The 47,852-nt window shown below is 45.1% G+C and carries 49 protein-coding genes and 1 pseudogene; 18 read left to right on the top strand and 32 right to left on the bottom strand.

Annotated elements, in window-relative coordinates:
- Positions 1 to 110: 110 nt before the first annotated feature.
- Positions 111 to 1,208, bottom strand: a complete 1,098-nt coding sequence (locus ACP2WE_RS23265) for a HEAT repeat domain-containing protein (protein WP_425217908.1) — start codon at positions 1,206 to 1,208, stop codon at positions 111 to 113.
- A 317-nt stretch (positions 1,209 to 1,525) separates the two neighbouring features.
- Between ACP2WE_RS23265 and ACP2WE_RS23260 the strand changes: the two genes are divergently transcribed.
- Both ACP2WE_RS23260 and ACP2WE_RS23255 read left to right on the top strand, forming a co-directional pair.
- Positions 1,526 to 1,756 carry a right-handed parallel beta-helix repeat-containing protein gene (locus ACP2WE_RS23260; RefSeq protein ID WP_503473947.1) on the top strand — a complete coding sequence of 77 codons (231 nt, stop codon included), beginning with the start codon at positions 1,526 to 1,528 and terminating at the stop codon, positions 1,754 to 1,756.
- 97 nt (positions 1,757 to 1,853) lie between these two features.
- Positions 1,854 to 2,426, top strand: a complete 573-nt coding sequence (locus ACP2WE_RS23255; RefSeq protein WP_425217906.1) for a Uma2 family endonuclease — start codon at positions 1,854 to 1,856, stop codon at positions 2,424 to 2,426.
- Between the two features lie 23 nt (positions 2,427 to 2,449).
- Here ACP2WE_RS23255 and ACP2WE_RS23250 read toward each other — a convergent pair whose 3' ends face one another.
- The 7 genes from ACP2WE_RS23250 to ACP2WE_RS23220 all read right to left on the bottom strand — a co-directional run bounded on the left by ACP2WE_RS23250 (position 2,450) and on the right by ACP2WE_RS23220 (position 9,773).
- Complete coding sequence (locus tag ACP2WE_RS23250; protein ID WP_425217905.1) at positions 2,450 to 2,887, bottom strand: hypothetical protein; 438 nt, start codon at positions 2,885 to 2,887, stop codon at positions 2,450 to 2,452.
- Positions 2,888 to 2,896: 9 nt separating this feature from the next.
- Positions 2,897 to 3,961, bottom strand: coding sequence for a GTPase ObgE (gene obgE, locus ACP2WE_RS23245; RefSeq protein WP_425217904.1), 1,065 nt, complete (start codon positions 3,959 to 3,961; stop codon positions 2,897 to 2,899).
- A 108-nt stretch (positions 3,962 to 4,069) separates the two neighbouring features.
- Positions 4,070 to 4,513 carry an SH3 domain-containing protein gene (locus ACP2WE_RS23240; protein WP_425217903.1) on the bottom strand — a complete coding sequence of 148 codons (444 nt, stop codon included), beginning with the start codon at positions 4,511 to 4,513 and terminating at the stop codon, positions 4,070 to 4,072.
- Between the two features lie 214 nt (positions 4,514 to 4,727).
- A complete protein-coding gene (locus ACP2WE_RS23235) occupies positions 4,728 to 5,969 on the bottom strand; it encodes an ATP phosphoribosyltransferase regulatory subunit (RefSeq protein ID WP_425217902.1) in 1,242 nt (413 codons plus the stop codon).
- A gap of 63 nt (positions 5,970 to 6,032) precedes the next feature.
- The gene (locus ACP2WE_RS23230; protein ID WP_425217901.1) at positions 6,033 to 7,217 is read right to left on the bottom strand and encodes a DnaJ domain-containing protein; all 1,185 of its coding nucleotides are present in this window, start codon (positions 7,215 to 7,217) and stop codon (positions 6,033 to 6,035) included.
- A 116-nt stretch (positions 7,218 to 7,333) separates the two neighbouring features.
- Positions 7,334 to 8,359 carry a J domain-containing protein gene (locus ACP2WE_RS23225; protein ID WP_425217900.1) on the bottom strand — a complete coding sequence of 342 codons (1,026 nt, stop codon included), beginning with the start codon at positions 8,357 to 8,359 and terminating at the stop codon, positions 7,334 to 7,336.
- Between the two features lie 253 nt (positions 8,360 to 8,612).
- Positions 8,613 to 9,773 carry a J domain-containing protein gene (locus ACP2WE_RS23220; RefSeq protein WP_425217899.1) on the bottom strand — a complete coding sequence of 387 codons (1,161 nt, stop codon included), beginning with the start codon at positions 9,771 to 9,773 and terminating at the stop codon, positions 8,613 to 8,615.
- A gap of 1,547 nt (positions 9,774 to 11,320) precedes the next feature.
- Between ACP2WE_RS23220 and ACP2WE_RS23215 the strand changes: the two genes are divergently transcribed.
- From ACP2WE_RS23215 to ACP2WE_RS23190, 6 genes and pseudogenes are all read left to right on the top strand, one after another.
- Complete coding sequence (locus tag ACP2WE_RS23215; RefSeq protein WP_330484223.1) at positions 11,321 to 12,751, top strand: ribulose-bisphosphate carboxylase large subunit; 1,431 nt, start codon at positions 11,321 to 11,323, stop codon at positions 12,749 to 12,751.
- A gap of 84 nt (positions 12,752 to 12,835) precedes the next feature.
- Complete coding sequence (rcbX, locus tag ACP2WE_RS23210) at positions 12,836 to 13,285, top strand: RuBisCO chaperone RbcX (protein ID WP_425217898.1); 450 nt, start codon at positions 12,836 to 12,838, stop codon at positions 13,283 to 13,285.
- A 36-nt stretch (positions 13,286 to 13,321) separates the two neighbouring features.
- A complete protein-coding gene (locus ACP2WE_RS23205) occupies positions 13,322 to 13,657 on the top strand; it encodes a ribulose bisphosphate carboxylase small subunit (RefSeq protein ID WP_330484225.1) in 336 nt (111 codons plus the stop codon).
- Positions 13,658 to 13,807: 150 nt separating this feature from the next.
- On the top strand, positions 13,808 to 14,404 hold the full coding sequence (locus tag ACP2WE_RS23200; RefSeq protein WP_425217897.1) for a GNAT family N-acetyltransferase: 597 nt from the start codon (positions 13,808 to 13,810) through the stop codon (positions 14,402 to 14,404).
- A 58-nt stretch (positions 14,405 to 14,462) separates the two neighbouring features.
- Positions 14,463 to 14,864, top strand: coding sequence for a hypothetical protein (locus tag ACP2WE_RS23195; RefSeq protein WP_425217896.1), 402 nt, complete (start codon positions 14,463 to 14,465; stop codon positions 14,862 to 14,864).
- Between the two features lie 65 nt (positions 14,865 to 14,929).
- Positions 14,930 to 15,403, top strand: a pseudogene (locus ACP2WE_RS23190) (hypothetical protein); the annotation flags it as partial.
- Positions 15,404 to 15,628: 225 nt separating this feature from the next.
- Here ACP2WE_RS23190 and sbcD read toward each other — a convergent pair.
- The 6 genes from sbcD to secD form a co-directional block, all read right to left on the bottom strand.
- Positions 15,629 to 16,945 carry an exonuclease subunit SbcD gene (gene sbcD, locus ACP2WE_RS23185; RefSeq protein ID WP_425217895.1) on the bottom strand — a complete coding sequence of 439 codons (1,317 nt, stop codon included), beginning with the start codon at positions 16,943 to 16,945 and terminating at the stop codon, positions 15,629 to 15,631.
- A 41-nt stretch (positions 16,946 to 16,986) separates the two neighbouring features.
- Positions 16,987 to 17,319 (bottom strand): XisI protein, encoded by a 333-nt coding sequence (locus ACP2WE_RS23180; protein ID WP_425217894.1) that lies wholly within the window; start codon positions 17,317 to 17,319, stop codon positions 16,987 to 16,989.
- On the bottom strand, positions 17,307 to 17,723 hold the full coding sequence (locus ACP2WE_RS23175) for an element excision factor XisH family protein (protein ID WP_425217893.1): 417 nt from the start codon (positions 17,721 to 17,723) through the stop codon (positions 17,307 to 17,309). Before ACP2WE_RS23175 ends, ACP2WE_RS23180 begins: the two co-directional genes overlap by 13 nt.
- 159 nt (positions 17,724 to 17,882) lie before the next feature.
- Positions 17,883 to 18,287, bottom strand: coding sequence for a hypothetical protein (locus tag ACP2WE_RS23170; protein ID WP_425217892.1), 405 nt, complete (start codon positions 18,285 to 18,287; stop codon positions 17,883 to 17,885).
- Between the two features lie 7 nt (positions 18,288 to 18,294).
- On the bottom strand, positions 18,295 to 19,275 hold the full coding sequence (gene secF, locus ACP2WE_RS23165; protein ID WP_425217891.1) for a protein translocase subunit SecF: 981 nt from the start codon (positions 19,273 to 19,275) through the stop codon (positions 18,295 to 18,297).
- A 97-nt stretch (positions 19,276 to 19,372) separates the two neighbouring features.
- The gene (gene secD / locus ACP2WE_RS23160) at positions 19,373 to 20,893 is read right to left on the bottom strand and encodes a protein translocase subunit SecD (protein ID WP_425217890.1); all 1,521 of its coding nucleotides are present in this window, start codon (positions 20,891 to 20,893) and stop codon (positions 19,373 to 19,375) included.
- A gap of 313 nt (positions 20,894 to 21,206) precedes the next feature.
- Between secD and ACP2WE_RS23155 the strand changes: the two genes are divergently transcribed.
- Together ACP2WE_RS23155 and thrC are read left to right on the top strand one after the other, a co-directional pair.
- The gene (locus ACP2WE_RS23155; RefSeq protein WP_425217889.1) at positions 21,207 to 21,794 is read left to right on the top strand and encodes a Uma2 family endonuclease; all 588 of its coding nucleotides are present in this window, start codon (positions 21,207 to 21,209) and stop codon (positions 21,792 to 21,794) included.
- A 167-nt stretch (positions 21,795 to 21,961) separates the two neighbouring features.
- Positions 21,962 to 23,083, top strand: coding sequence for a threonine synthase (thrC, locus tag ACP2WE_RS23150; RefSeq protein WP_425217911.1), 1,122 nt, complete (start codon positions 21,962 to 21,964; stop codon positions 23,081 to 23,083).
- 12 nt (positions 23,084 to 23,095) lie between these two features.
- On the opposite strand, the gene ACP2WE_RS23145 is transcribed toward thrC, so the two are convergent.
- Together ACP2WE_RS23145 and rpiA are read right to left on the bottom strand one after the other, a co-directional pair.
- A complete protein-coding gene (locus tag ACP2WE_RS23145) occupies positions 23,096 to 23,803 on the bottom strand; it encodes an L-threonylcarbamoyladenylate synthase (RefSeq protein WP_425217888.1) in 708 nt (235 codons plus the stop codon).
- A gap of 205 nt (positions 23,804 to 24,008) precedes the next feature.
- Positions 24,009 to 24,719: a ribose-5-phosphate isomerase RpiA gene (gene rpiA, locus ACP2WE_RS23140; protein ID WP_425217887.1), complete on the bottom strand. Its 711-nt coding sequence runs from the start codon at positions 24,717 to 24,719 to the stop codon at positions 24,009 to 24,011.
- 145 nt (positions 24,720 to 24,864) lie between these two features.
- On the opposite strand from rpiA, the gene ACP2WE_RS23135 reads away from it, so the two are divergent.
- A complete protein-coding gene (locus ACP2WE_RS23135) occupies positions 24,865 to 25,782 on the top strand; it encodes a methyltransferase domain-containing protein (protein WP_425217886.1) in 918 nt (305 codons plus the stop codon).
- A gap of 62 nt (positions 25,783 to 25,844) precedes the next feature.
- On the opposite strand, the gene hisA is transcribed toward ACP2WE_RS23135, so the two are convergent.
- Positions 25,845 to 26,615 (bottom strand): 1-(5-phosphoribosyl)-5-[(5-phosphoribosylamino)methylideneamino]imidazole-4-carboxamide isomerase, encoded by a 771-nt coding sequence (hisA, locus tag ACP2WE_RS23130; RefSeq protein WP_425217885.1) that lies wholly within the window; start codon positions 26,613 to 26,615, stop codon positions 25,845 to 25,847.
- Between the two features lie 236 nt (positions 26,616 to 26,851).
- On the opposite strand from hisA, the gene ACP2WE_RS23125 reads away from it, so the two are divergent.
- Genes ACP2WE_RS23125 through ACP2WE_RS23115 form a run of 3 tightly spaced genes read left to right on the top strand, consistent with a single transcriptional unit; the run spans position 26,852 to position 30,437 of the window.
- Positions 26,852 to 27,970: a bilin-binding protein gene (locus ACP2WE_RS23125; protein WP_425217884.1), complete on the top strand. Its 1,119-nt coding sequence runs from the start codon at positions 26,852 to 26,854 to the stop codon at positions 27,968 to 27,970.
- A 30-nt stretch (positions 27,971 to 28,000) separates the two neighbouring features.
- Positions 28,001 to 29,401, top strand: a complete 1,401-nt coding sequence (locus tag ACP2WE_RS23120) for a UDP-N-acetylmuramoyl-tripeptide--D-alanyl-D-alanine ligase (RefSeq protein ID WP_425217883.1) — start codon at positions 28,001 to 28,003, stop codon at positions 29,399 to 29,401.
- A 40-nt stretch (positions 29,402 to 29,441) separates the two neighbouring features.
- A complete protein-coding gene (locus ACP2WE_RS23115; RefSeq protein ID WP_425217882.1) occupies positions 29,442 to 30,437 on the top strand; it encodes a zinc-dependent alcohol dehydrogenase family protein in 996 nt (331 codons plus the stop codon).
- Positions 30,438 to 30,445: 8 nt separating this feature from the next.
- Here the strand turns inward: ACP2WE_RS23115 and ACP2WE_RS23110 are convergent, their stop codons facing one another.
- The 6 genes from ACP2WE_RS23110 to ACP2WE_RS23085 form a co-directional block, all read right to left on the bottom strand.
- The gene (locus ACP2WE_RS23110) at positions 30,446 to 31,129 is read right to left on the bottom strand and encodes a Crp/Fnr family transcriptional regulator (RefSeq protein ID WP_425217881.1); all 684 of its coding nucleotides are present in this window, start codon (positions 31,127 to 31,129) and stop codon (positions 30,446 to 30,448) included.
- A 78-nt stretch (positions 31,130 to 31,207) separates the two neighbouring features.
- Positions 31,208 to 31,984 (bottom strand): enoyl-ACP reductase FabI, encoded by a 777-nt coding sequence (gene fabI / locus ACP2WE_RS23105; protein WP_425217910.1) that lies wholly within the window; start codon positions 31,982 to 31,984, stop codon positions 31,208 to 31,210.
- Between the two features lie 41 nt (positions 31,985 to 32,025).
- Positions 32,026 to 32,286: a YggT family protein gene (locus tag ACP2WE_RS23100; RefSeq protein WP_425217880.1), complete on the bottom strand. Its 261-nt coding sequence runs from the start codon at positions 32,284 to 32,286 to the stop codon at positions 32,026 to 32,028.
- Positions 32,287 to 32,421: 135 nt separating this feature from the next.
- Entirely contained in the window at positions 32,422 to 32,739 is a 318-nt protein-coding gene (locus ACP2WE_RS23095) for a ssl2009 family thylakoid membrane protein (protein ID WP_425217879.1), read from the bottom strand.
- A 273-nt stretch (positions 32,740 to 33,012) separates the two neighbouring features.
- Positions 33,013 to 33,780, bottom strand: coding sequence for a DUF928 domain-containing protein (locus ACP2WE_RS23090; protein WP_425217878.1), 768 nt, complete (start codon positions 33,778 to 33,780; stop codon positions 33,013 to 33,015).
- 154 nt (positions 33,781 to 33,934) lie between these two features.
- Positions 33,935 to 34,168, bottom strand: a complete 234-nt coding sequence (locus ACP2WE_RS23085) for an isocitrate/isopropylmalate family dehydrogenase (protein WP_425217909.1) — start codon at positions 34,166 to 34,168, stop codon at positions 33,935 to 33,937.
- 901 nt (positions 34,169 to 35,069) lie between these two features.
- Here ACP2WE_RS23085 and ACP2WE_RS23080 point away from each other — a divergent pair.
- The gene (locus ACP2WE_RS23080) at positions 35,070 to 36,080 is read left to right on the top strand and encodes an RNA polymerase sigma factor, RpoD/SigA family (RefSeq protein WP_425217877.1); all 1,011 of its coding nucleotides are present in this window, start codon (positions 35,070 to 35,072) and stop codon (positions 36,078 to 36,080) included.
- A gap of 195 nt (positions 36,081 to 36,275) precedes the next feature.
- Here the strand turns inward: ACP2WE_RS23080 and ACP2WE_RS23075 are convergent, their stop codons facing one another.
- The 3 genes from ACP2WE_RS23075 to ACP2WE_RS23065 form a co-directional block, all read right to left on the bottom strand.
- A complete protein-coding gene (locus ACP2WE_RS23075; protein ID WP_425217876.1) occupies positions 36,276 to 36,476 on the bottom strand; it encodes a hypothetical protein in 201 nt (66 codons plus the stop codon).
- A 134-nt stretch (positions 36,477 to 36,610) separates the two neighbouring features.
- Positions 36,611 to 36,790, bottom strand: coding sequence for a hypothetical protein (locus tag ACP2WE_RS23070; protein WP_425217875.1), 180 nt, complete (start codon positions 36,788 to 36,790; stop codon positions 36,611 to 36,613).
- 5 nt (positions 36,791 to 36,795) lie between these two features.
- Positions 36,796 to 38,010, bottom strand: a complete 1,215-nt coding sequence (locus tag ACP2WE_RS23065; protein ID WP_425217874.1) for a DUF790 family protein — start codon at positions 38,008 to 38,010, stop codon at positions 36,796 to 36,798.
- A gap of 67 nt (positions 38,011 to 38,077) precedes the next feature.
- On the opposite strand from ACP2WE_RS23065, the gene ACP2WE_RS23060 reads away from it, so the two are divergent.
- Genes ACP2WE_RS23060 through ACP2WE_RS23050 form a run of 3 tightly spaced genes read left to right on the top strand, consistent with a single transcriptional unit; the run spans position 38,078 to position 39,227 of the window.
- Positions 38,078 to 38,602, top strand: a complete 525-nt coding sequence (locus tag ACP2WE_RS23060; RefSeq protein WP_425217873.1) for a hypothetical protein — start codon at positions 38,078 to 38,080, stop codon at positions 38,600 to 38,602.
- Positions 38,553 to 38,966 (top strand): hypothetical protein, encoded by a 414-nt coding sequence (locus tag ACP2WE_RS23055; protein ID WP_425217872.1) that lies wholly within the window; start codon positions 38,553 to 38,555, stop codon positions 38,964 to 38,966. The genes ACP2WE_RS23060 and ACP2WE_RS23055 overlap by 50 nt, the downstream gene beginning before the upstream one ends.
- 24 nt (positions 38,967 to 38,990) lie before the next feature.
- Positions 38,991 to 39,227, top strand: coding sequence for a hypothetical protein (locus tag ACP2WE_RS23050; RefSeq protein ID WP_425217871.1), 237 nt, complete (start codon positions 38,991 to 38,993; stop codon positions 39,225 to 39,227).
- Between the two features lie 11 nt (positions 39,228 to 39,238).
- Here ACP2WE_RS23050 and purB read toward each other — a convergent pair whose 3' ends face one another.
- From purB to ACP2WE_RS23015, 6 genes are all read right to left on the bottom strand, one after another.
- Positions 39,239 to 40,534 carry an adenylosuccinate lyase gene (gene purB, locus ACP2WE_RS23045; RefSeq protein WP_425217870.1) on the bottom strand — a complete coding sequence of 432 codons (1,296 nt, stop codon included), beginning with the start codon at positions 40,532 to 40,534 and terminating at the stop codon, positions 39,239 to 39,241.
- A gap of 756 nt (positions 40,535 to 41,290) precedes the next feature.
- The gene (locus ACP2WE_RS23035) at positions 41,291 to 42,004 is read right to left on the bottom strand and encodes a 2,3-bisphosphoglycerate-dependent phosphoglycerate mutase (RefSeq protein ID WP_425217868.1); all 714 of its coding nucleotides are present in this window, start codon (positions 42,002 to 42,004) and stop codon (positions 41,291 to 41,293) included.
- Positions 42,001 to 43,026, bottom strand: a complete 1,026-nt coding sequence (gene gap, locus ACP2WE_RS23030) for a type I glyceraldehyde-3-phosphate dehydrogenase (protein ID WP_425217867.1) — start codon at positions 43,024 to 43,026, stop codon at positions 42,001 to 42,003. Before gap ends, ACP2WE_RS23035 begins: the two co-directional genes overlap by 4 nt.
- A 110-nt stretch (positions 43,027 to 43,136) precedes the next feature.
- Positions 43,137 to 44,159 carry a 2-hydroxyacid dehydrogenase gene (locus ACP2WE_RS23025; RefSeq protein ID WP_425217866.1) on the bottom strand — a complete coding sequence of 341 codons (1,023 nt, stop codon included), beginning with the start codon at positions 44,157 to 44,159 and terminating at the stop codon, positions 43,137 to 43,139.
- Between the two features lie 86 nt (positions 44,160 to 44,245).
- Entirely contained in the window at positions 44,246 to 46,765 is a 2,520-nt protein-coding gene (locus ACP2WE_RS23020) for a glycogen/starch/alpha-glucan phosphorylase (RefSeq protein WP_425217865.1), read from the bottom strand.
- A gap of 593 nt (positions 46,766 to 47,358) precedes the next feature.
- Positions 47,359 to 47,556 (bottom strand): hypothetical protein, encoded by a 198-nt coding sequence (locus ACP2WE_RS23015; RefSeq protein ID WP_425217864.1) that lies wholly within the window; start codon positions 47,554 to 47,556, stop codon positions 47,359 to 47,361.
- Positions 47,557 to 47,852: the final 296 nt, after the last annotated feature.

Here is a 47,852-nt window from a genome sequence, read left to right as displayed (position 1 = left end):
GATCTCTCTTGTACAGGCTTCTAGTCTTTCTTTGTCTTCTGGACTCATTGTTTTATAGGGCTTAACTTTGATCGATTATCCCACTCTGCTTTGCTAAGTATTTCTACTTATTACCTAATTGAGATGCTCCCTATCTCATTATTCTTTTGCACAATTTCGTGCAGGATAAGAACAGATTCTCTAGCGTCATTTTCTAAAACTTCAAGTTCCCATATTGCTCTTTGACAGATTTTATTGTCACTATTTTTAAAATCCTCCAATACTTTGATTAGCTCTTGTACTAGTGCTTTTCGATTCTCCTTCAATATTTCGATTACAGCCTCAAATGCCTCTATGCGAACATCTTCGCTAGCATCCATTGAAAATCTAGCCCGTAAATCTTCAATAGCCTCTAAAGCACTACTCTTCCATCTTTTCAGTGAAATTGCTGAAGCTTTTCGTACTTCTATACTACTGTTCTTCAAAAAAAATGTGATTTCAGCAACCGGAACCATTTGGCCTTCAATTCTCGAAATCGTCTCAATGGTATTCACCTTTACTAAGTCGAACCTTTTTCTTTCTTCTTGATTCAGGGATTGGCGATCTTGGTAAGCGTCTAATAAATTCTTTAGTGTATAAATCTTAGGCAAAGCTGATTCAGCCAAATTTTCTAGAATAGCAAAACTATTCAAGGCAGCAATAACTTGCTCGAACCTTTCCAAAATCTTCTGAGTATTTTCTGGATTCATTGGGATGTAGTGAAACACATCCAAAAATATCTCATCAACAGGAATTGACTCTTCTTTAATTCTTGCAATCGCAATTTTACTACTATAACGAACAGGCAAAGCCTCACCTTCAAATGTACTAGCTTCTAATTCTGGTATTGCATCTTTTGCATCCTTTCCAATTTCACCAAGGCTTTCTGCTGCCTGTTTCCGAACTTCCCAATTACTGTTTTGATATAACTGTTTGACTAATTCACGAATATTTGCTGGCTCTTTTTCAATTGATACAATTGCCTTTAATTCGCTAATACATACTTCTATTTTTGTTTCGCAATTAGGGACGATCAGAGCACGAAAATTAGATACTCTATCCACTAAGTATTTGATAGCATCTTTTGCCTCATCACCTAAAGATCCAAGTTCTTCTGCCGCTGTTTGTCGCGTTCTCCAGTTAGGGTTAGAGAGTTGTTCAATGAGTTGAGAGACTTTCTCTGAAGGCATAGGATTTTAAGGTACTGTTAGTCTTAACGATTGCAAAAATATGGCGAATATAAACTAATTGTATAACAATCATTTCAAATCTAATACTAACCCACCCAGCAAAGCCGTTGCTGCTGCCACATTACTTTTTACGCCGCGATCTCTAATCTCATCAGTTGTGCCACTGACCTTTATGTTTCTTCACGATTATTTGTTTGGCTCAACTCTGTAAAGGGCAATAATCTCTCAAATTTTTGAAAGACGTCAGTAGGTTGTTCCCAGAGTCTGATTGCATCAAACTCATGATGGGTGGTAGCTAACATGAAAATGGACAAGGGATAGTGGAAGACGGCAATATCTTCGCTAATGCGCTTTCAGGTGTGGAAATTATGGAGTCAGGGAATCTGACGATTCGACAGAGTAGGATTAACTGCAATGAAAATTGGGCTATCCAATTGCATACCAATGGCAAAGGAACTGTGGAAAATTGTGATTTGATAGGCAATAAGCGCGGGGCTTTTGATATCGGATCTGGGTCGCAAATACAGCGCAGCAACAACAAAACCTAAGAGGCAGAGAGTATTGGCAATTCTTTATGTTTTGAAGCAGATGATAAGATAGCGATGGGTGATGTGACGAATATCGATTAGCTCAAAGAGAAAACTGATGGTACAAGTCCCTGAGAAAACCTTGACGATCGCTGAGTTTCTGCAACTACCAGAGACTAAACCTGCGACGGAATATATTAACGGTCAACTTTTTCAAAAGCCGATGCCACAGGGAAAACATAGCAAATTACAAGGACGAATTGTAACGGTAATTAACGAAGTGGCTGAAAAAGCGCAAACAGCCTTAGCCCTTCCAGAACTGCGCTGTACCTTTGGTGACAGGTCAATCGTACCCGATATTGCTGTATTTACATGGAGCCGAATTCCGTTAGATCGAGAGGGAGACATTGCCAATGCGTTCAACGCACCACCTGATTGGACAATTGAAATTCTGTCTCCAGACCAAAATCAGTCAAAAGTGACAGCCAATATCTTGTATTGCCTCAAGTTTGGTTGCCAGATGGGATGGTTGATCGACCCCAATATCAAATCTGTTTTGGTCTATCCATCAGGGCAACAACCAGAATTTTTACAAGAGTCAGAGGATGTTCTCCCTGTTCCTAACTTTTTGACCTCATTACAACTGACCGTCGGCGATTTGTTTAGCTGGTTAAAACCTGGAACCTTTTAGTCGAGCATAGAACTGCGATTCTATCAGTTGACTCTGCTAGCAAGAAAACGATACCAATCGTAGGCGATCGCGATATCCGTAAAAGGAATCTGAGAGATCTCACCCGATCGCGCTACAAGTTCGATCGCTATATCCTTCGCTTTGGTTGGCAGTTCCACTTGCGAACCCTCTGGCAAATCCTGAATTGGAACTTCTATAAGCTTGCGATCTAACTTCAGGCGAACCTGCTGAAGGTCGGGCAAATTCACGGATTTGAGCGCGATCGGTTCTTTTCTGGTGGGCTTGCCCCATGTGAGGCGATCGCCCTTTTGTCCTAGCACCGCGTAAATATCAAACTTATGCCGCTCAAACTGAGTTGCCCATTGCTTATAGGCTTCTATTTTTTGATATTCATTCCATCCCGACCATGCTAACCAAATAAATATACTTAGCAGGGGCAGCCATAAAAGTCCGCGTTCCATAGGTAGTTATCAGCTTTCAATTTTCAGTTCTCGGCTATGGGGAATGGGTAATCGATAATTGGCGGCTTCCTCTAAGTTATTGGCTTCCATCTCGTTCATGCTATCTAAATTTTTCCAGATTAGATTTAAGAGAATATCCAGTCCTTTTTGAGCTGCTGCCGAAATAATAATGGGCTTACTTGGGAACTGAGAAGCGATCGCTTCGACTTGTTCGGGTTCCACTGCATCGAGTTTGTTGAGCACGAGGATCTGCGGCTTTTCAGATAAACCATGCCCATAGGCATCCAATTCGCTCTGAATGGTGTGATAGTTTCCCAACGGATCTTCGGCGGTCATATCTACCATGTGTAACAAAAGGCGAGTGCGTTCGACATGGCGCAAAAAATCATGCCCTAAGCCAATCCCCATCGCAGCGCCCTCGATTAATCCTGGGATATCGGCAAAAACGACACCATCGCCGCTAGGTTTCGATACTACGCCCAAGTTAGGTACAAGCGTGGTAAAAGGGTAGTCGGCCACCTTCGGACGGGCTGAAGAGACCACAGAGATGAGCGTGGACTTCCCAGCATTGGGCAACCCAATAATGCCGACCTCAGCAATCAGCTTTAGTTCTAAACGCAACTCAAATTCTTCCCCTTCTAAGCCTGGGAGCGCGTATTCGGGGGCGCGATTGCTATTGCTCAAAAAGTACTTATTGCCCATGCCGCCCTTGCCACCCTTGGCAACGACAAAGGTTTGACCGTGTTCGGTCAGATCGCCCATGACTTCTTCGGTTTCAGAATTAATTACGACGGTGCCGCAGGGAACCTTGATGACGCGATCGCTTCCCCTGGCACCTGTCATATTACTCGTGCCGCCGCGCTTACCGTCATCGGCTTTATAGATCTTTTGAAAGCGCAAATCTAGGAGGGTTTGCAAGTCGCTCACAGCCAGAAAGATCACCGAGCCACCATTGCCACCATTTCCCCCAGAAGGTCCTCCTGCGGGTACGTATTTTTCGCGTCTAAAGGCAACGAGACCATCTCCTCCTTTGCCACCTTTAACGTGAATTTCGACTTGATCGATAAACTGCATACCTTAGGACTATAAATGGAATAAAAATTTTCACCAGATACCATCCTAAGCAAAATCTGACGAAAACAGTTGCTTAAGTTAAGATTGGGTGTAATTTATGCGGGGATCTTAACGGGAAATATTGCCCGATCGCACCCAGCCTATTTCTTTGGTGGTTTCCTGACGAATATAAACCCACTCGCGATCGGGGGTTTCTTTGAGGACAGATATTTTGGCGTTGTAATCGGCACCGCCAACCCTAGGAGCTGACTGGCTAGGTTCGGATCGCAAAACCAATCCCATACTGGCATTTACTTTGCCAGCATATTTGACGTCAGCAGCAGGCGTAGCTTTTGCCACTAATTGGGGTTTGGCTAAAGGCGAAGGTTTAATTGCAGCGATCGGCAATGTTGGTTTGGGCGGTGACTTAATATCATTCGCAAATTTCGGGCGTTGGGGCGGTGTATGGTAGGGCACAATCACATACTTCCAAGTAGCGAACCCGATCGCAAGAATAAGACCAGCACTGAAAGCCAAGCTAACACTAGATTTAGCAGTATCTGGGAATCTCATCAGTCAATACACCTATCTCGTTACATATCTGATAATTCGTTCAACTATCTCAACAGCAGACCCTTTGGATCGTTTTGAGATAGTTGACTGAATAGATTAACCTATGTTGGCGGATTTAGCACAACAAAAAATTTACTTAAAAAGCCATGAGTTTTATTACAAGATGTTAAGCTGACTGGCTCAACCAAAGCTTGAAATCGCCGAAATAAAGCGTTTAGCAATTAGCTGTAAGGGGCTCAGCCTCGTACGCTAATTTTTCCAATGCGATCGCTGAGCCATCACGCACCCAAACAATTTGTTTGATCCCCCGCGATCGGGCATAGTCTCTCACCAATTGCTCTGAGCGAAATGCTAGCTCTAGCTCCACAGATGGACGTTCGACAGAGGCGCGTAATTCGGCAGCACGAACAAAAGCGTTATGCGTTGCCTGTGGGGTACAGGGAACCACCAAATAATCAGTGGTTTGGGTGGTTTGGGGTAATGTGGCAAGTAAAACTTGGTGCAAATCCTCCATATTTAAGCAAAAGCCAATACTGGGGTATGCGATCCCCTGAGGATGGTAGACCCCTAACAAGCGATCGTAGCGCCCACCTTGAGCGATTACATGGTTATCACAAACTACTTCAAACACAATGCCCGTGTAATAGTCAAATGTTTGAATTAAACTCAGATCTAAAACCAGCACATTCGCAAAACCAGCAGATTCCAACAGATCGACCAAAGATTTAACGTGGTTGATTTCGTTGCTTAACGCAGATGCCCAAGCAAAGGTTGACAATCTCGCTAAAACGTCTTGGGGACGACCGCGCAGGTCAATCAATTGCAAAGCCCTTTCTTTGACCGAATCTGGAATCTCTAGGTTCTCTAGCTGAATTCGATCCAAATGAGCTAAGCAATGACGAATTTTTTCACGATATTGCGATGGAAATGTCTCAATTAGCGTCCCAGTTAGTCCAGCATCTCCTAGGATCACCTGCCAATTCGTCAGTTCAACCTGCTTGAGACACTCAGCCAAGAGCAGCAAAATCTCACCGTCAGCCAGTAAACCTGCGCCACCCAGTAACTCTACGCCTGATTGGTAATACTCTTGCAGACTCGCCAACAATGGTGAGCCTGACTCGCTTTTGCGTCGAAAGACATTGGCACTGTAGTAGAGCCTTTGGGGAGAGTTTGTAACTTCTCTACTTAAACGAGCAGCATAGGCACGGGCGATCGATGCGGTGAGTTCGGGTCTGAGACCTAAAACGTCCATCCCACTGCCATAGAGTTGAATTACGGACTCGGGTTGTACAGTACCGCCTGCTGTCAGTGTTTCTAGTCGTTCGAGGGTTGGTGTGATGATTCTCTGATAACCCCATGATTGAAATACGTTTTGCAAACGACTCTCAATCCACCGCTTTTGAGCGACATCTAGCGGCAATAAATCTTTGGCTCCGATCGGAAGCTGATGCACCATGTGTTTTTGTTACGCTTTACACAAGAATCCTAGATCGATTTCGCCACCAATTGATTCCTCAAGCTAAGGATCTTTCTTGCGATCTTTTCGATCGGGCGTGCGCAAGCCTAATAATCCAAAAAACCAGCCTTTGGGGGCGTCAGCTTTTTTAGGCTCAGTTTTGGAATTTGCTGTACTGCCTTTATTCAAACTACTCATATACTGTAGGGCTAAAGGCTCCTTGGGGTTCAGTTTGAGTGCTTGCTGAAAACTCAGTTTTGCCATACTGGGTTGGTTAATATTTTTATAGACGGCTCCTAACATTGCCATACATTTACTGTCTTTGTTATTAAGCTGAATAGCAATGCGAAGCTCCCGCAGTGCCTGCAACCATTGTCTTTGGCTCATATACTCTTCTGCCATAGCCACGCGTGTCGCAAAACTTACTTCAGACTGAGGGTTTAGCGGAAATTGTTCTCGCGACTGAATAAAAGTTTCATCTTGTTTCGATCCCGCCAGATTAGGGGTTTGGCTTTGTTTTTGGTTATAGGTAGAGGGTTTAACTTGAGCGTTAGTTGGTGGTTTGGCTTGAGAAATCTGAGGAGTTATTTGCTGCTTAGCAGGGGGCTTGAAAGGTGAGGTTTGAATAATCGTTTCATCGCCCGTTTGAAAGATCGTTCGATCGTCATCATTACTACTGTTACTACTGACTCGATCTTTAGGGCTAGCGTAGGTTAAAACGCTCGAAAAATCTGGATCGCTAAACCGATAACCCTCTTTGTACAAAATGTAAACTAGGTTCAGTTCGCTCAACTGAGCGGTGTATTCCAAAATCGTATCGAGGGACGTATACTGGCGCTCGGCAACATTAAAAACTAATTTTTCATAGGCGGCTTCGCTAGGATTAAGCAACAGTTGTTTGGCGATCGCAGACTTAATACCAATGTTGCGCACCTTCTGCATGAGCCGCTTTGCCAATAGTTTAAAAATTGCACGGTAAGCTTCTCGATCTCTTTCCTGCATGAGTATGTCATAGGCAGGGTTAACCAGTTTTGCAAGGTACTGCGTGGCAATTTCTTTCTCTTGAGGAGAAAACCCGTAAATGTCAGGGTGTAAAACCTTGGCGATGCCTATATACATTTGGCGGATTAGGTAGACATCCGCCGTGATGGGAACGCCTAATGCCGCATAGTAATCATGGTTAAACTGACTAATCCCTCGATCAATCCGAATAATGATTGGCGAGTTCGTCAGTTGCTCTTTCTCCATGCCTAACAGCTAGTAACAACGATTAACCTATCCTAACCCTAAAGTTCTAGAAACAATAGTGACACTTTGCGATCTAACCATGAATAGTTTGTACGATCGCAAACTTGTCCCACTGTTTATGAGCCACCACCCAGCCAACCAAAAAATCCACCTTTTTCTGACTTTTTTGCTTTGGCATCAGCGTCTTTGGCTAGGTTGAGTTGTTTGAGATATTGCAATGCCAGCGGTTCTTGCGGGTTAAGTTTGAGCGCCTGCTGAAAACTGACTTTTGCCATGCTATTTAAGTTTTGCTTTACATAGACCAAACCAAGCAAGGCATGACACTTGCTGGAAGTTGGTTCAAGTTGTAGAACAGCCCGCAATTCTTTAAGAGCAAAAGCCCATTGCTTTTGCTCGATATATTGTTCTGCCAGATGAATTTGCTGTTTCGCTTGATTGCGATCGCTACCTCCGCTATTCCCTGTTGTTTTATTTACAGGAGCATATACTTCAGATGCTGTAGAACGATAGGAAGAAGTAGATGGCTTGTATGCAGAATGTTGTGAAGAATTGGGTTGAGAAACCGAACTGTTACTCGTGGAAGAAGTTGAGGCTTCGATCGAGCTACCCACAGTCGGACTGCTAACAGCAATGATGGGTGGAGCAAAGGGTTTATAACCAGATTGAGCTAAAACATAGACGAGGTTTAATTCGCTCAATTGCCCTGTATATTCCAAGGCTTTATCGAGAACCTGATATTGTTGTTCGGCAAGCGATCGCACGGCTTTCTCATAATTCAGATCGTTTGGTGCAGCAGCTAGCAAACGCGCAACTTCTGACTGGGGTTCTAAGCCCTCACCTCTTTTCATCAAACGCTTGACGATTAGCTTCAGTAACGCTTGATATTCGACGCGCTCGCGTTCTTGCATGAGGGTGTTGTATGCAGGACTAACGAGTCTCGCTAGGTAAAGACTAGCGAGATCGCTTTCTTGTGGCGATTTCCCATAGACATCGGGATGTAAGATTTTGGCTATATTGAAATAGCGCTTGCGAATTTGAGAAGCTTCAGCATGAACAGGTAAACCCAGCACTGCGTAGTGATCGCCTAAGCTATATTTGCCAATCCCCAAATTAACTTTGAAAGCCTGTGCTTGGTGTATCATGGCGAACTTCCTGTCTATCTAAACGTAGGGAGTATCTCGATCTAGTGGGATATATATCCTACTATGCGAGGTTTTAATTTACTAACATCAATTAAACCTATTAGCGATCTTTTAAAAAAAAATTACAATCTTTTGCGGTTATACAAAAGTTACCCATTTGTTATCCAAAAGTTATCTAGAAGAGGAATCGAAAGTCATTGAACCTGTTAAAACAGTGTAAATGCGAGCCCTCCTTAGATGTCGGTAGTTCTCCCTACTGTCCACCCAACCAGCCGAAAAAACCACCCTTTTTATTAGTGTCTTTCTTATTCGTATTTGTATGGGTCGTCGCTTGCGAAGATGCACCTGTATTACCCAGTTGACTCATATACTTAAGCGCGATCGGTTCTTGTGGATTTAACTTAAGCGCTTGCTGAAAACTAACTTTCGCCATGCCTGCAAGCTTTTGATTCACATAAACTACGCCCAAAAGTGCATGACATTTACTGTTATTGCAATCAATTTGGATGGCACTACGAAGCTCTTTTAAAGCCGATGACCATTCTTTTTGAGAAATGAAAAGTTCAGCCTGTCTAATATTTTGCTGGATTGAGCTACCTCCGTTACTAGCTGCTGAATTACTAGCTGCTGAATTGGCAGAATCTTGGTTCGTCCGATTTGACTGGGTAGAATTGAACTGACCCGAGCCAGTTGTTCTTGACTGTGTTGAACCTGTTGAGCCAGTCTGCGTAGATTTAGACTGAGTGAAACCAGTCGAATCCTTACCTGTATTTGGATTAGAGCTTGTGTTTGTGCTACTAGTCTGACGATTGCCAAAGCTACTATTAGAACCAGATGTGTAATTTTTAGATGTGTAGTTAGGCGTCTGAATTGCGGTTGTATCTCCATGGCTCGGAGATTTTGCTACTTCAGGGGTAAGAGGCTTGTACCCTTCCTGAACTAAGACGTATACTAAGTTGAGTTCGCTGAGTTGGGCTGTGTATTCTAGGATTTTATCTAGTTGCTCGTATTGAATTTTGGCAATCTCTTGCACTGCCTGTTCGTAACTAGAGACTGTCGAAGTCTGCAAGAGTTTTTTAGCAACCTCAGACTGTGGGGTAAATTTCTGATTGCGTTTCATCAATCGCTTTGCCAGCAGTTTGAGAATCGCTGAATATTCTGTACGTTCTCGCTCTTGATTTAGGACGTTGTAGGCAGGGTTAACAAGTTTAGATAGATATTGCCCTGCAATGACTTTTTCGTCTGGCGATCGCCCAAAAATGTCAGGATGTAGATTTTTGGCGATGGTCAAATAGCGTTTACGCACCAATGCAGCCGTTGCCGTAACAGGTAGTCCCAAAACAGCATAGTAGTCATTAAAATCATATTGACCAATACCGCGATCGATGCGGAATGTTTTGGGCTGTTGCACCATCTGTTTCTGTGCCTTGAAATTAGAACAAGATACTTTAACTTACCCACCAAGGCTTCGGCGGCAATCTCAATAACTTAGAAATTTCACACAAATTAGAAATTTCTAAAGTTATCAGAAATTTAAATTGTGCATATTTGTACCACATCCTACCCCAAATTCTAATGTTATTAGTATTATTAGCCACACAAACTTAACAGAGCTGTTTCAAGATCGATTAATCCTGATAGGAGCGATGCCATGCGATCGCCAGCGAAATTTAAGTAGAAGCAGAATATCTGAAATGCGCCCTCCGCCTGGCTAGTCGATCTAGCAACTATGAACGTAAGGAATTGCATGAGATTTGTGGAGATCTAACTTTAGAGATGTCATCACGATTTGAGATGAGAATGAGTAGGTATCGAGGATTCATCTTACATCAATGGAATGGAATATCGGAAAGTAGAAAAGAGAGAAAAAAGAAGCACCGACAAAAATGGGAGAAATCACAACCAAGGGAAAGATTTTTGAATGACCTTTGACGAGATTGAGCCATTTTGACAATGTTCTTCGAGATTATGAGATCTTCATATTTACTGAAAAGTATAGATCTTAGGAGGATTTCGTTGTTCCAAAATGCATAGATTCTTAGCTATGTATTTTTGTCGATCCATTATATTTCCCCTCCTCTCCTTGTGTAATGAACAAAGTATGGTAGGTGACTAATTCTGTTAGTGAAAATGGCACAATTTCACAAACTCAAGAAATTGCAATGTTACTTATATTTAAGATTAGTTGTACTTATTAACAAAATATTAAAGCTCTTTAACAACTGTTTGTTCAGTTCTGTTTATGTGACACATAAATTATTTCATTGCCTCATTTTTGAGCAAAAAAAACTTAGCAAAATGCCAATTCTTAGGTAAATCTACTTAGGATTTCTCAGGGTTTCTGCAGTTCCAAAATAACTTAAAACCCTTTTCAAGTAAGGGGTTTAGCTTACTAAAAGCGTCCGATCTCTTCGTGGAATTTCATCATAATCTCTTGTCAATTTAGCCAAAGAATTTGCAAAGATAACTAACGTAGCGATCGCTCATTCTATGTTTAAATTAAAAGCATCGATCAGAATTTAATTGGTTCCCTGACTTACTAGGATCAACCTGTACAAGTTCTATCCATCGGCTCGGATTTAGAAAATCTGATTGGTTGGTTAAAACAGACTGGTAAAATCAGACTTAAAATTAGCAAATGGTTTTGTTTGCTCAAAATACAGTTCAAGATGCAGTAGTTCAAGACACAAGTACGGTAGTGGTCAAGGTAGTAAATTGCAAAACTACTCAAATCACACAGCCTTACTGAATGCCTTGCTGACCTTAGATAACTTGAAAGTCTTTTTAAAGGCTATAGAGATTCTGCTTAGTCTTAAAAGCTATCAGTGCAAATCTAAAAAATTTACACCAAGCCAGAAATAAAAATCTAAATTCGACCTATCACTTGCTTGTGTCAGTGCTGCCTAAGGCTGCCCAAGTTTAACAAAGCCATCGTTTATCTAACCTCTTAAGGAGACCCAAATGTCTTACTCGCAAACACAAACTCAGTCTAAATCTGGGTACCAAGCGGGCGTTCAAGATTACAAATTAAAGTACTATACTCCCGATTACACCCCCAGAGATACAGATATTCTGGCAGCATTCCGCTTCAGTCCTCAGCCAGGCGTGCCTCCTGAAGAAGCCGCAGCAGCTGTTGCCGCAGAATCTTCGACAGGTACTTGGACAACTGTATGGACAGATTTGTTGACCGACCTCGATCGCTACAAAGGTCGTTGCTATGATGTGGAATCCGTTCCCAACGAAGACAACCAATTTATCGCTTACATCGCCTATCCTCTCGACTTGTTCGAAGAAGGCTCTGTAACCAACCTATTGACTTCATTGGTGGGTAACGTATTTGGTTTCAAAGCCCTACGTTCTTTGCGTTTGGAAGACATTCGCGTCCCCATTGCTTACCTCAAAACATTCGAAGGACCTCCCCACGGGATTCAAGTTGAGCGCGACAAGTTAAACAAATACGGTCGTCCTCTCCTCGGTTGCACGATCAAACCAAAGCTCGGTTTGTCTGCAAAGAACTACGGTCGTGCCGTGTATGAGTGCTTGCGTGGTGGTCTTGACTTCACTAAAGACGACGAAAACATCAACTCTCAGCCTTTCATGCGCTGGCGCGATCGTTTCCTCTTCGTTCAAGAAGCGATCGAAAAAGCACAGGCTGAAACGGGTGAAGTTAAAGGTCACTACCTCAACGTTACCGCTCCTACCTGCGAACAAATGCTCGAACGCGCTGATTTTGCGAAAGAAATCGGCACACCGATCATCATGCATGACTTCCTAACTGGTGGTTTTACTGCTAACACAACTCTCTCGAAGTGGTGCCGTCGTAACGGTGTATTGCTACACATTCACCGTGCGATGCACGCTGTTATCGACCGTCAAAAAACTCACGGGATCCACTTCCGCGTACTTGCTAAGTGCCTACGTATGTCTGGTGGCGACCACCTACACTCTGGTACGGTTGTGGGTAAACTCGAAGGTGAAAAGGAAATCACCATGGGCTTCGTTGACCTCATGCGTGAAGATCACATCGAGCAAGATCGCTCTCGTGGTATCTACTTTACCCAAGACTGGGCTTCTATGCCTGGTACGATGCCTGTGGCTTCGGGTGGTATCCACGTATGGCACATGCCAGCACTCGTTGCCATCTTTGGTGATGACTCCTGCTTGCAGTTTGGTGGTGGCACACTAGGTCACCCATGGGGTGCAGCTCCTGGTGCAGCAGCTAACCGCGTTGCTTTGGAAGCTTGTATCCAAGCACGTAACGAAGGCCGTAACCTATGGCGTGAAGGTGGAGATGTTCTCCGCGAAGCTGGTCGTTGGTCACCTGAGTTGGCTGTAGCTCTGGAACTCTGGAAAGAGATCAAGTTTGAATTTGAAGCAATGGATACCCTCTAATCGATGGGCTTAGGTTAGGGTCTGTTAGTATAAATACTTATTTTATCAATAGCCCTAACCTTTCACTCTTGGTCGATCAAGCCTATGAATATCAAGCGCACTACCAAGTCCACAGCGAGTATGCTCATAAACTATTTGACCTATGAAGCTGTGAAGACGGTTTCTGAGCAGTTGCAAGAAACAGATTTGTTAAAAGCTCACTGGTTCAACCAATTCTCATCGCGCGAGAAAATTCAGAATGGCGATCTCTACATTCAAGAATTACTTGAAGTTCACCAAGAGTTAGCTTTTCGAGTGATGACCGTTAGAGAGCATCTCGCCAATGAAATTTTAGATTTCTTGCCTGAGATGACTCGAACGGGTATCCAACAATCAAATATGCAGCATCGATGTCAGCACCTCGAACGCATCATGAGCGTTCAGGCGACACAGGGGTATGCGGAATGCGAGGATCTAGAAACTAATTTAGATAGCGATTCAACCAGCGATTCAAATCAAGAGTTAGATTCTGACAGCGATCGCACGACCACCTAATTTCGTTCTATTCATCACTGTAATCACGAGAAAATAATGCAAACTTTACCTAAAGAGCGTCGTTACGAAACGCTTTCCTACTTGCCACCCTTGAGCGATGCTCAAATCACTCGTCAGATCGAGTACTCCCTCAAGCAAGGTTTCTACCCAGCGATCGAGTTTAACGAAAACTCTGACCCTGCTGTCCACTACTGGACTCTGTGGAAGTTGCCTATGTTTAACGCCAAAACTCCTCAAGAAGTTTTAAGCGAAGTTCAAGCTTGCCGTTCTAGCTATCCTGGTAGCTACATCCGTGTTGTTGGTTTTGACAACATCAAGCAGTGCCAAGTGCTGAGCTTTATCGTGCACAAGCCCAACACTCCTCGTTACTAATGCTAACTGTGCGCTGACTTTAACGTAGCTGCACGATCTGTAAATTGTTAATCTTGGGAAAAATTAGAGGTAGTGTGGTTCATACCATGCTGCCTTTAGTTTTTTATTGTGTTTTTGAGCTAGATATGGACACTAGGACTTGGACGAAATGTGAATATTCCTGAAGATTTAGAAATCAGTTTGGGGTTGTCAGAGTCTTTGCGGGCTGAGGCAGCCGAGATGTTTTACGAGGCATTTGGTCAAAAAATTCGACCCCAGTTTGGCTCTAAAGAAAGTGCAATAGCTATTTTTCGCAAAGCGATCGATCCCGAGCTGACGATGGTGGCGCTTTGTCAAGATCGATTTGTGGGGCTGGCAGGCTTGCGCTATGATGATCGCAGCTTTTTACAGTTTAATCTCTCTATTTTTACCGAAGAATTAGGGACGATCAAAGGAACGCTCAGTTTCTTTCTATATACCTCGTTTAAGCATCGTGTCAGACAGGGTGAGTTGTTTCTAGATGCGCTTGTCGTTCAAGATTCAGCTCGTGGGCAGGGTATTGGCACATTTTTGTTGCAAGAGATTTTTGAATTTGCCCGACAGAATCAGTTTGATCGGATTAGACTCGATGTTGCTGCTGCCAACTCTAGTGCCCGCAGGTTATACGAACGTATGGGCTTTACCTGTTTTAAAACTCGTAGCTATCTTTATTTACAGCGAATTGTTGGTGCTACAGCGATCGACATGATGCAAAAGCAAATGAATTGATATAATTGCTCTCACTCATAGATCCACCTGACTCTACATAAAATTTGGCGGATAAATTATGAACTTTATCAAGAAAATACCCGCACTCTCTGTATTGTTGCTATTAGTTAGCTATGCAGCATTTGGTTGGTTGCTTTCGATTCATGGTGCAGACTGGCGCATTTGGGTTGGATCGGGGGCTCTTGCTTTCGCTACGGCATGGATTTTGGCGATCGCTTGGGCTTTGGCAGCGATTCTTCTCGTTTTTCTCAAGCAGACGCAGATCCTTTTTTTGTCAATCGGAATTTCCGTGGTGTGGGCGATGTTGATGTATGTGGCGCGGGTCGAGTTACAAGCCTTTACCAACAATAAAGTTGTCAGCTTTTTTACCTTGGCAATCTTATCGGCGCTTGGTCTGGGGCTTGGCTGGTTTGCCGATTTATCCTTAATCCACAGCATTGGGGCTTCGATGATTAAGTGAAAATCTCGCCCAAAAATTGTTAAGATCCTTACGCATCAAAGTAATTCACGCATAGCGGTTTCAAAATGGTTCAATATACGCTCGCTCAAAGTCCTGAAGTTATTCTCACTGTTTCTGGTAGGGACTCTCTTAAAGCCCGCGAAAAAGCGATGGCGCAACTGATTGAACTCATGGATGAGGGAAAGTTAGACACAGATTTGGCTGATGGTTTTAGTCCTCAGCAGTTTATTGAAGTAAAGGAGCCAGCCATGACAGTCACTAGCGATCAAGATGATGCCGTAACGCAAGCAGTACAGTTGTTAAACAACTTGGCTACGCTCAAAATTAAGGTTCAAGAGCTTCGTACTGAAGCGATGAAGATCCGCGCCCAGGTCGATATTCTATTTAGCGATGCCCCTGTCAGCGAAGAAGAAATCAACAGTCTCAAAGAAGGCTTTAAGGTTTTAAAGAATTTTGCCCAATTTAATTTGCGTTACTTAGATGCGCGATCGCAGGCAGAGCAAGCCCGTATCGTTCTCGACCAAGCACTAAATGGTTCTCTTGCCGAACCTGCACCCACCAAGGTAGAGACCTCAACCTCTGAAGCGCTCCCTCAGGCAGAAGAAGTGGAGCCCCCCAATGCTGTTGATGAGGCATCCGCACAGTCCCCTGACACTGAAGTTGAGACTGAAGTTGAGACTGTCTCTGAAAAAGCACCCGAAAAAGCAACTGGAAAAGCGAAAAAGTAGTTTTTGCCAGAATCGTATCTAGTTCAAAACCTAACTCTAAAACATCGTTAGTTGCTGAGTAGGGATCTCCTGAGTTTTAGACAACTCGGGAGCAGTCTCATTCATTTTAGAAACAGGCTCAAGATCGACTTCACCACTAACTTCCCCTAGAAGTTCTCTGGCTGCAATCAATAAATCGGCTTCGCAGTTTTTTAGATCTTCGCGCGTACTGAGGTAGGCTCTGAGTGCGGCGATTGGGTCGAGGGCTTCAACCGTATTTAACTCAGCCGCACGGGTACGCGTTGATTGGTTAATGACTTCGGGTGCGATCGCATAGTTATGGGCGGATGCCAAGGCTTGATGCAATTCCCGATCGTCAATTTGGCTCAACTGTTCGGGTTTGGCTTGGTAGATTAGCCGCACCACAGCATCGGCGATTTGACTGGTGGCGATCGCTTTCAGCAAAAGTGCTTGTGGTTGTTCGCTGTCAGTAACATCGATCTCTATCGTCCGAAATGGTCGTGCGGGTAAGGGACAAAACTCAAACTTGGTTTCTCCTTTATCTACTTCGAGCCAGCAATATCCTTTTTCTTCTTTTTCTTCGCCAAAGTCTACACGCTCAATGCTGCCAGGGTAAACCACCAAGGGCTGTTGGCAAAGCACTTGATGGCGATGGACGTGTCCTAGTGCTACATAGTCAAAGGCATCTTTTGCCAATAAAGAGAGCGGAATCGTAAATCCTTTTCCTGCTGCCAAAAAACGCTCTGAGCCATAGGTAGCCGAGTCAACCATCAGATGCGCCAAGAGAATTGTCGGTAGCTTGGGATCGAGTTGTCGAATTTCGGCTTCTAAAACTACTGTGAGGCGATCGATCAGCAACTTCCCAACTTCGGTCATTGATAATCCGTCTGTTTCTTGGCGAGTGAGTAACGCCGATCGCGTCAACCAAGGCAGCGTAATAATTTGAATTGCTCCTGCCTCTGTGGAGATGCGATGGGTCTCAATGCGATCGCCGACGATAAACCCCGGTACTGCTAAACTGCGATAAATCGCTAGACTCGCGCCTCCCTGTCCTTGCGAATGCTGATCGTGGTTACCCACCAACAACACTGTAGGAATGTTGGCATCGGCAAGACGCCGAAACTGCCTTGCAAATGCCTGCTGTACAAGCGGCGGCGGCGTAGCATCTGGAAAAGCATCGCCACCAAATAAGACCAAATCCGCTGGTTCGTGAATGGCGCGATCGATGCAGAGGGTTAAGGCTTTGACAAAATCCTCAAAGCGCGTATTCAGTCCCGTCTTGGGATTTACGCGCCCATGCGTTGTACTTCCCAAATGGATATCTGATAAATGCAGAACCTTGATCGCAGCCATCGTTTATTTCCCAATTACGTACAATACCTCAATCCAAATTTTTAGGCGATGGCAAAGTCTGAGTATTCACGCATGGATGGATGATGGAACCCCACTACGATCTCTTTTTTGGAGATGCCCATGTCTTCGAGATCTTTATCGATCTCAACATCAGTATTATTTTCTTGAATCCAGATTTTTTCATCCTTGATATCAAATTGAAATACAGCATAATTAATGCGCTGGTCGCCTTCCCAGCCAATTCTCAGGAGTAGATAGTGATCTCGCTCTGAGTCGATGATCAGTTGGGTTTCGATACCTTCCTCTTGCCAAACATTGACATACCTACTTAAAAACTTACGGATGCTTTGGCGGTAGTGATTTAGTCTATCCATGATTGAATCTCCTTATTTAAGAGTTTGTAAACAAGCAGTTTTACAGGGTAAGCCTGAAGAACTTTCTGAATCAGGGTTTCTGTAAAAAAAAGATCATAAACGGGGTCGGGAACGGCTAAATAAAGGGTGCGAGTGGGATGTTTTTCTGTCAGAGCCACTTTGTAGCAAAGGTATTGCCCAAGGGCAGCATAAAAATCTGTTATTTGAGAGACATTGCCGAAACTTTTAATCTCAACCGCTATTTTTTCGGTGCCTTTCTCTGCTCCAATCAAGCTTTCTAGACCTAGATCGATCTGGACGCTAATTCTTCCAATCGAGATAGATAGGGGATCGTGAGAAATCACCCAACCTGCATTGATTAGCGTCTCTTTAACCCAGTCATGGTATCGATCTCTAGCTGACATTATTTACAACACAGGTAAGGATTAATGGAGAGCATAGAGCTGAAAGCAGGAGGAAATATAACTTTATTATAGCGATGCTCCAAACACCTCAAGATAAAGGGTTGTAGGCAAGGCAGGGTAATAATTCTCAACTTAACGTTAGCTAACGGCTAAAATCCGTTACTTAGTTTTATCCTTGCACACCCAGCGCCAGAGGGGGTGAGCTTTGCCTTGCTGTTGAATTTTTTGCACCTGTCGGATCAGCGATCGCTTCTCACGGTTGCTAATTCCCCAGAGAATTTGCGAGCTTTGCCAAACTAACGTAGCGAGGGTCATAGCAACGCAAAAAGTTATGCCCAAGAAAGCTAAACGATGGGATTGCATACTGGAGCGCACCGCTGCCCAAGTGAAATATTCAATCCAGATGGCAATATCAAAACGTAGGCTCCAAATACTTGCAGATCCAATGGTCAGCCATAAGCACAGATTAAATAGCCATCGTCCCCAAGTTTGGACGTCAATAAGCCGTTCGACTTGAGATTCAATTTGGCGTTCTAAAATTTCTTGCTCATCTTCAAACTGCATGTGTTCGTTATACAGCGTTCGTGCCTACGCTAGGAGTCTGATTGGTCTTGTTATTGCGATTGCGCCACCATGCCAATAAGATACTGGCGTTAAAAATGCTGGAATAGGCTCCAGAGAGGAAGCCGATAATTAATGCAAGCGAGAAATATTTAAGGGTCGCACCGCCAAAGATAAAGATCGCAATGAGCGGCAGTGTTGCCGTCAAGGTTGTATTGATCGAACGCGCTAAAGTTTGATTTACGGATAGGTTAACTAGATCGTTAAAGTCATGGTCTCTGCCTTGGATTTTGAGATTTTCACGAATGCGATCGTAAATAATTACGGTGTCATTGACCGAGAAGCCGCAAACCGTAAGCATTGCCACGATAAACAAGCTATCGACTTCCACACCTAGGGTTAAGCCCAGAATGGAGAAAATACCCATGGTGACAAAAATATCGTGGAACAAGGCAATCACAGCAAATATGGCATAGTCTGCCTGAAAGCGAAATCCTAGGTAGATCGCGATTCCAAGGAAAGAAATTCCTAGAGCCTGCAAGCCTGAGGTGAGTAGCTGATTGCCGATCGCGGGACCAACTCTTTCAATTTGCGATTTTTTGGGATCGATCTGCCCAAATTCTTTTAATACGGTTTCTAGTAGAGATTGTAACTCTGTGCGCTTTTCGACTTCTAGATCGCCTGTTTGTACGATTATCCCACGACCATTATCGAGCTGTTGAACAACGCTATTGGCATAGCCTTTGGCCGCGATCGCTTGGCGCACAGCCACAATATCAATCGGTTTGCTACAGGTATTTGCCGTAGGGTTCGTAGCATCGGCGCAATCTAGCACAATGGTTAAGCGCGTTCCTCCCGTAAAGTCAATGGCAGGGCGCAACGGCAACCCTATCTGCTGCCAAGAGACTAACATGGCAACGATCCCTGCCAAGATAAACAATCCCGACAGAGAGAGATACAGGCGACTATGTTTAATTACGTCTAATTTCATCGATAACCTCTTGCATGGAGAATTGCACTAAGAATTTCAGTGGGAATTTTAGTGAGGATTTCAGCGAGAACTTCACTGAGAAAAGTCAGAGCGAAACTCAGAGTGTGGCACCTTTGGTTTTGTCATTCGCCGAGCGATCGCTTGCATCGTTGGCATCCACTTCATCGACTGACTCGGCAGCAACGGAAATCTCTGATTGGGCAGAATTATTCCCATAATTATTGGGCTTGCCGATCGCTCTCACCCCATAAAAACTTGGCTTTCGCAGATTGGGGTAGGTAATCACTGTCAACAAAAGCGATCGGCTAAAAGTTACTGCTGTAAATAAACTCACAGCAACGCCTAATCCCAACGTAACCGCAAATCCTTTAACCAAGCCAGAGCCAAGCCAAAATAGTGCCGCACAGGAGATGATCGTGGTGACGTGACCATCCAAAATACTTGCCCAAGCTCGATTAAATCCAGCCTCTACGGATTTGTATAAGCTCCGTCCCGATCGCAATTCTTCCCGAATCCGCTCGAAAATCAAGACGTTGGCATCGACGGCAATCCCAATACTGAGAATGAAGCCAGCAATACCAGGCAGGGTAAGTACTACACCCAAAACACTAAAAGCGGCATAGGTAATTACGGCATAGACGATCAAAGCCGCATCGGCAACTACCCCTAACAATTTATAGTAGGCAACCATAAACGCCAGCACCAAAACTAGCCCAGCTACGCCAGCATAGATACTGCTTTGGACGCTATCTGCGCCAAGGGTAGCGCCAACGGTGCTATTTCCCACTAACTTTACAGGTACGGGTAAAGCTCCTGCCCGTAGTTGGAGTGCTAGTTCTGTTGCTTCTTCTAAACTGCGACTCCCCGTGATCACGGCATGGTTACCAGTGATTCCCTTTCCTTGAAATTCAACACCCACACTAGGGTAGCTAATCAGTTCGTCATCTAAAAAGATTCCCAGACTTCTACCAGTGCCACCTAGTTCACCTGTGGTCTTGGCAAACAAATCGCCGCCTTTATCATCAAAAGTGAGGGCAACCTGCCAAGAATCTTGGGCTTGACCTGTGACTGCGCCAGCATCTTTCAGATATTGTCCCGTCAAGCCTGTGCGATCGAATAGGCCTCTAATGGCTTCTTTATTTCGCTTGAGTGCCGCTTCATTCTTAGCGATCGCATCTCGATCTGCTGAAGCTTTAAGATATTGTTGCTCGATCTGCAAATCTTTCTGGACTGCGATCTCTGCCCGAAATTGTCCTTCAGTACCTTGTCGTTGCTTGCGAAAATCTAATTGGGCGGTTTTGCCAAGCACCCGTTCTGCCTGTGCTGGATTATCAACCCCAGGCAACTGTACAGATAGCTGACTATCACCACTGATTACAATTGTGGCTTCAGCAACACCCAAACCATTAATGCGCTGCTCCACCACGTATTTGGCGGCTTCCATGATCCGTGGCGTAATTTTAGGAATTCCCTGCTCGGGATTTGGCTCTGCTTGGAGCGTAAGTTGAGCGCCTCCACGCAGATCTAGCCCTAACTTAGGGGGATGTGAAACGATTAGATAGACTGCACCGATCACGATCGCCAAAACAAGGGCAAGCAGGCGACTTTGTTTACCCATATGCGGTTAAACCAAACTGTTAGCTATAGACATTTTTCAGACATCTGCCATCATAGCTTACTCAGCAGTTGCCATGCGATCGCATCAATGATAATTACAGTTATGAGTGAAGATATACTGAAAGCTCATCTGCTTTCGTTGAAATTCACCTTACTAAGTGGTTAACAGATTATTACAACGAAATGATGAATTACTATCAAGATGCCTCACAACGAGGTAACGCAATATTGGCAAACTTGAGCGTTTGAGTAAATATCCCTGCAATTTCTTCATAAAAAGCCCAGTTATCCCAGTTTATAGAGAGGATAATTCAATGATTATCACTAACCCAAAAACCAGAGTTACATTTGCTGACTACCTGAGTTACTTTGATGGCTCAGATACAAGGTATGAGCTAGTAGATGGAGAACTTATCCAAATGTCACTTGCTACGGGTAAACATGGTGCGATCGTCAAATTCCTAGAGCGCAGTTTGGATACGGAAATTGATAGCCTCAAGTTACCTTGGATCGCCTTACAAGGAATTGTCGGAGTTCGGTGTCCTCGTGGAATTGGTCTAGATACGGCAAGGATTCCTGATGTAGTGATTATGCTTCGCGATGAATGGCAGTCTTTACAAGAAAGAGAAGCAGTTATTGGATTCGATTTGTCTCCTCCATTGCTGGTCGTGGAAGTAGTGAGCGTCTCAACAAAAACTACTGACTACCGTACTAAGCGGACTGAATATGCTGCCCGTGATATTCCTGAATACTGGATAGTTGATGCATTAGAAATGAAAATATCAGTTTTGGTTTTGTCAGATGGATGGTATGACCCATCAGAATTTGAGCAAGGCGATCGCATCATTTCTCCTACATTTCCCGATCTTCAGTTAACACCTCAGCAGATCTTTTCTGTCTAAAAAGAGATGGAAAACCTACTCAATGCTCCTGGTGCGAGATAATTGCCTTCAACCAAAATTTTTAAATCTTTGATATTAATATTTTGATCCTATAACTGTAATACCTTGGCGTTAAACTAGCATTAGCAATTCATTAACTGTTTTATCTAAACATCAGCGTGATTTCTATTCGTCCCGACCTTCATCCTGCTCCTAGCTCCCTCCCACATGGCGCTCCCCATCATGGCTGGCCTGGTTTGATCCGCCGTTACGCTGACTATTTGCCCGTAACCGAAAAAACCCCAGTCGTGACCTTGCATGAGGGCAATACGCCTCTGATCCCAGCGATCGCGCTAAGTGCAAAGATTAGTGCCCAAACGGGTCGCCAAGTTAAGGTGCTGCTAAAGTTTGATGGACTTAACCCCACAGGCAGCTTTAAGGATCGGGGCATGACGATGGCAATTTCTAAAGCCAAAGAAGCAGGTGCTGAAGCCGTAATTTGTGCCAGCACGGGAAATACCTCGGCTGCCGCCGCAGCCTATGCCAAACGCGGGGGGCTTAAGGCATTTGTACTGATTCCCGATGGCAAAATCGCGCTAGGAAAACTCAGCCAAGCTTTAATCTATGGCGCAGAAGTGATTGCTGTGGAAGGTAATTTCGATCAAGCGCTCACAATCGTTCGGCAAATGGCAGATCACTACCCGATTACTTTGGTTAACTCGCTTAACCCCTATCGCCTAGAAGGACAAAAAACAGCGGCGTTTGAGGTTGTAGAAGTGCTGGGCGATGCCCCCGATTGGTTGTGCATCCCGATGGGTAATGCGGGTAATATTTCTGCTTACTGGATGGGTTTCAACCAGTATCATGCAATCGGTAAAGCCAAAAAACTGCCACGCATGATGGGTTTTCAGTCTTCAGGGGCTGCACCTCTGGTGACGGGTGAAGTATTCGAGCATCCTGAGACGATCGCCTCGGCAATCAGAATTGGGAATCCTGCCAACTGGGACAAAGCCAATGCTGTGCGCAGCGAGAGTAAAGGAGAATTTCACAGCATTACAGATGCTGAAATTCTTGAAGCCTACACATTTCTCGCTGCCGAAGAAGGTGTTTTCTGCGAACCTGCCAGTGCTGCCTCCGTGGCAGGGTTGCTAAAAGTAAGCGACCAAATCCCCAACGGCGCTACGGTTGTATGCGTGCTGACGGGCAATGGGTTAAAAGATCCTGACAATGCGATCGCTAACGCTAGTGCCAAATTTCATCAAGGCGTAGCACCCGAACTTGCCAGCGTTGCCAAAGTAATGGGCTTTTAGGATTTAAAACCCTTAGACTTCGAGGAAAGGAACTTGTCCTAAACCCTGTCGTACAATCCTTGGTCGATCTTCAGTCAAGTCTACGATCGTCGAAACTTGATAGCTCGGTTCTGAGCCGTCATCGATGATGATATCGACCAACTTGTCAAAGCGATCGAATAGCTCAGCTTGGGGCAATTCGCAAGCATTCTTAGATTTATTCGATTTATTGGATTTAAATTTACCGAAACTTGGAATGTCCTCTAAGTCTTCAAAATCCTCTTCGTTGCTATCTTCGCTCAAATTTGCCGATGTAGAAATGATGGGGTTAGCGATCGCTTCGATCAGTACCTGAGACACCAGATGATCGGGGACGCGAATGCCCGTAGTTTTGCGTTTGGGATCCATGACAAGGCGCGGCACTAGCTTGGTAGCTGGCAAAATAAACGTATAGGCTCCAGGTACCAAACTTTTCATAATGCGGTACGAAGCATCGCTGACTTGGGCGTAATGGGCAATATTCGACAGGGAAGAGCACAAAAACGTTAATGGCTTATTGTTGGAGAGTTGCTTAATCTGTCGCACCCTTTGCACGGCAGACTTAGAGGTCATATCGCAACCGATCGCATAAACCGTATCTGTGGGGTAAAGCATCACAGCCCCCTGTTGTAGCGCAGACTTAATTTGCTCGATCGTGCGCGATTGAGGCGAACTCGGATGTAATTTGTAAATTGTAGCCATATAAAAAAATATTAAAACTCTAGGCTACAGAAGATCGCGATCGTTACGCAAATTTGGTTTATTGCCCCCTAGCCCCCAATTCTGGGGAAGGATTCTTAAAGTCCCCCAGAATTGGGGGATTTAGGGGGCTAGATCGATTGAAACGAAGACTAATTTACTTGTGCGTGCACGGCAGCCTTTTTATGGGGGGCAAGACAAATTCTCCTTAGAATTCCCGAATGATGGGATTACCGTCTTTAAACTCGCCGACCAAAATCAAATCGGCGACACCTACAAATAAGCCATTTTCTAGAACCCCTGGGATGTTATTCAGCGTTTTTTCTAGCTCAGCAGCATCAGGAATGCTGTCAAAGGTGACATCCAAGACCATATTGCCCTGATCGGTAATTACGGGACCATCCTTTTTAATCCCCATACGCAGTTCGGGCTTACCACCTAGCTTTTCTACGGCTCTGGTGACAGGAGCGATCGCCATTGGTAGTACTTCTACAGGAACGGCAAAGGTAGAGCCGAGCTTGTCCACCAACTTGGATTCATCGACCACGACAATAAACAATCCCGCTAGAGAATCGATCACTTTTTCGCGGGTATGGGCAGCGCCGCCACCTTTAATTAAGGTTTTCGCAGGGTCAACTTCATCTGCGCCATCAATGGCGATATCAATCCGATCGACATCATCTAACGTTCTCAAGGGGATGCCATATTTTTTGCCCAATACCGAGGCTTGAAACGATGTGGGGATGCCGACAATATCCTTTAACTCGCCCCCAGCCAGCCTTGCTCCTAACTCAGCGATCGCAAAGGCTGTGGTTGAGCCCGTACCAAGTCCGACGACCATTCCAGACTTGACTCGTCGTGCCGCCGCAATGCCGACCTCTTGTTTTAGTTGCTTAATTGCCTCAGGGGAGATTGTCATACGTTATCCTAAACACAGCACTCTCGATCCTAGAGCGATCGATGACCAATGTCCATGACTGAATTTGTCCGTTGCAGTGCGTAGGCAATTCGTCATTCGTCATAACCTCTTGTTGAATAATTGTTCGCTGAATACCTGAGAATTAATGCCAACTTTAAACGATCGCATTCGCCAGTTTTATGACAAGTCCTCTCTGCTTTGGGAACAGGTGTGGGGAGAGCATATGCACCACGGCTACTACCAAGCAGGCGAAACTAGTCGCAATAAAGATCGTCGGCTGGCTCAGATCGATCTGATTGAAGAATTATTAACTTGGGCAAATCTGGGAGAGAATTTCAGCAATTCGGTGCGGCAGGATGCATCCCGATCGCGAAGCGTTTCCGAAGGAAATAGGGAATCGGCGATTCAGGTTTTAGATGTGGGCTGTGGCATTGGTGGCAGTTCGCTCTATCTCGCCAATAAGTTGAATGCCAAGGTGACAGGGATTACGCTTAGTCCTGTCCAAGCCCAGAGAGCCACCCAAAGAGCAAAGGAATTTGGACTTAGCGATCGCACCCAGTTTCAGGTGGCGGATGCCCTGGCGATGCCCTTTGGCGATCGGCAATTCGATCTGATTTGGTCGTTAGAAAGTGGCGAGCATATGGCAGATAAAACCAAGTTTTTACAAGAATGTTATCGGGTCCTTAAACCCAATGGCAGATTGATTTTTGCTACTTGGTGTCATCGTCCCGCCGATCGAGATAAACCTTTATCCGTTGACGAGAAGGCACACCTACAGCGCATCTATGATGTTTACTGCCTACCCTATGTGATTTCCCTGCCTGAGTACGAAGCGATCGCCCAGAGCCTCAACTTTCAAAACATCCAAACGGCAGATTGGTCAAAGGAGGTAGCCCCTTTTTGGGATGTTGTGATTGATTCTGCGCTTACACCTGCGTCAATTTTAGGTGTTTTGCAGTCTGGTCTATCGACAGTCAATGCTGCCCTCTCTTTACGCCTGATGTCACGCGGCTACGCCAGAGGCTTGGTGAAATTTGGTTTGTTGACCGCTTCTAAATCGTAAGATTCGGATTTGGCGTTCGAGGCATCTCCAGAACTGAGAACCTAACCCCTGACAACCAAAAACTAAACGATCGCTGTTCCTACTTCAGGGGGGACGTCTTGCCATCTGCCATTGCTGACAGCCTTCAGAGCGTCCTCTAGGCGAATATCGCCCGTGTAAATAGCTTTACCCACAATTGCGGCAGATACGCCTAAGGGTTCTAAAGACAAAAGGCTTAATAAATCTGTAATCGAACTAATTCCACCCGAAGCAATCACGGGGACGTTCACGCTCTCAGCTAAATGTCTGAGGGCATCTAGGTTAGGGCCCTGCATCGTGCCATCGCGATGGATATCTGTATAAATAATTCCTGCTACGCCCACATCGGTCATCCGCCTTGCCAGATCGGCAGCAATCACTTCAGAGGTAGTCAGCCAGCCTCGTGTGGCGACGCGTCCTTCACGGGCATCAATACCCACTAAAACTTGCCCAGGAAATTCAGCGCAAACATCGGCAACTAACTGTGGTTGTTCTACAGCGATCGTGCCTAAAATCACGCGACTTACCCCTGCACCAAGCACTGCCATGATTTGCCCACGATCGCGGATGCCTCCACCAACTTGGACGTGAATGGGGATTGAACGTGCGATCGCTTCAATCACCTTGAGATTTTTAGGTTCCCCCTCTTTTGCCCCGTTTAAATCAACAACATGAAGATACTTGGCTCCCTTGCTATACCAGTTCTGTGCCATTTCTACAGGGTCTTCACCAAATACCTCTGAGCGAGCATAATCCCCTTGGTATAGCCTCACGCAGCGTCCATCTAAAATATCAATCGCCGGAATTACATCCATGTTGTCTACCTCGTTTCCAGATGCCTATTCTAGCTAGATAAGGGCGATCGTGGTGTAAATGTAGTTGAAACTCTAAATACTGGAATACCTCTTGAGAAATCTGTGAAGTATCAGTCGGCTCGTGATTATGAGGAGGTTAATATCATTTATGCTTAATTTATCTATGTTTTTCCATTTATATATTTTTATCAATTTCCATAAATTTGACGGTCAAATCTAATAAAAAAATGATTTCTATGACTACTTCTTCGGATTCTTCGGACGAACCTTTTGCAAAACAAAATTTAGCTTTAGATATAGATTCACCCACCAATTCCTTAGCCCAAATCTGGGCGAAAAAGTATGTTCAAGACTTGTTAGTCGATCCCTCGACAGAAGAAGTTCCATCGGACACATCAAATCTAGAGGTGGTTCTTTCTAGCCAAGGTAGAGCCGCAACGGTTGAAAAATTGCAACAGGCGCTACGTTTCACCAGCGCCCAAGCTTGGGCAAAAACAGAGGAACTTTTGGCTCAGCAAGTGCAAAAGCATCGGATTAACCCAGAACTGATCGATCCTTGGCAAATTGCTGTGGATTCGCGGTTTCTATTTGAAAAGGCGCTAGGTGTTTATACAGAGCAAGCTCCTACCCGTGCTGTTTCTCTTATGCTAGGCACTTTTCATACAGCTACTTCCCTAGAGAGCGCTACCCAATTGCCTGCCCCCAGCCGTCTTTCTGTCGCGATCGCGCAAGATGTTGGCAAAATTCGGCAGAAGTACACCTCTGCCGATCCGAGAATTATTGGCTTTGTGAGTATGCAGTTTCACTATAGCGGTCAGTTGCTTTTAGACTTACTTTCTCCTGTGGAGCGAGTCGTCGTTGCCTCTTACTTTAAGGTGATCGACGATCATCTTTATATGCCTTTACAACGCTCCTATGAGGCTGCTGCTAACCAAGCAGACTTTAATTCGACCGCATTATTAGCAGTAAGGCAGCTATTACCGATTAGTAGTGAAATCGCCAAAGCGGTGTGTGATAAAGTAGCTGCCATGTATCCAACTTATCGCTGCTATAGTGGCGAACTAAGCTCTGCAGCAATCAGAATTTCTAGTCTCAGAGACACGGAAATGTTTCAGGTTTACCTTTGCCTCTGTGTGCTCGAAGGAAACTATGCCTCTTTGCAACAAGAGTTATTCCCTCTCTGTGTGATGCTATATCCCCCTTTGCAGGTTAGCTGGGAATTAATCCGAAATATGTTGCGTTTGGTGGGACAAGAAATTAGCGATCGCCTTTCCGAAGAGCATATTAAAGAATTTAGACCCTATATTCGAGCTTTGTGGGAAATGTTTTCAAACGATGTGGTATCTCAAGCTTGATAATAGCGATCGATCTAAAAGTAGTTAAACATGACCTGCAACTGTTCAATTAGCCAAGCTGCCTCTGCGATGGCAGCCACTGCTGTATCTATAGACCCAAGTACGAGACTTTATGGGGTTAGCACCGACAGTCGAAAGCTCAAGCAAGACGAGCTTTTTGTGGCTTTAACAGGTGAAAATTTTGACGGTCATGGCTTTGTGTCCAAAGCGATCGCCCAAGGCGCAGTTGCCGCAGTAGTGAGCAAGCAATGGTGGGAAGATTGGCAAAAACAACAGGTCGATCCGATTGCTTTGCCGCTGTTGGTTGTAGCAGATACGCTCAGAGCCTACCAAGACCTAGCAAGATGGTGGCGGCAGCAAACAAATTTGCCCGTAATCGCTGTTACAGGCTCCGCAGGGAAAACCACGACCAAAGAGCTGATTAGTGCCTTGCTTAGTTGTTGCACCCAAGCTGATAAACGCGTTCACAAAAGTACGGCAAACCATAACAACGATATTGGTGTTGCCCAGACGTTATTGGCGATCGATCCGCAGCAGCATCAATTTGTGGTTGTAGAAATGGGGATGCGCGGCAAAGGGGAAATCGCACGACTCGCCAAGGTTGCCTATCCTACCGTGAGTGTCATTACCAATATTGGGACTGCCCACATCGGTAGACTGGGCTCTCAAGAAGCGATCGCTTCGGCAAAATGCGAACTGCTGGCGGAGATGTCCGCAGAGGGAATTGCGGTGTTAAACGCCACGGACTTACTGCTCCTGTCAACCGCAAAGCAGGTATGGCAGGGTCGAACGCTCACCTATGGCTTGGATATCGGGGATGTGAAGGGAGAATTGGTGGATAGCAAGCTTCAGATTGATGATAAAACTTGGGAGATGCCTCTAGCAGGTCGTCATAATGCCATGAATTTCCTCGCTGGTTTGGCGGTACTTAAAGCATTAGGACTAGACTGGCAACCTACGATGCAGGGAATTGGTTCGCTAGATTTGCCCTTTGGTCGCGCGCAGATTCATCACCTGACGGATGATGTGATCATTTTGGATGAGACCTATAATGCTTCGCCCGAAGCGACGATCGCAGCTATACGCCTGTTAGCCGATACCCCAGCCCGTCGGCGTTGGGCAATTTTAGGGGCGATGAAAGAGTTAGGCGAGATGTCTGAAAAGTTACATCGGCAAGTGGGTGAAGTCGTCCGCGATCTAAATATCGATCGCTTGATCGTACTGTCAGATGGCGAAGCAGATGCCATTGTCGCTGGAGCCGACAAACAAGCGCGATTTGTGGCAACTTGTCACAGCCATGCTGAAATTACCCAAGTGCTATTGCAAGAGGTAAAAGCAGGCGATCGCTTGTTATTTAAAGCCTCACGGTCTGTCGGCATGGATCGGGTCGTGCGAGACTTTCAGGAAGCATGGCAAAGCCAAAGGGTATAACACACCCCAAGAAAGCTATGAAACAAGAAAGGCATGAAATATGAAAGCGATTTTATTCACAACTGCGGGTGAGCCAGAGGTCTTACAACTAGCAGAGGTTCCTCAACCAACGATTCAAACTCCGACGGAGCTGCTGATTCGGCTCAAGGCGGCTGGGATAAATCCCATTGATACGAAATTACGGCGCAGAGGTACGTTCTATCCAGCCAAAATGCCTGCTATTTTGGGTTGTGATGGCGCAGGCATTGTTGAAGCTGTAGGCTCTGACGTCACGCATTTTCAAGTGGGAGATCCTGTCTACTTTTGTCATGGCGGGCTGGGAGGACATCCTGGAACCTATGCCGAGTTTGCGATCGTTGACGAACGCTGGGTTGCCCGTAAGCCTACTTCCCTATCGTTTGAAGCGGCGGCAGCTTCACCTCTCGTCCTAATCACTGCTTGGGAAGCTCTCTACGAACGGGGGCGATTAGAAGCAGGACGCAAAGTTTTAATCCATGCAGGGGCGGGTGGAGTCGGCCATATCGCCATTCAACTAGCAGCGCTCAAGGGTGCTAGCGTTTGTACGACAGTAAGCTCAACGGCAAAGGCAGACTTTGTGCGCCAACTGGGGGCAGATCTGGCAATTCTCTATAAGCAAACTGACTTTGTCCAAGCCACGCTCGACTGGACAGATGGGGAAGGGGTAGAGCTTGCCTTTGATACAGTGGGTGGTGCAACCTTCGCGCAAACATTTCCTGCCGTACAGATCTATGGCGATCTGGTGACGATTTTAGAACCCGACCCTACAACAAAATGGAAAATTGCCCGCGATCGCAACTTGAGAATCAGCCTCGAACTGATGCTGACCCCAATGTTACGCGGATTAACCGATCTACAGCGCCATCAAGCCCAGATCCTGTCTGAATGCGCTCGACTATTTGATGAAGGAAAATTGCAAGTCCATGTCAGTCACTCATTTCCCCTTGCCGAAGCTGCTGCTGCCCATCGGCTTTTAGAGCAGGATTCAATTACAGGTAAGGTTGTGCTGACAATTTGAACTGAGTCTTATCTGACCGTAGCCAATTGGGTCATTTGCTTAAGGTTGACGATATTGAGGAGTTGGCTTTTAGCATCGATTTGGATCCAAGCTTTCTCTATAATTTTTTCGAGCACCTTTGTTGTATCATCAATGCTGACTTCGGAAAGATCGGCTAGATCTTTAATTGGAAGATTAAACATTTCAATGCCTGCGTCCGTCTTTTTGCCATAGGACTCTGCCAAACCCATCAACACGTTCGCAATTCGTGTAGCTGGCACTTGCTGCCGTAGCTGAGCCCGTTGATTGGTTCGACGCAGCCTTCTTACCATCAATTGCAACATGCGGTGATGTAGCTGCGAATCTTTAAATAAAAACTGAATAAACCGTTGAGCAGGAATACTCAGTAATCTGACAGGGGTAAAGGCAATTACATCCGTTGAGCGGGGAGATTCGTCTAAAATTGCCATTTCTCCAAAAAAATCGCCCCTTCCCAAAACTGCCAAGGTTGTAGCGTCTTGATTTCTTAGAGAGCGCACCTTGAGCCATCCTGACAGGATGAAATAGACCGCATTGCCCCAAGCGTCTTCCATCAAGACAGCTCGTCCTGATGGATAGTCGCGCTCAACTGCCTCAGACAACAACCACTCTAGGGTCTCTGCATCGGCTGCATCAAATAATGGAAATAGCTCACTGAAGGTTTCAGTCTGCATGGGGATTCAGGAAGTTGATATATTTGCTAGATAACTTATCTAATTGCTGACCTGCAAAGACTGGTGAAATCGGCTTAGTTAGGCTCCCATCACTTCATAACCACAGTCAACATAAATAATTTGCCCTGTGATCGCACTGGACAGATCGCTTGCTAAAAAAGCCGCAGTATTGCCGACTTCTTCTTGAGTGACCAAGCGCTTTAGTGGAGCTGTTTCTTCAAAGTGGTGCAACATTTTATGAAAGTCTCCGATCGCTGCGGATGCCAATGTCCGAATTGGCCCAGCCGAAATACCATTGACCCGAATATTGGATACACCTAGATCAGCCGCAAGATAGCGCACATTCATTTCTAGTGCTGCCTTTGCCGCGCCCATAACATTATAGTTAGGAACTACCTTTACCCCACCCAAGTACGTTAGCGTAATTACGCTGCCCCCCTCTTTCATCAAGGGCTTAGCACCACGACAAAGTTGAATCAAAGAATAGGCACTAACATCAAGGGCTAGCTTAAACCCATCTCTAGAGATATCGGTATAGTTTCCAGAGAGCTCATCTTTGTTTGCAAAAGCCAAGCAGTGGACTAAAATATCCAGCTTTTCCCACTTTTGCGCGATGGCACCAAACAAGCCGTCAACCTGTGCGTCATCTTGAACATTACAGGGTAGCAAGAACGAAGGTGAAAAGGGTGCGACCAGTTCACCAACCTTGCCCTTGTTACGATCGCGATCGTCGGGTAAATAGGTAACCCCAAGCTTTGCCCCTGCCTCATGCAGTTTTTGTGCAATGCCCCAAGCGATCGAACGATTATTGGCAATACCAGTTACAAGTGCTGTTTTGCCGCTCAAATCTAACATATTCGTCATTTACAGATTTTCTAGATACTACCTACTAAATATTAATAGATAGCTACTGATGCCAACGCTCTTTGTAGCAGAGTTAATGCAATAAAAGCGAGCATAGGTGAAAAGTCCATACCACCTAGTGGCGGAATAATTGAACGAAAAATATTTAGGTAAGGATCGGTGATTTGGCTGAGCGCCGCGAAAGGCTGAGTCTCCCATCTTACATTTGGGAACCAAGTCAAGAGCACGCGAATAAACAATAGTGCTAAGTAGATAGAAATAAACGAAAGAGCCGTACTGATGATCATTTCCATAGGAGGTTCTAGAAAATTGTTTACTCAATATGATGGGAACATTCTAACCCTGTCTCGAAATTTTAGACATGGAAATCTCAAACACAAATAAATTTGGTGAGGGTTTAGGCTAGAAATTTACGGTTTGCCCTTAGTTCAAGCATCATTTATTTCAGAACTGGAGCGCACGAGAGACTGTTTACGCCCATTTCCTTCAGCATCTGCAAGCTCTTGGCTTACCGCATCGATCGCTTCATTAAGCTGAGCGATTTTTTGCTCTAGACTACGCCTCGCTACATCATGTTTGGCGGCATCATTCGATGGCTGTAGGTTTAAATCAGTTTCACTAGACGGAAGACTTTCTGGATCGGGTTCAGGCTCATTCAGTTTAGAGGCAATTACCAAACCTAGTACACCTCCTACAAGAGTCCCCAATAGAAACCCACCAAAAAAATTTCCTGACTTATCTGCCATAAAGTTGCCTTGAGAGTCTAGACATAGACGTGAAAAGAACCGAGACGCTATAACGTAAGTTAACCTAAATTCGGTTTAAAGGAATATTCTAAATCTGCCTAACGCAAAAATATAGGTTGTAGCCTTAAGCCAAAACCGTTGAATCAGGGTTTCAGCCTATCCCGAACTGAAGTTAGTTATGCTTGATTTCGAGGCAATCATAACATCTTCGATCGCATCTTAGTACGCCCTTTCATAGCGATCTCAACGATCGACGCTATTTGTAATCAAAGCTCATTTCAGCTCCATTTGATGGGTAGTTGAGTTCCTAGTTAGCTTACAAAGCAACTCATCCACCACTTCTGCTTTTAGTTCACTAGATTTAAAACCCTCTAAAAGTAGGGCATTACGCTCTTTAATTGCAGTTTCATCTTTGGGATTAGTTTCGAGCCATTTCGTATAAGCATCTAAGGCATCATACCAATAAAGTTCTTTAGCTAAAATACGAGCTTTTTCCAAGCCCGAAGAGGCTTCACTTACCGCCTTGACAACTGAAGGATTTACTTCAAGTAAAACGGGAGCATTTAAATTCAGAACGTTTTCCCCCACAGTCCAGCGCAAATGTAGGCGTTGAACTTTCCCTGCCACTAAACTTGGCGCAGAGTCAGGTAGCTTGAATTTATACAAACCAAGTTCTTGAGCAGTTCCTTTTACATCAAAAAGAGCTTTTGAATCCGCAAGTGGGGTTTCTCTTAAAAAGAACCTTGTCTGAAAAGGTTGCTTTGTTTGACTCTCGGTAGGGGAAACGTACCAGTAGAGGGTAGGACGAGCAGATAGGGTGCGAGCGCCATCTGGAGGGACTAGTAAAAGCACAGGTGGTAAAGTTCCACGTGTTGCCCCAGCTGTTGTAGAACTACTACTCATACCCAATCCAAAGGACTGACCCCTTTGTGCTTCTACGGTTGAGGTGAGTACTACGGTTCCCACTAAAGTGGCAAGGCAGAGAGTTCCCAAGATCAAAGCTGGTCTTAGTGATTTGATTGGTTGCTTAAAAGTAAACATAACAATTAACCTATAAGTTACTGTTGATTTTTTCTGATTTTTCTGATTGTGTTGATGATATTTACTCTGTCGGAATAAAACCCCAGCAAGTTCCCGCACCCTAGCTTAAATATTTGGCAAATTGCCAAAATTTTGCTTGTTGTTGACAGGAAAACTAACTTTTGGTTAGCTTATCCGCGATTGCTTCGACCATTTTCTGCGTACCGACAGAGGTAGCACCCGCAGGAGCGAGATCGCCGATGACATGAGTTCCTTCGCCAATGACATTCCCAACCGCTTTTTGCAAGCGATCGGCAGCATCTGGCTCGCCAAAGTAACGCAACATCATCACACCCGACAAAAATAAAGCCGTGGAGTTGACTTTATTTTGCCCAGCATATCCCTGAATGAATAAATGTTGTCACAAATTTAATACCGAGAAAATGCTCAGAATCACTTGCTTGGTGTCAATCTGAGCAATAGTAAATCCGATCTAGATCACAACGTAGGCAATCTCAGCTTTCTCAACCATAAATTTTAAACTATAGAAATCTACTACTGCGTCTTTTATGAACCTTTCTACAGTTGCAAATCTGTTTAGTAAATTTCAAAGATACATCTCTCGCAAGGGCGAAGCATTTGCATGGATATGCCTTGTATGATGACGTATCCTTTAAGCCCTTACACCTAAAAATAATGATGGAGGTTGTGTGAGCGAACTTTTTTTCATATAGGGATAAATTTGACTGAGTGAAACGGAAATAAGAATTTTGGGAATAATTTAAGATAACCCCCAAGCTTCTGTATTTTTAAGAAACAATTCAATCCAGTCTTAAGTCCTATAGTTCACAAACTTTTAACTAGAAAACTACTTAACTTTTTATTTTGGAAAATCTAAATCCAAATCTAAGAATGCAACGTAGAAGGTAAAGAGAATGATTCAAATTTTACGCAACCTAAACTTAGTGACTTTTGTTTAGTTTTTACAGTTTGTTTTTAATCATCCAAGAAGAATATCTCAGAATGAGTCTAAATACTTACCTAAAATCACAAAAAGGTAGTACGATCCGCCCTTTGACTTTTCTTGTTTGTCTGTAATAATATTTAATCCAGAAGAATAAATTAAATAAGGCTGATCTAGCATTCTAAGCGATTAGCTTGAGACAATTGGCAAATAAGCGACTCAAGTTTACAAAAGTTTAAGATCGGATTGCTGAAATCGATCGTAAACCCTAGAACTTTAGTCATAGAGTCAATTACGCCTCATTTTTCTGGATTTGGAAAAAAGGAGTTCAGTGGAAATAAACCATATGCCGAAGCAAAGACTGACCCAATCCACACCAAAGACAGCAGATAGGCAATCTAGTAAGCAGTTAGGTCTATCTGCTGACATGGTACGCACATACTTGCACGAGATCGGCAAGATCCCGTTGCTCACAGATGAGGAGGAGATCATCTATGGGAAGCAAGTGCAGCAAATGATGGAAGTTGTAACCACGCAAGAGACCATGTCTCAAAAGAGCGATCGCCTCCCAACTGAAACAGAATGGGCTGATGCCGTTGGCATGTCAACGGATGCCTTGACAGAGCTGATGAAACAAGGCACTAGAGCCAAGCGCAAGATGATCGAAGCGAATCTGCGGCTTGTGGTTTCTGTTGCCAAAAAATACCAAAAGCGGAATCTCGAACTTTTGGACTTAGTGCAAGAGGGAACCCTAGGACTAGAAAGGGCTGTAGATAAGTTCGATCCGACCAAAGGATTTAAGTTCTCTACCTATGCCTACTGGTGGATTCGTCAAGCAATTACCAGAGCGATCGCGCAGCAAGCCAGAACCATTCGCTTGCCCGTTCATATCACCGAAAAGCTGAACAAAATCAAAAAAGCACAACGTCAACTTTCGCAAGAATTAGGACGTGTCGCCACTGCTGCTGAAGTCGCGCAAATATTGGAAATCAAACCCGAACAGGTACGTGAATGTTTATCGCTTTCGCGACAACCTGTTTCTCTCGATCTGAGAATTGGGGACAACCAAGACACCGAGCTAGCCGATTTGTTAGAGGATCAAACCCATTCACCCGAGCGCTATGCCGTGAATGAGTCCTTGCGGGATGGCATTGCTGATATGTTGAAAGAGTTGCCTGACAAGCAAAGACAGGTGATGATCATGCGCTATGGTCTGGAAGATGGACAGGAAATGTCCCTCGCTAGCATCAGCAAACACATGGATCTAAGCCGCGAGCAAGTAAGGCAATTAGAGCGTCAAGCCATGGACAGCCTGCGCAAGCGTAAAGCCAGAATGCAGGAATATATTGCTAGCTAAAGTCTGTAGGGATAAGAAATTATGAACTGGTTTTATATAGCCATTGGTCTTAATGCTCTGTCCCTATCAGCATCTTTAATTGCTATTCCAGTCCTGTTCGCATCCATCTTTGCTGCCAGTCAGCCTTAAAGCTACCCAATATCCTTTGGTGTGGCTAATAAATTTTCCTTAATTTTTTAGGATTTTAAATTCTAACTAAGGGTTGGGAACAGACACAAAATCAAAGCCTGTGCCAGAGCGATTGCCCTGAGCGATCTTGACCAGTAAGGGCGCACCTAAGCGATCGCCTGAAGGTTGAAATTGTATTTTGCCAGTGGCTCCGTCCACAGAGAAGCTAGAACTCGCTAAGATTTTTTGCAGCCCCTCACGCGTGCCAGCTTGCCTCAGCCCACCCACAACTGCCTGGATGGCATCGTAGGCAGTAGCGCTTCGCCAGTTTACATCCCCACCTCAGAGTTTTATGGCATTTGCAGGAAAATTGCTGCCTGTATTTGCCGTGGGATGCCAAGGTACGGTGACTACCCTACCACTCACATATCGATCTTCGTTGGCGAACCCGTATTCGGATCGGAACTTTGATTGGTTGTGTTTGGGAGCAAACTTGGATTGCTGGAATTTTTTAAAAACAACCAGTACCCGCCACCTGCAATTCCTGCTGCGATCGGTAAGGTGACCAAGAGCGTAACTGTTTCTTTTCCGCCTTTAGACATAAATCCTAGGTAAGCACATTTAATACGGCTTTAGGAGATAGCTTATCCTTAAACCAAATCACTTGAGCGGTGGTTTCACTTACCTTTACACCTGCTTTTTCTAGATTGAGTCGTTCTGAGATTGCCAAAATCAGATTATTACTCCCCACTTGGCGCACCTGTGAGAACTTTTTGCGCAGATATTCAGGTCGCCAATAGCCCACGATTTCCAGCAAAAACACCCTTCCATCGGGATGCACCAACCGAAAGTCTGGAATCATCACGCTCCCTGGAATTGGCAGCAAATCGACTTCTCGCTCCAATCGCCATTCTGTTTTTAGGTCAGCCCAGCGCTCGGCAAAAGCTGCCTCTAGCATGCTGTCATAGGGCTTTCCCGCAGGATAATGGCTCACCAGCCCACAGCCTGACTCTAACGTATATCTACCCGTGCGTTGTTGTTTGCTGTAGGGGTCGCGATCGACCAATGTGGCAGAGAGACTCCATTTGGTGACGTGAAGTAGGGCGGGTAGTAGTTTTGCGATCGCTAAGCCATATCTCGTACTGGCACTAAACAAGCTAGTTGGCCCGTCAATCGTAATTGTGAAGCCGCGATCGGCATCTCCCTCAATGTAAGCCATCAGTTGAAAGAGCTTGAGATATCGAAAGAGCAGCTTATATTCTCCAGGGTCATTGCGATGGACGTTGAGCGTGATATTACTGGCACGATAAAATACTCCTTGGACTTGCGATAGGTTATAGCGGTGTAGAAGCGCCTCAGTTGTGGGGGCATCGAACTCAGTGAGAATGCGATTTTCGGCTAAGTCAGCGTACAGACCTGTGCGAATTTGTCTAGATGAGACTTCGCGATTGAGTTCGTGGGTAAGCGCTTCTGCTAACTTGTCTAAGGTTTGTTGGGTAGCACGGCGACTCGGCGTGGTTTGCGCCGAAAGACCAAATACCCTTCGCCGCAGTTCTAGAGGTTCAAGGGGACTTATCATCTCAAATGTACTAAAAGCCGTTTTGAGCAGGTGAGACAGACCGCGCTTAACCCGATAGTCGGGACTGTCGCCTTCAAGTTCTAATAATTGCCGATCTAGATCGCCTTGGGTACTCCCCTGAGCTTGCTGAAAAATTGCGATCAGGTCTGAAGCGATCGCGCTGTTTTTGCTATCCAACTTTAGTTGCTTGGGCGTGACTGCTTCGCCGTTATAGCGATGAATGAGAAGGTCACTGGGTAACATATCTTTTCAGCAGTGTTTTGTTGGCAGTAGTAGTATTACTGATGAGGGCAAAGGAATTAGGTAGACTGTGAAAACTAGAAATTTTTGTTTTGGCTTGGGTATTGCGATCGCAACAATTTTCGGATTTGGATCTTGGCAAGATGCTAATGCAGAGACTCGTGTAAAAGAACTAAGTGTGTTTCCTGCTAACAACTCTAAATCTACCAATCCATATCCTGTTTGCCCCAAAAAAGTTACGGTTACTGAAACACCACGCCCCTATTTTGAAGGGGGTTACATTATTGATGGCATTGCTAAACTAAGCGAGATCGCGGATAAATTTTCAGTGTTTGCCGTGGATGACTTTAGTGTAACTTGGGCAGCTAAGCTCAAACCCAAATATCGAGACTGCCACGCTACAGGGCGAGTTACGAAAGTCGATGGCAAAAATTCGGAATACCACTCTTATATAAGGCTGCGATTTACCCAAGGAAAGGTTTTCCTCATCTTAGATATGACGGGTATGTTCGATCCAAACGAGAGCACTACTACAATTATGAAGCATGGCGTTAAGGACGGAAACCCCACTTGGACTTGGGCAGGTACTGATTAGTATGGCGAATGCAGAAGCAACTTTTGAGAACTACGTACTTGGGGCAGCAACTTTTGATTTAAGTGGGTTGCCAAAAGAGTACTTTTCCTTGGTGGGTGGGAGTAAAAGTATTATTTGGGTACAGCCAATTTTTCAAGCGATCGGACTCAAGTCTCTTTTAGCGACTTCTCTATCTTTAGATACGTTTAATCATGTAGTGATTAGAGGCAAGGACTATACAGCTCTGGTGGTGAGGCAAAACAGTTGCTATCTGGCGATTTTACTTGAGCCCACCAACGACGCGATCGATGAAAAACTGATCGACTGGGCACGTCACCTTGATACCAGTCATTTAAAGAGAAATCCTCGTTTTCAGGTGATTTAATCGAGTCAGTAACTACAAGCCAAAATGCTTAAAACCTTGGTAAGCAGAGCGATTGAGTCGCGATCGCTACTTCACGATCGCAATCCTAATTGCGTTGAATTAATTTGTAGCGCAGGTATCTTGCCTGCAAGGGCTAGAAGCCTGTACTACGTTCACAAACAATTAAGGATCGTTATAGTCTTACAGCGATCGCTGGGATTGCTCTTGGGACAGCAACGACGATCGCTAAACGAATGCATGATTTTAAAGAATTCAATCTAAGGTGCGATCGCTTAAATGCCCAACCTTTGATAGATCTGGTCGAGATTTTTGAGATGCTTTTGCGGATCGAAACAAGCATTTAGCTCTTCAGTCGATAAAAGAGACTTCACCTTCTCATCTTCGCTAATCAGCTTGCGAAAATCACCATCAGACTTATTCCATGCTTGATGCGCGCACTTTTGCACGATCGCATAACTATCTTCACGACTCAGTCCCTTACCAATTAAGGTTAGCAACACCTGTTGGCTAAACACAACGCCACCATAGCAATTGAGATTGCGCTCCATGTTATGGGAATGCACCAAGAGATGTTGAATCAGATCTGTGGTTTCTACCAACATATAGTGAATCAAAATGCAGGAATCAGGCAAAATGACCCTTTCTGCCGCACTATGAGAGATATCTCGTTCGTGCCAGAGTGCGACATTCTCTAGGGCAGTCATGGCATTCCCACGAATCACCCTCGCCATACCCGTAAGACGCTCCGATCTCACGGGGTTACGTTTGTGAGGCATCGCGGATGAGCCTTTTTGTCCTGGGGCAAAAAATTCCTCAACTTCTAAGACATCAGTACGTTGCAAGTTGCGAATTTCTACGGCAAAGCGTTCGATCGAGGCTGCCAACAAGGCAAGCACCTGTACAAACTCAGCGTGGCGATCGCGAGAAATTACCTGGGTCGAAGCACAGTCAGGCTTTAGCCCTAGCCTCTGGCAAGTAAGTGCCTCAATACGCGGATCGACATTAGCATAGGTTCCCACCGCACCTGAAATTTTGCCGATCGCAATATTTTTGGTCAGGCTCAAGAGGCGATCGCGATGACGCAGTACCTCAGCTAGCCAACCTGCTAACTTAAACCCAAACGTAATTGGTTCGGCATGAATGCCATGGGTTCGTCCCGCCATAATCGTATAGCGATGCTGCTGGGCTTGATAGCGAATTGCCTGAGATAACGCTTCGACCTGTGACTGAATGACGGCAAGGCTATTCACCAACTGAACCGACAGAGCTGTATCTAAAACATCCGAGCTAGTCAGCCCCAAATGAATGTAACGTCCTGCTTCACCCACATGTTCGTTCACATTGGTCAAGAAGGCAATCATGTCATGGCGCACTTGGATTTCGAGTTCGTTGATCCGCTCTGGTTCAAACTGAGCTTTGGCTTTAATCTGCTCGACTGCCTCGGCAGGAATATACCCTAACTCTGCCTGTGCTTCGCATACAGCAATTTCAACGTCCAGCCAGGTTTGGAACTTATGCTGCTCAGTCCAAAGACGACCCATTTCTGGCAATGTATATCGCTCTATCAAGATTTAGTTCTAAAAATAAGTACAACGTCTTAGTCTATCAAATCAAATTGGTTGATTTTGTGACGATGCGACCTTTTCTGTGGGCAAAGGGATCTTATTTTTGAAATGAGATCGGGCTAACCTGCATTATTCATGAGAATCGGCAAAAATCCTCTAAAGCTTTACTGAAAGATGAATCTAGCAATTTGCCCAAAATACAGACTGTTTTTCGGGATGACGACACCATCAGGATTTCATGGATTGGTGAATAATTCAGGCTAAAGGGTTAAATCTTCAAATTTTTGCCGATCGCCATTAAGAAATACAATTATCCCAAAATTCTAAAATTTAGGCGAAATCGCCTTGCTACTCCTCGTCCCAGTCTGGGTACTGTTGTGGTGCTCGACCTTGCGATTCCAAAATCTTTGGTTCCTTGACCTTATACCAATTTCTCTTAAATTTGCGACAGATCGATCTTTGAGTTCCGCGCAGAGCGCGGTCTTTTCAAAAAGATGCAACGCATCTTTTTGAAAATGGTACTAGCATTGGGAGGATCTATCTGTTCTAGCAAAACTTAAAATTTCCAGTTGTCGCCAAAATCGAAATGGCAGTATTTGTCCCTCCATCAGATACATCATTAATCCTTTTATTCCTGAGCCGTACTGCACTACGTTACTTACATTGACTGGAAACTTACCTCGATTTAACAATCCGCAGTGCGCACAATTTTTTACTTCGGCTTGATGCTCTTTTACTTCTAGTCTCAAAGGTGGTAAATCATGTACTTGCCGAAGATCCCATTAAAATCAGTTTATGGCTCACCTGTCCTGAGCGATCGACATCGTAGACAATCGGAACTGCCGTCGCCAGTTCCAGATTAATCACTTCCTCATTACTCAACCCATCGAGTTCCTTGATAATCGATCGCAAAGAATTCCCATGTGCCGCTACCAACACATTGTCGCCTTGTTTTAAATGGGTGAGAATGCGATCGCGGAAGTAAGGAACTGAACGCTTTAGGGTATCTTCTAGACTCTCACCATTGGGAGGACGCACGTCATAGGAACGCCGCCATTTTGTCACTTGGGCTTGCCCAAATTTCTCCACCGTTTCCGCCTTATTCAAACCTTGGAGATTGCCGTAGTAGCGCTCATCCAGCGCCGCACTGGGGTAGATCGGTAGCTCTTGCGTGTGGTCGCCTTCATAGCGATCCCACCCGTGCCACTGCGGATCGTCGGCATCATGATGGAGAATTGGCGTTTTGCCACCGTTCACCGAGTCGTATTCAGTCAGACAGATTATCGCCGTTTCAATCGAACGAATCAGCAGGCTGGTGAAACAGACATTCACCAAGTAGTTTTGCAGTTTACCAGCCGCTGCGATCGCTTCTGCTCGTCCCTGTTTGCTTAATGGAACATCTACCCAGCCCGTAAACTTATTGGCTGCGTTCCAAATGCTTTGACCGTGACGAATCAGAATTAACTTGCTCACAAAATCCCTTCTGCCTTTGCCATAGACAACATCAAGTCAACCACTCGGTTCGAGTAGCCCCATTCATTATCATACCAAGACACCACCTTAAAGAAGTTGGCATTCAACTCGATGCCAGCACCCGCATCAAAGATACTGGAACGGGGGTCGCCCTTGAAATCCATCGAGACAACTTCATCTTCTGTGTAGCCTAGAATTCCTGCGAGTTCTCCTTCGGAAGCCGCTTTCATTGCCGCACAGATTTCCTTATAGCTGGTCGCTTTCTCAGTTTTGAAGGTCAGATCGACCACCGAGACATCAGGTGTAGGTACGCGAAATGCCATGCCTGTGAGTTTCCCTTTTAGTTCGGGCAATACCAACGCCACAGCTTTTGCCGCACCCGTGGAAGAAGGAATGATATTTTGCGCCGCACCTCTACCACCTCGCCAATCTTTTTTGCTGGGCCCATCCACCGTGGGCTGTGTAGCCGTCATGGCGTGAACGGTGGTCATCAGACCTTCGGTAATCCCAAAATTGTCATTCAAAACCTTAGCAACGGGGGCGAGGCAGTTGGTGGTGCAACTGGCATTCGAGACCACAACATCAGTGGCAGGATTGAACTTGAGATGATTCACACCAACCAGTAAGGTGGGAACTCTGGTGGGATCTTTGGTGGGAGCAGAAATCACTACGCGCTTTGCGCCTGCTTTGATATGGTTCTCCGCCCCTTCAAAGTCTGTAAACAAGCCCGTTGATTCCACTACATAGTCGGCTCCATCTTTACCCCAAGGTAGCTCGGCGGGGTTGCGAATTGCCGTACAGGGAATCAAGCGATCGTTAATCATGATACCTTCTTCTGTGGCTTCCACTTTCCCATCGAATACACCATGGGTAGAGTCGTATTTAAACAGATAGGCGAGGTTTCCTGGAGGCACGAGGTCATTAATCCCGACAAATTCAATTTGAGGATTGTTAATGGCTGCCCGTAGAACGAGTCTGCCAATGCGCCCAAAGCCATTCACACCAACTTTCAATTTCGTCATATCGAGTTCTCCTACGGATAAACTAACTTGGTCATGAATTTAGAATGAATCGTTCTGAAATCGACTTGAGTAAAACTAGAAATGTTTTAAGAAAGTTGCGATCGAATTTCTTAGACAGCGGTTTTTGCTACCCTGACTTTGTCCAGTTTGACTTCGTTGGCACAGACACGCCCTTCAGCGAAATCCGTGATATTTGCCAGTGTTGTTTCAGCAATATTTGTCAGTGCATTCTTCGTGAAAAATGCCTGATGACTGGTGACCAGTACATTGGGGAAGGCCAGCAATCGCTGAAATACGTCATCTTGAATTACCACATTTGAGAGGTCTTCAAAAAACAGATCGGCTTCTTGCTCGTAGACATCTAAGCCCAAATTGCCAATTTTGCCTGATTTGAGACCATCGATCGCGGCTTGGGTGTCGATCAGTCCACCTCGACTGGTATTGATCAACATCGTGCCCTGCTTCATCTGGTCAACGGCTTGAGCGCTAATCAGGTGATGAGATTCAGGCGTAAGGGGACAATGCAGCGAAATGATATCGGAGTTCGCAAACAGTTCGGGGAGTTCGACATAGTTCATGCCGAGTTCGAGGCAGGCTTTATTGGGATAGAGATCGTAGCCCAGTAAATTACAGCCGAACCCTTTCATAATCTGTGCCAAAATCGCACCGATTTTGCCCGTGCCGACGATGCCCACTGTAGATCCAAACAGATCGAACCCCTGTAAGCCCTCAATCGAGAAGTTGCCTTCTCGCACGCGGTTGTAGGCACGATGGGTTTTACGATTGAGTGCCAAAATCAAGGCAACGGTATGTTCGGCAACGGCATAGGGCGAGTAGGCTGGAACCCGCACGACAGTCATTCCCAACTCAGCGGCAACGCTCAGATCGACATGGTTATAGCCTGCCGATCGCAGGGCGAGTAATTTTGTTCCCTGACTGGCAAGCGATCGCAGCGTGTTGGCATTTAGATCGTCATTGATAAATACGCATACGGCAGGAAATCCATGCGCCAAAATGGTCGTATTTTCTGTAAGTCTTGTCTCAAAGAACACCAATTCGTGCCCATACAATGCGGCGAATACTCCCAAAAACTGGCGATCGTACTCTTTGGTATTGAATACTGCGACTTTCATAGGAAGAAATTCCAAATTGGATTGAATTGAAGCGATCTGGGGCAACCACGGGGGGATTGCCCCTACTTTAGGGATTTCTAGTTCCCTTAACCCCTTATGGTTGCATGGGCTTGGGTGTATTCCTCTAGGGATACCTTGACAGGCTTGGCATGCCAGATCTCATCACAGTACTCCTTGATCGTGCGATCTGCTGAGAATTTGCCCGATCGCGCTACATTCAAGATCGCCATTTTTGTCCACTTCTTCTGATCGCGATAGGTTTCGCTTACCCGTTCTTGGCAATCCACATAGGCTTGATAGTCTGCGAACAACATATAGTCATCGCGATACATGAGCGAGTCCATCAAGGGCTTAAAGAGTTCCGTATCGCCAGATGAGAAGTAACCCATCGAGATGCGATCGATCACAGCTTTAAGTTCGGGATTGGTTTGATAGAAGTGCTGAGGGTTATAGCCTTTTGCCTTCATGTCATAGACTTCAGGTGTAGTCAAACCAAACAAGAAGAAGTTCTCCGCACCAACTTCCTCGCGGATTTCGATATTGGCTCCATCTAGCGTGCCAATGGTCAAGGCTCCATTCATCGTGAACTTCATGTTACCCGTACCAGAAGCTTCTTTCCCTGCCGTAGAAATTTGCTCGGAAAGATCGGCAGCAGGATAGATTAACTGTCCTAAGGAAGCGCTGAAGTTAGGGAGAAACACCACCTTCAACCGATTGCGCACGTCGGGATCTTTGTTAACGACATTGGCAACGGAGTTGATCAACTTGATCACCAGTTTTGCCATAAAGTAGCCAGGAGCTGCCTTGCCACCAAAAATAAAGGTGCGGGGTACGATGTCGATATTGGGATTATTTTTAATCTTGATATATAGCCCCACAACCTGCAAAATGGCTAAATGCTGACGCTTGTATTCATGAATCCGCTTGACTTGAATATCAAACAGCGAATCTACATTAATCTCAACACCACTGTGATGTTGAATGTACTCAGCCAACTTTGCCTTATTTTCTCGCTTGATCTGATGCCAATCCTTACAAAAAGCAGGATCGTCAGTATAGGCTTCCAGCTTTCTCAGTTCGTCGAGATGCGTCAGCCATGTCTTCCCAATCTTGGCTGTAATCAGTGCTGATAGTTTGGGATTACTGAGCAGTACCCAACGCCGAGGCGTTACGCCATTAGTTTTGTTGATGAACTTCTCAGGCCAAAGCTTGTAAAAGTCCTTGAGTACGTCGTGCTTTAGCAACTCTGTATGCAAGGCTGCTACGCCATTGACGGAATGACTGCCTACACAGGCTAAGTGGGCCATTCGGACTTGCTTTTCTTGTCCTTCCTCAATCAGAGATAGACGAGACAACAGTGCCTCATCCCCTGGATACCAAGTCTTAACATCGTTGAGAAAACGATTGTTGATCTCATAGATGATCTCTAAATGTCTGGGAAGTAGGGAACTAAACAGGCTCACTGTCCAGCGTTCTAGCGCTTCAGGCATCAAAGTGTGGTTGGTATAAGCAAAGGTGCGTTGGGTGATCCGCCATGCCACATCCCAATCCATTTTATGCTCGTCTAAAAGCAATCGCATCATTTCAGCAATGCTAATCGCTGGGTGGGTGTCATTTAGTTGAATCGCTGCAGTTTCATGCAGGTTCTCTAAGTTCTTATACTTGCGTAGATGATTCCGAATGATGTCTTGCAGCGAACAAGAGACAAAGAAAATCTGTTGTTCTAAACGCAGTTGCCGACCTTGAGGGGTGTTGTCATTGGGATAGAGAACCTTAGAGATGGTTTCCGATCGCATCTTGCTCGATACAGCGCCATCGTAGTCCCCAGCATTAAAGGCTTGGAAGTTAAAGTCATCACCAGCTTCTGCTTTCCAGAGACGCAAGGTATTGACGGTATTTGTGTCGTAGCCAGGCACAGGTGTGTCAAAGGGAATACCGATCGCTGTGTGGCTGGGAATCCACCGCACCCGTTCTTGACCCTTATCGTCGTGGTAGACCTCAGTATGACCGCCAAACTTGACTTCGACGGTGGCATCGGGACGTTCGATTTCCCAAGGATTTCCAAATCGCAACCATTTGTCAGGAATTTCTACCTGCCAACCATCTTGAATGGATTGGTTAAAAATACCGAACTCATAGCGAATGCCATAGCCGATCGCAGGAATTTCGAGGGTAGCTAGTGAATCTAAAAAGCAAGCAGCGAGTCTACCTAGACCTCCATTTCCCAGACCAGGATCGGGCTCTTGTTCTAGGAGTTCATCTAAGTTAAGACCAGAGGCTTGGACTGCTTGGCGGACTGTCTCGTAAATTTCTAAATTAATCAAGCTGTTACCAAGATGCCGCCCCATGAGAAATTCGGCAGACAGATAGTATACAGTCTTGACATCTGATTCTAGATAGGTTTTGACTGTTTTGAGCCATCGCTGTAATAGGCGATCGCGTAGGGTATAAGCCAGAGCCATGTAGTAGTCGTTGGGCGTGGCAATGGCGTTATATTTCCCCTGAATGTAGAAAAGGTTATCCGCAAAAGCTCGCTTTAGTGTCTCAACACTTAAGCCTGTACGGTCGTCTTCAATTTTGATATTGCTCTGTACCGAAGTTTCCATAGTTTGATGTGCAGTTTAATTTGCGGTTTGATTGACTTTGGGGTTCCCAGTGTGGGAATTGCGAATATCGCTATTGTTGATTTGACTTGCCACTTTAACTAACGCATGACTCCTTTTTTATGATTGGTTTAACTTTTTTGGTTTAACTTGCTGGAGAAGTTGACGTGTTGTATGGATAGCCTTGACCTAAATCGAGCTATTTGTTAGTGAGTTTAGCAAATTGAGCTTGGTGTGCAAGTTGTTGACTCTAGCTTAACAATAGGCATTTATGCCCTTTGGCATCATATAGCATGCCGATTGGCTGATTCTGGTAAGGTTGAACACATTACCGAAGCGTCCCAAATCGCGATCCCGATTTGCTCGATCGGAGTTCTCGTAGGTTCAGTAGGGTTCGACCATGCCGCATAAATCTGTTGCCTGACTGCGTATAGCCCTGAAGACCTTACCGCAGAATTGGCACAACTGAATTTTAGGATTGCGATCGCTGGAATGCCTAAAGGGTTTCAGAATGTTTAAAGGTTTTGTGCATCTTTCTGAATTTAATCTAATGTTAATTGCACCTAAAATTCGTTGCCGAAAACTTAAGCCATTTTTTATAGATCTTCGGACTCATCTTCAAGATCCTCATCGGCAGGGAATGGCTCTCCTAGAAATCGCTCTAACATCCGCCTTGTCTCAATTCGTAAGCCGCGTATCTCTGCTTGCTGACGTTGATATTTGCGCTCAAACCGCTCCGATCTGTCTTGGCTTCTGATGGTGGCATCAGCAAGTTGATTAAATTTTGCATCCAACTGGTTGTTTGTCGCTTCGATCGATCTTGCGTTTGATTCGACGATTGCTTCGGTACGAGTTAGCGATCGCGCAGTTTTATCAACAATTGTTCTAGTCTCTGCAAGACCTCTAGTGGTTTCATCAACAATTGTTCTAGTCTCTGCAAGACCTCTTGTAGTTTCATGAATAATTGCCCTAGTGCAGCGTCACATCTAAAAATTAGGGTTGGCAAATAGGCTCAAATCGGCGAAATTGTATAGAGCACGAAGAAGCTTTATGCAAAAGAAATATATTGTCCGATTGACCGAGGATGAAC

It is taken from the genome of Tumidithrix helvetica PCC 7403, from assembly GCF_965232925.1.
GTDB classification, from domain to species: Bacteria; Cyanobacteriota; Cyanobacteriia; order Pseudanabaenales; family Pseudanabaenaceae; genus Tumidithrix; species Tumidithrix helvetica.
The sequence above is the reverse complement of the archived record's forward strand: the minus strand, read 5'-3'. Positions and strand labels throughout refer to the sequence as shown.

Excerpts from the sequence above, each read along its gene's own strand:
- ACP2WE_RS23110 (WP_425217881.1), bottom strand. The coding sequence starts at position 31,129 with ATGCAGACTGAAACCTTCAGTGAGCTATTTCCATTATTTGATGCAGCC.
- obgE (WP_425217904.1), bottom strand. The coding sequence starts at position 3,961 with ATGCAGTTTATCGATCAAGTCGAAATTCACGTTAAAGGTGGCAAAGGA.
- ACP2WE_RS23055 (WP_425217872.1), top strand. The coding sequence starts at position 38,553 with ATGGCGTTAAGGACGGAAACCCCACTTGGACTTGGGCAGGTACTGATT.
- ACP2WE_RS23025 (WP_425217866.1), bottom strand. The coding sequence starts at position 44,159 with ATGAAAGTCGCAGTATTCAATACCAAAGAGTACGATCGCCAGTTTTTG.
- ACP2WE_RS23235 (WP_425217902.1), bottom strand. The coding sequence starts at position 5,969 with ATGGTGCATCAGCTTCCGATCGGAGCCAAAGATTTATTGCCGCTAGAT.
- ACP2WE_RS23070 (WP_425217875.1), bottom strand. The coding sequence starts at position 36,790 with ATGTCTAAAGGCGGAAAAGAAACAGTTACGCTCTTGGTCACCTTACCG.
- ACP2WE_RS23135 (WP_425217886.1), top strand. The coding sequence starts at position 24,865 with ATGCCAACTTTAAACGATCGCATTCGCCAGTTTTATGACAAGTCCTCT.
- ACP2WE_RS23265 (WP_425217908.1), bottom strand. The coding sequence starts at position 1,208 with ATGCCTTCAGAGAAAGTCTCTCAACTCATTGAACAACTCTCTAACCCT.
- rpiA (WP_425217887.1), bottom strand. The coding sequence starts at position 24,719 with ATGACAATCTCCCCTGAGGCAATTAAGCAACTAAAACAAGAGGTCGGC.
- ACP2WE_RS23155 (WP_425217889.1), top strand. The coding sequence starts at position 21,207 with ATGATTATCACTAACCCAAAAACCAGAGTTACATTTGCTGACTACCTG.
- ACP2WE_RS23170 (WP_425217892.1), bottom strand. The coding sequence starts at position 18,287 with ATGCAGTTTGAAGATGAGCAAGAAATTTTAGAACGCCAAATTGAATCT.
- ACP2WE_RS23225 (WP_425217900.1), bottom strand. The coding sequence starts at position 8,359 with ATGATACACCAAGCACAGGCTTTCAAAGTTAATTTGGGGATTGGCAAA.
- ACP2WE_RS23100 (WP_425217880.1), bottom strand. The coding sequence starts at position 32,286 with ATGGAAATGATCATCAGTACGGCTCTTTCGTTTATTTCTATCTACTTA.
- secD (WP_425217890.1), bottom strand. The coding sequence starts at position 20,893 with ATGGGTAAACAAAGTCGCCTGCTTGCCCTTGTTTTGGCGATCGTGATC.
- fabI (WP_425217910.1), bottom strand. The coding sequence starts at position 31,984 with ATGTTAGATTTGAGCGGCAAAACAGCACTTGTAACTGGTATTGCCAAT.
- secF (WP_425217891.1), bottom strand. The coding sequence starts at position 19,275 with ATGAAATTAGACGTAATTAAACATAGTCGCCTGTATCTCTCTCTGTCG.
- ACP2WE_RS23095 (WP_425217879.1), bottom strand. The coding sequence starts at position 32,739 with ATGGCAGATAAGTCAGGAAATTTTTTTGGTGGGTTTCTATTGGGGACT.
- ACP2WE_RS23120 (WP_425217883.1), top strand. The coding sequence starts at position 28,001 with ATGACCTGCAACTGTTCAATTAGCCAAGCTGCCTCTGCGATGGCAGCC.
- ACP2WE_RS23125 (WP_425217884.1), top strand. The coding sequence starts at position 26,852 with ATGACTACTTCTTCGGATTCTTCGGACGAACCTTTTGCAAAACAAAAT.
- ACP2WE_RS23050 (WP_425217871.1), top strand. The coding sequence starts at position 38,991 with ATGCTTAAAACCTTGGTAAGCAGAGCGATTGAGTCGCGATCGCTACTT.
- ACP2WE_RS23230 (WP_425217901.1), bottom strand. The coding sequence starts at position 7,217 with ATGGAGAAAGAGCAACTGACGAACTCGCCAATCATTATTCGGATTGAT.
- ACP2WE_RS23145 (WP_425217888.1), bottom strand. The coding sequence starts at position 23,803 with ATGGCTACAATTTACAAATTACATCCGAGTTCGCCTCAATCGCGCACG.
- ACP2WE_RS23065 (WP_425217874.1), bottom strand. The coding sequence starts at position 38,010 with ATGTTACCCAGTGACCTTCTCATTCATCGCTATAACGGCGAAGCAGTC.
- ACP2WE_RS23205 (WP_330484225.1), top strand. The coding sequence starts at position 13,322 with ATGCAAACTTTACCTAAAGAGCGTCGTTACGAAACGCTTTCCTACTTG.
- ACP2WE_RS23195 (WP_425217896.1), top strand. The coding sequence starts at position 14,463 with ATGAACTTTATCAAGAAAATACCCGCACTCTCTGTATTGTTGCTATTA.
- ACP2WE_RS23175 (WP_425217893.1), bottom strand. The coding sequence starts at position 17,723 with ATGTCAGCTAGAGATCGATACCATGACTGGGTTAAAGAGACGCTAATC.
- gap (WP_425217867.1), bottom strand. The coding sequence starts at position 43,026 with ATGACGAAATTGAAAGTTGGTGTGAATGGCTTTGGGCGCATTGGCAGA.
- rcbX (WP_425217898.1), top strand. The coding sequence starts at position 12,836 with ATGAATATCAAGCGCACTACCAAGTCCACAGCGAGTATGCTCATAAAC.
- ACP2WE_RS23220 (WP_425217899.1), bottom strand. The coding sequence starts at position 9,773 with ATGGTGCAACAGCCCAAAACATTCCGCATCGATCGCGGTATTGGTCAA.
- ACP2WE_RS23080 (WP_425217877.1), top strand. The coding sequence starts at position 35,070 with ATGCCGAAGCAAAGACTGACCCAATCCACACCAAAGACAGCAGATAGG.
- ACP2WE_RS23240 (WP_425217903.1), bottom strand. The coding sequence starts at position 4,513 with ATGAGATTCCCAGATACTGCTAAATCTAGTGTTAGCTTGGCTTTCAGT.
- ACP2WE_RS23090 (WP_425217878.1), bottom strand. The coding sequence starts at position 33,780 with ATGTTTACTTTTAAGCAACCAATCAAATCACTAAGACCAGCTTTGATC.
- hisA (WP_425217885.1), bottom strand. The coding sequence starts at position 26,615 with ATGGATGTAATTCCGGCGATTGATATTTTAGATGGACGCTGCGTGAGG.
- ACP2WE_RS23020 (WP_425217865.1), bottom strand. The coding sequence starts at position 46,765 with ATGGAAACTTCGGTACAGAGCAATATCAAAATTGAAGACGACCGTACA.
- ACP2WE_RS23255 (WP_425217906.1), top strand. The coding sequence starts at position 1,854 with ATGGTACAAGTCCCTGAGAAAACCTTGACGATCGCTGAGTTTCTGCAA.
- ACP2WE_RS23115 (WP_425217882.1), top strand. The coding sequence starts at position 29,442 with ATGAAAGCGATTTTATTCACAACTGCGGGTGAGCCAGAGGTCTTACAA.
- ACP2WE_RS23250 (WP_425217905.1), bottom strand. The coding sequence starts at position 2,887 with ATGGAACGCGGACTTTTATGGCTGCCCCTGCTAAGTATATTTATTTGG.
- sbcD (WP_425217895.1), bottom strand. The coding sequence starts at position 16,945 with ATGGCTGCGATCAAGGTTCTGCATTTATCAGATATCCATTTGGGAAGT.
- ACP2WE_RS23215 (WP_330484223.1), top strand. The coding sequence starts at position 11,321 with ATGTCTTACTCGCAAACACAAACTCAGTCTAAATCTGGGTACCAAGCG.
- ACP2WE_RS23180 (WP_425217894.1), bottom strand. The coding sequence starts at position 17,319 with ATGGATAGACTAAATCACTACCGCCAAAGCATCCGTAAGTTTTTAAGT.